The organism is Maribacter sp. 4G9 (assembly GCF_002742265.1).
GTDB lineage: Bacteria > Bacteroidota > Bacteroidia > Flavobacteriales > Flavobacteriaceae > Maribacter.
On the sequence record NZ_MDGL01000186.1, the window covers coordinates 1 to 57,671 of the forward strand.

Sequence of the window (57,671 nt, forward strand, 5' to 3'; positions counted from 1 at the left end):
TAACCATAAGCAATGCCAAAAGGAACCTCTTGGGCAATTACCATAAGATCAAAGGGAAATATCTTCAGCTCTATCTCAACGAGTTCGTTTATAAACTCAATAGGAGATATTTCGAGGAAAGACTATTCGATAGGCTCGTGATTGCCAATATTACGGGATTATGATACTAAACGGACAATCAGTTCTTTTTTAATGATGAACACCATTTTCTCATCAGCTTTATTATTCTCAAAAAAGGGATTACTGTCGTACAAAATACCCCAAATTCTGAGGTAAGATCATAGGTGTTCAACAAGGAAAGAAATTGGGTTAGTTTGGTTTTATAGTTAATTTGTGAGATAAAAGTAACGGGAAAGAATATCCCTTCGAACAATAATCGTTATTATACCTTGTTCATCGGAAATCCGCTTAGAGCCTATGTTTAAAGGGATGGTCGATTATCGGCATTGTAATATTCATCTTACAATTTCAATGGAAATAGAAGATTTTCTAACTTAGTACTGTACGAATATGGTAAAGTCTTAAAGGACATATAAGCCTACGATTACAACATAGGTAAAAACAGCCAATTAGGATTTGCTATTTAGGTTTTAAGTAAAATGAGTGAAAAAAGTTCTGGTTGAAGACCCAATTTAATAAAACCTACAATAAGTAATAAAGGTAGGTCTTGGTAAAATTGTTCATCGTTGAGCGCATTCTGAACATTTATGGATGCTTCCCCACAACACCCTTAAAATAGGAACTATACTTTTCTATGTCGGCGACTTGATCGCCAGTTGGCATCTGAGGTTTGGAAAACCTGACCTCCTTTTTTCCATAATCAAAAGCGACCATGACAATGGGAACATTCGCCTGTTTAGCAATGTGGTAAAAGCCCGTTTTCCATTTTTCCACTTTTTTGCGGGTGCCTTCCGGGGAGAGGGCCAATCTGAATTTATCCCTGCTTTCAAAAATTTTTACAATCGCACTTACGGTGTCGTTACTTTTACTCCGGTCTATGGGAGCGCCGCCTGTCCAACGAAAAAACCAGCCAAAAGGGGAGTCAAAAAGACTTTTCTTCCCAATATAATTGATTTCCTCGTTCAATACGCTTCGGACCAAAAGCCCTAAGAGAAAATCCCACCAACTTGTGTGGGGAACAACGATAAGCACAAATTTATTCAAGCGGGAAGGAAATTCCCCAACCATTTTCCATCCTAAAAGGTTAAAGTATAAAAAGCGGGAAAGTCTTTGCATAATTGGTATTAAGTGGGATGGGTTGGAGATGATTTACAATACGGGCCGCTAAATTTTTTTATAAATGGACTTCAATTTAGCAGGGGTAATCACTGATTTCCAATTTTCACCCAAGGCATTTTCCCATAACGGCTCCATACCCATGGCTATGGATATCATTGCATCAAAGTCATGATCACTTAACTTACTACAGACATCTTTTGGTAGCTCAATCTGGTGTTTTTTACGCATCTCATTAAATATGGCCACTCCTTCAGGATAAAACTCCTCCAAGTATTGAAATACCAAGCAATTGCCCAGACCATGCTTTATGCCCAATTGATACCCCAAGCCGTAGCTCAAGGCGTGCGCTACGCCTACTTGGGAATAGGCAATGCTCATACCCCCATGCCATGAAGCCATCATCAACTTGTTTCGGGATTCTTCCTCAGCAATCGTGTCCAAAAAGACTTCCTTGCAGAGGTCTAAAGCCTTTTCCCCATAGCTCTGGCTGAAGGCATTCAGATAGGTCCCATTGAGGCTTTCTATACAATGGATAAAACAATCCATACCCGTGTAGAACCATTGTTCCTTGGGCACTCCCTTGGTGAGTTCCGGATCTAAGATCACTTGGTCAAAAGTGGTATAGTCCGAATTGATGCCCAACTTTTTTTCCGTTCCCAAAAGCACCGTGGTCCTGGAAACCTCTGCACCCGTACCGCTAATGGTCGGGATGCCAACGTGATACACCGATTCCCTACGAACCAAATCCCAACCCTGATAATCGGCCGCGTTACCTTTATTGTTCAATAATATGGCCACGGCCTTGGCGAGATCCAAAAGTGTCCCTCCCCCAATACCTACAATCCCCGATGGCATTTCCACATAGGATTCGCGTATCATTTGTACCAAGGCATCCACTTGTTCCGTTTTGGGCTCCTCATCGGCAGAAATAAAAATTATTTGGTCCGAAAAAATCCGGGGAATCCTGGCATGTAGATCGGAATCCTCAAAGACATCATCCACAAGATAGATAATGGGTACATCGGAATTTTTCCGTTTCGGCAATAAAATATCGCCCAATTGGTCAAAGCTGCCATTCCCAAAAACTACCCTGGGAACCATAGGAAAGTTTCTAAACTTTTGGGATGCCTGTGTAGGTATATTTTTCATTTCCATTTCCTTGCTTGTCTCCATCCGTTCACGTTAAAGGTATTCCAAAACATCCGTTAATTTCGATACCGTTATATAGCCACTTTTTTCCTTGGGTTCCGATACCTCCTCATGTTGCCACGTGGTATGGAAAGGTACATGGACCGCCTTCGCCCCAATATTCACGAGCGGTAGAACATCGGATTTTAGGGAGTTGCCGATCATCAGGAAGTTTTTCACATCGATTTCCAAATGATCTAACAAATCCTGATAGTTTTTCTCCTTCTTATCGCTTAAAACCTCCACATGATGAAAGTATTCCGAAAGGTTGGACCGTTCCAGTTTTCTTTCCTGATCTAACAGGTCCCCTTTGGTCAACACGATCAACCTGTATTTACCCTGTAGTTTTTCCAACACTTCCAAAACCCCATCCAATATTTCCACCGGATGCGAAATCATGTGCTTACCAAGATCCAAGATTTTTGAGAGGGTCGCTTGTGATACCTCGTTATTTGATAATTCCAAGGCCGACTCTATCATGGACAATACGAATCCTTTTATACCGTAACCGTACAACTCCAAATTCTTCATCTCCATCTTAAAGAGCTCCTGATCTATTTTATTTTTTGTTTCGTACTTTTCCAACAGGTCCGCAAACGCCTCCTCCGCATCACGGAAATAGGTTTCGTTCACCCAAAGGGTATCGTCCGCATCAAAGCCTATGACCTGTATCTCCTTAAAGTTTATTTCCATGCTGCCTTGGCCCTTTCCAAATCCTCAGGGGTATCTATCTCGATACCGGTTACGGTAGTCTCTACCATTTTTATTTTTTTCCCGTATTCCAAATAGCGTATTGCCTCTATTTTCTCGGTTGCTTCCAAAGGTAGCATTGGCAATCGTTGAAAGTCCATCAAGGCCCTTTTTCGAAAGGCGTATATTCCTTTGTGCTTATAATAACGTGTGTAATCGCCTCTGGCCCGAGGGTACGGGATGGGCGACCTGGAAAAATAGAGGGCAAAATTCCTATTATCAACGATCACTTTTACCGTATTGGGATTTTTGATTTCATCATCATCTGTAATCCTTACCATTAAGGATGCCAAATCGATTTCCATATCCAGATCCTGCTTGAATACCTCTATCACTCCGAATAGACTCTCCCTATCCGTAAAAGGTTCATCACCCTGTACATTAACAATGATATCCACATCCATGTCCATAACCGCTTCGGCAATACGGTCACTGCCACACTCATGCTCCTTTTGGCTCATTAGCACATTCCCCCCTTCCCCTAAAATTGCATCGTAAATGATGTCGCTATCCGTAACAACATACACCGCATCGAACAGGCCCGTATTCACAGCTGCCTGATAGGTCCTCACGATAACGGGCTTTCCCGACAGATCCTGCATGAGCTTCGCAGGGAATCTTGAGGCCGCGTAACGGGCTGGAATCATTGCTATTATCTTCACTTTCTTATGTTTTTGCCTTAGGCCTTAAACTTCTATAAATCCTAAAAATGATGATCAAAATTATAATCACCAACACCGCCGCCAAAATAGGTGCGAATATTGACGCGATACTTACGACCGCTGCCGTTCCCGTTTCTACCGTGGCCAGTATAGGGTTGGCCAGGCCTCCAGTGGTAGTCGAGGATGCCAATCTGCCCGTGGCCCCCGCTCCGCGTATTGCGGTTGCCGTTCCTCCCCCGGCAATAATAGCCAAGGACCAAGTAACCACTGGGTCTAAATTTGCCACCGTGGAAACCATTACAGCGGTACCCGCTATTGCGGCCAAGGGCACGGCAAAGCTGTCCAACACGTTGTCAACCCAAGGAATAAAGTAAGCGAATATCTCCACTATAGTTGCCACTCCCAATGTAATCAAAGCAGCCAAACTACCTATCCATTCCCAATTTTCATTTAAATCCCACACGTTAAAATAAGCGGCCAAACTTAGAGCGAACAATGGCAAAAATACCCTGAAACCCACGGAAGCCGCAAGCCCAACCCCAAGAAAAATACTAATTATGGTTTCTGATGTCATTGTATGTCATTTGAAGCTTTCATTGGAACTTTTCAGTCCACAGCCATAAAATTCTTTCACTAAAGTAACGGTTTCCTATTCAAGAAAAAAATCGCTTTTGAAGCCAATCAGGTAGAGTTTTTCCTTGGCCCTTGTTACGGCGGTATATAGCCATCTCAAATACTCCCTATCCGGGCCATTTGGCAGATAGGGCTGTTCCACAAATACCGTGTTCCATTGCCCTCCTTGGGACTTATGGCAGGTAATGGCATAAGAAAATTTCACCTGAAGTCCATTAAAATATTTGTTGTTCTTGACGCCCAAAAACTTTTTGAACTTTGATTTCTCTTGGGCATAATCCTTCATTACTTCTTGGTACAGCCTATTTCCATCCTCATAGGAAAGGGATGGGGATTCGGCCTTAATGGTATCTAAAAGCAATACGGTCTCAAATGGTTTCATGTTGGGGTAATCGACCATTTGAACTTTGACTTCGGCAAATTTGAATCCGTAAAGGTCCTTAAAGGCAAAGATTTCCAAAATTTCTATAATATCGCCATTGGCAATAAAGCCCGCCTCGGAATTTGGCTTAAGCCAGAAATAATTGTTCTTGACTACCATCATAAAATCGCCAGGTGCCAATTCGTGCTCCAAAAACAAGATACGTTCCCGTATGTTCAAGTTATAAAGATTTGCCCTTTTATTGGAACGTACGATGATCGCCGTCTCTTCCTTTCCGTTTTTGGAGTACGATTCATCGATCGCTTCTTGAATATCATGACCGTCTATCAATCGTACAATATCGGAATACGGACCAACATCAAACTTAAAAGTGTCAAAATAGCTTCCGTTCAATTGCTCCCTAAGCATGGTGGCATTTATCAAAATTCCAGAATCCTCCGCTTGACGGACCACCTCATCAAGCTCCAATCGAATTACTTCCTTGTTATAGGTAAGGGCCAACTTGTCCTCGTCCAAAGCGGGGCTAAGTTCCAAATGAACAGGAGGTAACTGGGCGGTATCCCCAATTAGAAGTAATTTACAATTATGGCCAGCGTACACGAACATGAGCAAGTCGTCCAACAAAGAACCGTTTTCGAACAATTTGGAATCCGCTGGGGTATCGGGTATCATGGAAGCCTCATCCACTATAAATATGGTATCCCTGTGCTTATTGGGAGCCATCACAAATTGAACACCGCCTCCACTTTGCTTTTTTGGGAAGTATATCTTCCTATGAATGGTAAATGCCTGTGTTTTTGAATAGTTGGACATGACCTTGGCAGCCCTTCCTGTTGGGGCCATTAAGACCGATTTCATACCTGTTTTCCACAAGCTGTTTACCAAAGTACCTACCAGGGTGGTCTTACCGGTACCGGCAAAGCCCTTAAGAACAAAAACTTCGTCCTTATTTTTGGAAAGGATAAAGTGAGATAGTTTTTCAAGGGCAATTTGTTGTTTTAGGGTAGGATTATGTGGAAACTTGGTTTCCAACTCTTTAAAAAAAATGGCAGGTGTCTGTAACTTCATGGAACCCCAAATATAACAGGATTTTTAGGGTAAAAACTTTTGCGATTAAAAAAAAATTGTAGATTTGTGACAACCACTAAATTAAATTAACACTAAAGAAATGAAGACCATAATACAGATTGTACTTTGGATTGCATGTATCGGTTTGGGCTACATGATTTATAAATCGGTAACAGGACCAATCGAGTTCAACGAAGTAAAAGTTGAAAGGTTTGGCAAAGTTATCGCAAAACTTAAAGATATTAAAAATTCCCAGGAAGCCTATAAAAGTGCCAATGGCAAATATGCCAATGACTTTCCTAGCTTAATTCAATTTATCGATACAGGGAATTATGTTATTACACAGCAAAGGGACTCCTCTTTCATGAGGTTTGACAAAACCTATCAAATAGATTTGCAACAGGACACGGTCATCGTAGATACCCTTGATTTCGTTTCCGTTAAGGATTCTTTATTCAAAAGTGATACCAGATATAAAGATTTGGCAACAGTACCAACCGCACCCAATGGTGAAAAGTTTACCATGAAGGCGGATATCATAGAGAAAAGTGGTTATAGGGCACCAGTATATGAGGTGAAGGTTGCAAAAAACGTTGTTTTATATGACCAGCCAAAGGATTTATTGGCTAAGGAAAATTCTCTAATGAGTGTTGAAGAAGTCAGTGGTTCCGAAATTAAGGTTGGTTCGTTGACCGAAGTTAGTACCAGTGGAAACTGGCCTCCCATCTATGACAAAAAGGGCGATCAATAAGAATATAGACATAGCAGAAAAAAACTTTAAGAAATTGTCCATTCAGGTTAGCTTGAATGGACTTTCTTTTTGTATTGCGGATACCGTTTCGCATAGGATACTGCAGTCAGATAACAAATGGTTTTCTCATGAATTGAATCCGATAGAACTACTGGAGGAAGTAAAAACCCTATTGGACAAACATGGACTGACCGATAAAAATTTCGATGAAGTAGTCGTTGTACATACAAACAACCTTTTTACACTAGTTCCCAAGCCACTTTTTAAGGAGGATTTTCTTTTAGATTATCTAAAATTCAATACAAAAATACTTGCAACGGATGCATTGGCCTTTGATGAGTTGGAAAACTTGGATATAGTGAACATTTATGTTCCGTATATGAACGTAAACAACCACCTTTACGACCTTTACGGGGAATTTACTTTTGTACATAATGGTACTGTGCTTATCCAGTCCTTGTTGGACCACCATAGTAATCAAAAAGAAGCCGTTTGTTTTGTACATGTAGGTAAAAAACAGATGGATGTTATCGTTCTAAAACAAAAAAGTCTTTTGTTTTATAATAGTTTTCTATACGAGACCAAGGAGGATTTCGCCTATTATCTCTTGTTTGTATTGGAACAATTGGAATTGGATACAGAATCCACACCCGTCAAATTTTTTGGAAATATCGAAGAAGATGATGATACATTTCAAATTTGCTATTCCTATATCAAGGACCTCACTATATTTGTGCCAACCGCCCCCAGTCATTTGGATCTAGGTTTACCGGACACCTCAACTATTGATTTTACAGTTCTAAGCACTCTATAATGCGGATTATTTCAGGCAAACATAAAGGCAGACAGTTGCTGGCACCAAAAAATCTACCGGTAAGGCCAACCAAGGATATGGCCAAAGAGGGACTTTTTAATATACTCAATAACCGCTACTATTTTCCAGACCTTAAAGTTCTGGATCTTTTTGCGGGAACGGGAAATATCAGTTTTGAATTTGCCTCGCGAGGCGTGGAGGATATCCTGGCCGTAGATATGCACTCAGGCTGTGTCAATTATATTTCAAAGATATTAGACGAATTGGAAATGCCAATAAAAACCCTAAAAAGCGATGTATTCTCCTTTATAAGCCGTAATTCTGAGAAATTCGATATTATTTTTGCCGACCCATTTTATGATATGGAACTGGAAGAATTTAAAAAATTGCCAGCGTTAGTGTTTGAAAACGATATGCTTTTGGAAGATGGCATACTTGTAATTGAACATTCCAAACAGACCCATTTAGAGTCTCTCCCACATTTTGAAAGTTCCAGAAAATACGGAAACAGTGTTTTCAGTTTTTTCAAACCCTAGGATTTGAAAAACCCTAGATGTAGAGAGGTAAAATATGGACTTTTAGAGGTTTAAAAGAAGCGGTGATTCCATTATCTTTAAAATTCAAAATCCTCTCATGAGAAGACTGTTGGTCCAGTTTAGGAATAGTTCCTTCAGAAGTTTTGTTCGTAGACATGGAAAGTATGCCCCGATCTTATTCTTTATTGGAGGTTTCATTTTTGATATGCTCACCCTAGGTAGGATAGACAGAACCTATGATTTGGTAATGCTATGTCTCCACATGACCAGTTTAAGTTTTGTCCTATATCTTTATAATGTAGTGGACGATGGTAAATGGAAAAACACCTTTTTGGAACGTTTTGAGGAATACTTCCCTTTAGCCATCCAATTCTTCTTCGGGGCGCTGTCCAGTGCCTATGTTATTTATTTTTCCAGGAGTGTATCCTTATCAAAAACAGTATCTTTTTTTTTAATTCTTGTCGCCCTCTTGGTTGCCAATGAATTTCTCAAGCAAAGGATTTCCAACAAGTATCTTCAGTTTAGCGTTTATTTTTTCTTAAGCTTCACGTTCTTCACCTTCATGATTCCTGTGGCGATATCTAAAATGAGCCCCGCGTTATTTTATATTTCCGGAGGTATCAGTCTCCTTTGTACCTTGACCTTGATAATCCTAATTTACTTTTTAAGTCCAAGTACCCGAAGTGAAATTCGGCTGGGAAGGCTTCTCGCCATTATCCTGAGTATTTATGTCATCATTAATCTATTCTACTATTTTAGGTTAATTCCGCCCGTTCCTTTGGCGCTGGACCAAGGTATCGTGGCCCATTATGTTGAAAAGACCGGGAACGAATACACCGTAACTTATGAAAAAAACGACTCTTTTATATTTTGGCGGGATCATAGACTCAAATTTGTATTTAGTCCGAACGAAAACGTATACATCTATTCCTCAATTTTTGCCCCTACCAATTTGGAGCAATCCATTATTCATAGGTGGAAATGGTTCAACGTAAAAACTTCCGAGTGGGAACTGATAGAGGATATAGGGTATGAGATAATAGGCGGTAGGGATGAAGGGTATAGGGGGTATACGTATAAAAGTAATATTTGGGCAGGTGAATGGAAGGTGGAGGTCATAACCAATGAGGAATTGGTCTTGGGTGTAATCGATTTTGAAATATCCATCGATGAAAATCTTGAACCTATAGAATTGGTAGAACGTAAATTTTAAAAAAGCAGGCCGTAAGCCGGATTCTGTTTTCGTTGAACGAAACCTTATCATTTATCTAGACCAAAGGTTGCCCCATGGCTCCAACCGCCTACCCTTCGGCTCGGGCGTGCAGCCCTCAAACACCGATTTACATGACGTTTCACCGTATAGAGTTTACCTGATTTCACTACAGCCTAACTGTACTTGCTTTCTGTTGCACTTGTCCTCGCCTTTCGGCGGACGGGCGTTACCCGCTATACCGCACTATGGTGTCCGGACTTTCCTCCCCCAATATACATTGGCGGCGATAAGGTGGCCTGCTTGGCGCAAATGTACTCCAATTGTTGATAACTAAAGATGATCTACGATGTAAATCCCCTACCAAATTGACCGCTATTTTTATATTTGTAACTACAGAAAGCTACCTATCATTTGGAACCGTTTATTGTTTCTGCCCGAAAATACAGACCCCAGACCTTTAAGGATGTCGTGGGGCAGCAGGCCATTACCAATACGTTACAAAATGCCATAGACAACAATCATTTGGCACAAGCGCTTCTCTTCTGTGGACCAAGGGGGGTTGGAAAAACGACCTGCGCCCGTATTTTGGCCAAACAGATAAACTCTGATGGCAGCGAACGTGAAGATGAGGATTTTGCTTTCAATATTTTTGAATTGGATGCGGCCTCCAACAACTCGGTGGACGATATCAGAAACCTGATCGATCAGGTACGTATACCACCTCAAGCGGGAAAATATAAGGTTTATATCATCGACGAGGTCCATATGCTTTCCCAATCTGCATTTAATGCCTTTTTAAAAACCTTGGAGGAACCTCCAAAACATGCCATATTTATCTTGGCAACCACTGAAAAGCATAAGATCATACCTACGATTCTGTCCAGGTGCCAAATATTTGACTTTAAAAGAATTACCGTAAACGACGCAGCGGAGTACTTAAAATATATCGCCGAAAATCAAGGTATCGAAGCGGAGGGTGACGCCCTTCATATCATTGCGCAAAAGGCTGATGGAGCCATGCGGGACGCCCTTTCGATTTTTGACAGGGTCGTTAGTTTTTCGGGCAAGGAATTGACAAGAAAGGCGGTAACCGAAAATCTCAATGTTCTGGATTATGACACCTATTTTGAGGCGACCGACCTCATCATGAACCATGATATTCCCAGATTGCTGATTCTTTTCAACAAAACACTTTCCCTAGGCTTTGACGGCCACCATTTTATCGCCGGACTCGCCTCCCACTTTAGGGACTTAATGGTCTGTCAACATCAGGACACCATATCCCTATTGGAAGTTGGAGAGAATGCCCAAGAGAAATATAAGGAACAATCCAAAAAAACCTCCCCTGGGTTTCTTTTAAAGGGACTGGATATTGCAAATGACTGCGACCTGAAATACAAGTCAAGCAAAAATCAGCGACTCCTAGTAGAACTTACCCTAATGAAACTTGCCTCTATCGACTTTGATGGAGAAAAAAAAAATCCTGAATCACTAGCCCTTCACAATAAAACTATTGATTTCATAGCCCCGGCCGAGTTTTACAAGAACATTCTAAGAAATCCCAAGGAAAAAGTACAAGAGGTAGTTTCCAAGAACGTAGATTCTGTTCCCGATGCGAAAAAGATGGATGAACCACCCATCGAAAAGGAGAAGAAAACAGAAGTAACGGAAAATCTGCCAATATCAAAGCCATCCCTAAAAGAGGAGGAACAAAAAAAGGACGAAACCAAAGAAGTACAAATTGTCCAAGAACCGCAGCCGCCTAGGATAGAAATAACAGCTCCCAAAAAACGGGTTTCAGGTCTATCACTTTCAAGTTTAAAGGCAAAGAGGGAACATGAACTCAACAAAATTGAGGTCATCATAGATGAGGAAGATCTACCAAAAGATGATTTTTCAGAGGTTGATCTGCAAAAACATTGGTCGGATTTTGTGGATCAAATCGATAAAAAAGGGCAAAAAATACTGGCTTCCAACCTAAACACGGATAGTCCCAAGCTCGGTAAAGACTACAGTATTCATATTGAGCTCCCCAATAGTACGATGAAAAAAGAGATAGAGCGGGAGAGTTTTGAGCTTATGGGGTACCTAAGGAGCAAGCTAAACAATCATTTCATTCAATTAAATATAAAGGTGAATGAATCCAGTGCCAAAAAATTTGCCTTTACCCCAGAGGAGAAATATGAAAAGCTACGGGAAAAGAACCCGGCTATTGATTTGCTAAGGAAAGAATTTGATTTAGACCTTTAATTTTTTTCGTAGCCTAACGGTATACAAGAACATTACAAGTGCGATAATCAATAATCCAAAAGCCTCACGACCCAATTCAACGGTTTCAATGGCACCATCTTCCAATCCAAAACCTTGAAAATCTGGAGGATACAAATACATAAAGCCAATAAAACAAACTGTTCCCAATATTAAGGGCACTACGGCCTTCAAACGATTTAAGGAGAAAAGTACGGAAATAATTGCCGCTATGGTATAAATCAAAATCCATAGGAACGAGTCTGGGTCATTATACTGGACAATGGCCCCCATTGCAAATAGTACGGCAAACAAATATCCAATCGTTTTAAAAAATAGATTCATTGTAAATCAGTTTAATACATGGTTTTTGATTAAATCACATACGGCAACGGCGTCAATTTCATTGGTATTAACCATGTTGTTCTTATTGGTAATAAAAATTGGAAAATCTTCCCTGTCTTCCGTTTTTCTTCCGTGAGAGCCTTTAATTAGAGTAGCATCCAAGGGAATAATATCCAAAACGGATCTAAAGCCCAGTTTCTTTTTTAACAGCTTCCAGCCCACTTTGGCCATTACTAGCTTATCCTTGGGGTCGGTCATCATTTCAACGGGATCATATCCAGGTTTTTTATGGATGTCCACCATTCTGGCATAATCCGGTGCCACGGCATCATCCAACCAAAAATAATAGGTAAACCAGGAGTTGGCATCCGCTACCACTACCAAATCACCACATCTTTCGTGATTTAGGTGTTCGGCCTCCAGTTCATTTTTTATCAATACCCTTTCCACTCCAGGCACTTTGGATACTATTTTTTTTACTTCTTCCAGTTTACCCATATCCTTCACATAAATATGTGCCACTTGATGATCGGCCACAGCAAAGGCCTCACTAGCCCCAGTATCCAAAAGTTCCAATCCACGTTCCATGCGAACATGTATGTAGCCTTCCCTTCTTAATACCCTATTTAGGTGAATAGGGTTCTTTACATTGGTAATTCCGTATTCTGACAACAACACGATATTGGCCCCCTGTTTTTCGTAATGATTTACCAGCTGTTTGACCACCCCATCAATTTCATTTAAATCCTTTGAAATTTTGTTGAAATCCAGTCCATAACGCTGCAAATTATAATCCAGATGTGGAAGGTAGATAAGGGTCAAGGTAGGATCGTATTTTTCATCGGTTTTAATAGCACCATTGGCAATCCATTTGGATGAATTAATGGTCGTACGTGGCCCCCAAAACTCGAACAAAGGAAAGGTACCCAGACTATTTTGAAGCTCGTCCCGCAATGTTGCAGGATAGGAATAAATATCCGGAATTTTCCGTCCATCAGCCAAATAATTGGGTCTTGGCGTAATGCTATAATCCACATTGGAATACATATTGTACCACCAAAAATGATTGGCGCAGCTAAAGGAAGCGTCCACTTCTTTAAGGGTATCCCATATTTTTGGTTGTTGTACTAACCTATTGGATTGTCTCCAAAATTTTACTTCCAACTCATCCTTAAAATACCAACCGTTTCCCACGATTCCATGTTCAGAAGGCCATTTTCCTGTAACGTAGGTCGACTGGACCGAACAGGTTACGGCAGGCAACATGGGTTTTATAAAGGTATACTCACCATTTTCAAAAAAAGATTTTATGAAGGGTGTATGCTCACCTATTAGGCGTTTGGTCAATCCAACAACATTGATGACGACTGTCTTTTGCATGCTATACGTGCGATTTTAACCATTCTATTTCACGGACGATGGAATGCGAAAGATCTTCCTTTAACCCTTCCGGTAGTACATCCCACGTATAGGTTTCTATTTCCAAATGCTCCGTCAACGAATCCTTTTTTAAATAATCCAAGGTATCCAAAATTTGATCTTGGGTAGAGTCCAACGCCCCAAATCGCTCCAAAAAGATAGGAACATGATAGTGGGCCCTTAGTTCGTCCACCTCCTTTTTTGCTTCCAATACGATAGGAAGATCATTATAGGTTTTTACCCTATCTCCTATTTTTTCAGTTACCTGATGCAAATAGACCGGTTCGTTGAATTTTTCCAGAACCTTCCATACCTCCTCCCGATTCTTACATTTGAATAGAATCTTCAGTGCGGCACTCACCTGGATTTTCCCAACTTGGATACCCGCTTCCTTAAACTTAGCAAAGGTTTCACCGGGATGCTCATACGCCAGGGAAAAATGGCAAATGTCATAACAAATGGTAATATATCGTTTTACCAATTCTTCCAATTGGGAAGCGTCCTTATCCAACGTTTGGGACAATTCCTGTTGTGCAATAGGAATCAGATAGTCTGAATAAAATGCTAGGACTTCATCCGTATTTTCCAAAAATCCATCAGGTTCCGGCTCAATGTCCAAATGGAGATAGGTCCCTGTCTTTTGTTCCAGTTCAAAAAGTTGCTTAGCGATTTGGACCATGTGTTCAGCACCTTTTTTAAAAGCTGAATCCTTTTCCATTTCCGAAGCAAACCAATGCTTATAACTAATGGGGGATGTGGAAATTCCGCCATTGATTCCTATGGGAACCAATACCGACAATTGTTCAAACAAACGTTGGGTATATATCAAACGCTCCTTGGTGGTCCAATCCGGCGTGTGGACATCGTCCTTTACCCGTTCACGGTGAAAATTACCATAAGGAAACCCGTTCATGGTGAAAATATACACATCCTCCTCCTGCAACCAATTCTTGAATTCCGTCATATGGTTTCCCAAAGCGAGTTCCTCACTCGCCTTGTTTGAAAGCCGTAAACCAAGACCAAAGGGACCATCCGGTGAAACCGACTCCTTAATACCTGGAACATGTTCCTTAATACTGGAGAAGGTGCTTTCCCAATCCTGACCGGGATGTATGTTCGTACAATAAGAAAGGTGGTATTTGTTTTTTATAAACATAAGGGGATTGGTTATTTAAGGGCCATCTGATGATTTAGCTGCTCAATGGACTGCTTCATTATCGACCTGTCAATTTCATGGACATCATGTTTCTTTCCCAATCCGGAAATTAATGTGATGGTCAATCTACCGCCCAAATGTTCCCTAAACTCCTCGATACCGGCCAAAAGTTGGTCCACTTCTTTTTCAGAATGCAGTGGCAAGGATAAATCAAAACCGATTTCCCTCATTACATCAAGAATGGTACTCAATTCTTCCTCTGAAATCAGCCCGATCAACTGCGCATAGGTAACGTCCAATGCTATTCCCTTCGCCACGGCCTCGCCATGTCTTAACTCGTAATTGGTCATAAACTCCAATTTGTGGGCCGCCCAATGACCAAAATCCAACGGCCTGGAGGAACCGGATTCAAAAGGATCTCCTCCCTGCGAGATATGCTGCATGTGCATTTCGGCACATTTATAAATGACGTACTGCATGGGTTCCAATTGCCTTTCCTTAAGGGATATGGCATGGTTTACAATGTATCCGAAGAATTCCTCGTCCTTGATCAAGGCAACTTTTATGGCCTCGGAGATTCCGGCTATCCAATCCCGTTGCTCCAAGGTCGCCAAGAAATCGCTATCGTTGATTATGGCATAGGGCGGGGCGAACGTTCCCAAGAAATTCTTCTTTTTAAAGATATTCACACTGTTTTTAACCCCTACGGCAGAATCGTTTTGGGATAGTACCGTGGTTGGAATCCTGATCAATTTAACGCCCCTATGGGCTATGGCGGCAGCATAGCCTACCATATCGATTACCGCACCCCCTCCGATTACCACCACAAAGGAGTGCCTGCAGATAGCATTTTCATTTATTCCTTTCAGCACAAGGTCAATATATTCTGCATGATTTTTGGACTGTTCCCCTCCGTCAATAACCAAAGTATCGGTACAGATCAGGTTCCCGGAATACAAACTGCAATAGGCGGAAATTTTGTTCAACAAATCTGGGTGGCTGTCCGCCACTCCATTGTCGACCACAAAAAACAATTTTACAGGCTCGTGGTCCTTGTACCCTTTTATAATATTGACGAACAGCGGGTTATCAACATGAAACAAATCCTTTGTAAAGTGGAGTTGGTACTCATATTGAACCGAAAACGACTGTTTGATAGGTTTTAATTCCATAGCACTAGGTAACGGCAAAAATTCTTGAAAGTAACAAAGATAAAGGCAAAAGTAATAAAACCAGCAGTCCCAAATACCAGTGGGTAAAACCGGCTACCCAACAGGCATCCATAACAATGAGGGATAAAACCCCGGCCATGACCGCCTTTTTAATATTCTGTGGGGAATTTTCCCTGTACGCGTTCAACAACGGTCTAAAAACCATAAAACCAAACAAGGCAATAAAGGGTAGGGACACCAAAATATGGTCTGTTTTCAGCGCAATGGTTATCGCGATAAAAGCCAATACCAAAACATATAATAAACCGGCGATCGCAATATGGTTTTTGTTATCACCATGGACCTCGCCCCTACTGATAAGCGTAATAGCGAAAATATAGATCATTGGTACCAAGGAAACCCACCACAGGTCCAATTGCCCCAAAATGGACATTCCCAATAATAGGTTCAGTGCCCTGCAAATTCCCATGACCAATGGCCCAAAAAAGGAATGCTTTTTGGCCAAGGCATCGTAGACAAGGATTGAAAATATCAAAATGCCGGCAATACCTCCACTTACCTGATGGACCGAAAATGCCAAGTAAAGCCCAAAAACAAATAATAATAAACCCCATATAACAGCCTGATTCTTTGGAATGAGTCCGCTGGGTATAGGTCTTTCCGGACGTTCGACAGCGTCCAATTTGGCATCAAAGACATCATTGAAAACCACGCCACCGGCATATAGGAACACCGATGCAAATACAAGCGACAAAATACCCTGCCCATTCACCGAAAAAAATTCCGGAATTCCAACAATGGTAGAAAAAAGTGCCAAAGCAATACCGGCAAAAATATCCGCTGCCGCGGTAGGTAAGTTGGCAGGTCTTGCCAACCTGGCAAAACCAATGATTTTTTTCACCATTCTAAGAGATTTGTTCGGAATCTATCCGAGGTGTCTGCCCCCTTAAAACGCTATTATCATTAAAAAGTTGTGATTGGTCGATTCCTTTTGGCTTCAACCAGTGTTCCTCCTTCATTCGTCCGTTTTTGCTGAACGCGTCCAAGGCGTTTTGATAGCAGGTCTTCACAACATCTTCACGTGAAATACCTCTTTTCAGCATCAAGGAAGCTGTTTTGGGTACGGCCAATGGGTCACTTACGCCCCAATCTGCTGAGCTATCCACAATAATGTTGTCGCTACCAAACTTGCGTACCACTTCAACCATGCGTTCATTGCCCATTTTTGTTTTGGGATAAATGGTAAATGCAGCAATAAAGCCCCTATCCAGAACCTCTTTAACGGTTTCCTCGTTATTATGGTCAATTATGACATTGGCAGGGTCCAATCCGTGTTCCAAGCATACCTCCATACTCTTGATGGTACCGGCTTTCTTATCCCTATGCGGTGTATGTACCTGGACCGTCATATCCAATTCCTTGGCCAGATCCAACTGCATCCTAAAGTATTTGTCTTCGGCAGGGGTTTGGTCGTCATATCCAATTTCCCCAATGGCCACCACATTCTCTTTGTGTAGGTACAGGGGAAGTAGCTCCACAACCTGCTCCGCTAAAGCTTCATTGTTAGCCTCTTTTGAATTTAAACCAATCGTACAGTAGTGCTTTATACCAAACTGGCTTGCCCTAAAAGGCTCCCAACCCACCAGACTGCTGAAATAATCCTGAAAAGAACCCACCTGCGTCCTAGGTTGTCCCAACCAAAACGAGGGTTCTATTATGGCTACGACTCCCGCTTGTTGCATGGCTTCATAATCATCTGTTGTTCTAGAGGACATGTGTACGTGCGGGTCAATAATCATCAATTTATCTTGCATTTTCTTTTAATTCTTTAAGTTATTCCAAGTTAGTGTTCCTTCTTCTATCTGCTGATTCAAGTCGGGTCTGCGATGCAGGATTTCCATGGCCTCGGCACTATCGGAATGATAACAGCACAAGGCTCCCGCCCTATTCTCGATCAGGTCCCCACTTTCCAATAAGCGTTCCATATCCTTTAGCAAAATCGGATTCAGAAACCTTGCGACCGGGCGCCAGAACATGGGGTCTATCTTCCTGGAGGCCGCCCATCGTTCGTGGGCGTAATCTGAAATGATTCTGGCTAAATCCACATTGGCACGTTCGTCTACAGACGGTATTTTCGAAAGATCTCTCTCCATAAACGCCGCCTTTAGGTACATCTGGTTCCATTGCTGGTCATTGAAGTACTTGGCCGGATAGGGGTTGTTCAAGGTAATGGCATCAAAAATGACCGATATATTTGTTCTAAGGGCTTCTACTGCCGTAAACTTGAACATTTCAGGATACGGCAAAAGGTCCAGAAACTTAAGAAAGGTCTCAAGTTCCGTAATATCAGCAACCTGAATGATATTGGCCACTTTGGACCCGTAGAAATCGGTATCGATTTCCATTACCTTCATAAGCAGGTAAATCCTAGCTACCTCCAAAAGGTTCGCATCACGCTCGGTTAAAAAGTTCAATACTTCGTCATCCGCACTATCTATTTGTAATTTGGTGTTTTTCCCAAATTTTGCGGCCAATAAACTATAGGACATGAAAAAGTCACGTACGGATTTGTCCGCTTCCAGTTTTTGTGTTTTTTCAGTCAGCCATTCCAATGACCCTGGATCCGCTTGGGCCCCAAGCGCTTCCTTAATCCGTTCGCTTACCTGCATTATTTGTATAATCTTATTTCTCCTTTCCCAAAAATAATTATTAAAACCCACAAAGCCCTATTTTTGCATCGCAAACAAGGTTAATAAGCGTTAAAATGATGTTAGGATTAAAATTGCCTACCGATCCAAGATGGGTAAATATCGTGGAAAAAAATATTGATGAAATTTTGACGGACCATGCATATTGTGAACAAAAGGCCGCCAGTACGGCCATATCCTTGATCGTTTCCTTTCCGGAATATACAGAATTGGTCGAAGAAATGGTAGCATTATCCCGGGAAGAAATGGGGCACTTTAAAATGGTACACGACCTAATTTTGGAACGTGGGCAAAAACTAGGGAGGGATAGAAAGGACGAATATGTTTTGGAACTGCTCAAATTTTTTCCAAAAGGTGGAAGCCGAACCACTCAATTGATACACCGTCTTTTGTATGCCGCCCTCATTGAGGCCCGAAGCTGTGAACGGTTTAGACTATTGTCCGAAGAACTACCCGATAAAAAATTGGCCGATTTCTATCACAAACTCATGATCAGCGAAGCAGGGCATTATACCATGTTCCTAAAATTCGCCCGAAAATATGGCGACAGAAAAGAGGTGGACCAAAAATGGCAGGCCTTATTGGAATATGAAGCTGAAATCATGAAAAATCTCAGCAAATCAGAAAAGGTACATGGGTAAACCTCGCTATTGTTTACTTTTCCTTTAACTTTTTTACATAGTAATCGTAGGTTTCAAACTGTGAACGGTGTTTGGGTGTTCTAGACCTTCTATAAGCATTGTCTTGTTTCTCGGAAAAGACCCTGGCCTTTAAGTTGTCGCGCCAACAGATTTCAAAGGTATCCATCAATTCCTGTTTGATGTCCTCGTCATAAATGGGACAGCCTACTTCCACGCGATAATCCAGGTTTCTGGTCATCCAATCCGCTGAGGAAATGTAGACCTTTGGGTTGCCTGCATTGGCAAAGACGAAAAGTCGGGTATGTTCCAAAAACTTATCAACGATACTAATAGCCTCAATATTCTCGCTCATGCCCTTTACTCCAGGTACCAAACAGCAAATACCCCTAACGATTAACTGAATCTTGACCCCTGCCCTACTTGCTTCATACAGTTTATCCACCATTTCATAAGATGTAAAGCTGTTCATCTTTATTTTTATATAGGCTTCCTTACCCACAATGGCATTGGCAATTTCCTGTTCTATGAGCTTGTGAAATACTTTTTTGGTATAATGGGGCGATACTATTAGATGTTTATACTTGTTTATCTTATAGGTCGTTTCAAAGAAATCGAAGACCTTATTCAACTCCTTTAATATGGGCGGGTGGGAAGTAAACAATGTATAATCCGTATATATTTTGGCGGTCGATTCATTAAAGTTACCAGTGCTTATAAATCCATATCGCTTGAGTCCCTCATCCTCTTCACGTTCAATCAAACATATTTTACTATGAACTTTAAGACCAGGTACCCCAAATATTAGTTTAACCCCTTCGGCCTGTAATTGCTCCGCATACTCAATGTTGGCCTGCTCGTCAAACCTGGCCTGAAGTTCAATTTGAACCGTTACCTGTTTTCCGTTTTTCACGGCATTGATAAGTGATGCCGCCACTTGGGAGTTGTTGGCCAAGCGATAAACCGTTATCTTGATAGTCCGCACTTTTGGATCTAGGGCAGCTTCCCTCAAAAACTTAAGTATATAGGTAAATGTATGATAAGGTGAGTACTGTAAGTAATCCTTGTGGGTTATACTCTCCAAAATACTCCCTTCAATACTAAGTCCCTTTACGGGCAGAGGCCTAATTTTATCATACAATAAATCGTTCCTGTCCAAACTTGGAAACCCCATGTAATCCCTTTTATTATGATACCTACCCCCTGGGATTACACTATCCGTATCCTCAATCTGCATTTTCTCCTTAAGGAATGCCAAAGTGTCCTTGGCAATACTTTTATCGTACACAAAACGAACCGGGTCGCTTATTTTTCTATGCTCCACACTTAGGGAAATCTTTTCTATAAAGCTCTTACTAAGGTCATTGTCCATATCCAACTCTGCATCCCTGGTTATCTTGATCATGTGCGCGGAAATGGATTCATATTCGAACATGGTAAAAATATTGCTCAGACAATATCTTATCAAATCATCCAGAATAATGATGTAATTCTTATCACCTTCCTTGGGCAAAACCACAAAACGGTCTATCCCTTTGGGAATCTCTATAAGGGCAAAACGTTTTTCCTTTTTTACATTGACACCCTTGATTATCATTTTAACCGCCAAATAGGCAGCAGTGTCCTTTAGGGTAGGAAATCGTGTCAAGTCATTGAGTATGATGGTCATGAGCTGGGGACTCACGTTTTGAAGAAAATATTCCTTAACAAATTCCTTTTGATTTTTGTTCAGTGCAGTTTCCCTTATGATAAAAATGTTTTCACGCTCCAGTTCCTCCTCTATTTGCTTTAGGATGACCAAACTTTTGCTCTGCTGACGGATTACGATTTCTGTAATCTCTTCCAGAAGGTCTTTAGCCTTTTCCCCTCCCAAAACACTCTTTCCGGTCTTTCCGGCTTCAACGATTCTTTTCACCGTTGCATACCTAACCTTGAAGAACTCGTCCAGATTATTTGAGAAAATACCTAGAAAACGTAGGCGCTCAATGAGCGGTACATTCTTATCCGCACTTTCCTGGAGTACGCGCTCGTTAAACCATAACCAACTTATCTCTCTATTAACGTACTGATTATTATATTTTACCATTATTTCAATTGCTTAGGGAAAATCGTTTCTATTGTTTTGCCTTGGGATATTTCCGCCCAAGAATCTTCTTTGAATTGTATGTGGACAAAACCACTTGTGGGAACGTTTTCAATATAGGAATCTCCAAGGGAATTTACTAAATGGGTGAAGGCGTGATTGTGCCCAAAAATCATAATCGCATCTAGACTGTCATCTGTTTTCTTGACAAAATCCATAACCTGATCTCCTGAAAAATCATATAAATCCGTAGAAATTTGAAACTTGGCCAACGGATATTTTAAGTTCCGCAAACATATCATGGCCGTGTGCAATGCCCTGTTCGCTGGGCTTGAAAACACAAAGTCCGGTTTTATTTGTCCTTTTGATAGTTTACTTCCTACCAAATGTGCATCATTTATTCCCCTTTGAGCGAGAGGTCTGTCCTGATCTCCAACATTGAGTTCCCAAGATGATTTTCCATGACGCATGAATAGTAAGTTCTTCATTTTCTTTATGCTTAAGGTGCTAGCCGTTCCATTTTCCAGTCCCAATCCTCTTGTAGTGTAAATAGGATCCTATCGTGCAATCTGTTTGGTCTACCTTGCCAAAACTCAATGGATATGGGTTTCACTAGATAACCGCCCCAGTGATCGGGTCTGGGCACTTCCTTATTTTTATATTCTTCCTCGAGTTTTCTTAGCTCTTCTTCCAATTGATCCCTGGATGAAATAACACTACTTTGGTTGGAGACCAACGCCCCTAGCTGGCTTCCTTTTGGTCGGGATTCAAAATAACCGTCGGAAAGATTTTCGGCAACCTTCTCGGCCCTACCTTTTATGATAACTTGTCGTTCCATATTGGGCCAAAAAAAGGAAATACAAATGTTTGGGTTAGCAGCAATGGCCTTTCCCTTTTCACTTGTATAATTTGTATAGAATATAAAGCCCTCATGGTTAAAGCGCTTTAGCAATACCACCCGGCTTTTGGGAAAACCATCCAGACCAATCGTGGAAACGGTCATGGCATTGGGCTCATCAACACCCTCGGAAGCCTCTACCTCATGAAACCATGTCTTGAATAGTTGCATGGGGTTATCAGAGATACAATCCTCCATCAAGGCGCTTTTCTCATAAGATTTCCGATAGTTCCCTAAGTCTTTCTGCATATTCTAATCTGAAAAAACAAGATACTCAAAGATCAATAAAAATAACAAGACCCCAAAAGCTTTAATCACCTTTGGGGTCTTATTAAACAATTAAATTTAACCTATTCAGCTCTTTTAAAACTCATTTGGGTCTGTACAGGTGCATCGGCAGGATATGAAATATAATACAAGGTCAATGTTTCGTTCTTTATGGAAAACCGATTCCCATAAGCTTCTCCATTTATTTGGATGGTCTCAGGCTTCGGCTTAAATCCTTTTTCCCAAGAAGTATTTTCAAAAACCCTCATGAAAACACTATCGTTGTTAACTTCAAAAGTTCCTTTATTCTCGGATTGCCCCATTAGTTTATTTGGGTTCTCATCCTTAAAACCATAGTAATTCACTTTATAGGTGTAGGTTCCATCCAACTCGAAGGTATGCAAAGTCTCCACATCGAAATACCGATAATCCTCCCGTATACCGCCACTAGGTATTTCATCGATACGGTTCCAAGTCCCGATGATAGCACTACCTCGAAACTCCGCGGTTATTCCATCTTCTTTTTCACAAGAAATCGATGTAAACAATAGAAATATGAAAGTCAATAAAATGGTATTCTTCATGCCAATATTTATAAGAAGATATTCCTATTAACCTTTGGTTGCGTGCATGATTTAAATAAACTCGAAAGATTTGCCATCATCTGCCAATTCCACCTGATCAAAAACCTGGAAAGCCTCTTCCTTAAAAGCTTCGATGGAGGTGTATCGGGTGGAATAATGCCCCAAAATCAATTTACCTACGGAAGCTTCCTTTGCTATTTTTGCCGCTTGTTTGGCCGTACTATGCTTTGTTTTTTTTGCCAAATCTGTTTCCGATTCCAAAAAAGTAGCCTCATGATATAAACAATCAACACCCTTGATTAGCGGAACAATATCAGGATTATAGGCCGTATCGCTACAGAAGGCGTATGAAGTAGGTGCGGGAGGATCAAAAGTCAATGCTTTATTGGGAATGATTTCGCCTATTTCAGTAACGATATCCTTTCCCTTCTTAATGATGTTGTAATAGGCCCTATCAATTTCATAATACTTAACGGCCTCCACGTTCAACTTCCTTTCGCCCGGTTTTTCACTGAATAAAAATCCATTGGTATAGACCCTATGATCTAAAGGTATGGTACGAACGCATACGTTGGGATCCTCAAAAATAAGTTCGCTTTCAGCTGAAGTCAATTCATGAAAATGCAAGGGATAGTTGGTCCAGGAATCCCCAAGTTTTAACAACAAGGTAATGGCCTCCTTAATTCCTTTGGGGCCATAAATGTTTAGTTTCTTTTCCCTTCCCAATAATCGGAACGTAGAAATCAAACCAGGAAGTCCAAAGAAATGGTCTCCGTGCAAATGGGAAATAAATATGTGATTGATTCTTGAAAATTTTATCCCATGTCTGCGCAGCTGAACCTGGGTGCCTTCACCACAATCTATTAGAAACATATGGTTCTTGACCTCCAATACCTGAGAGGTTGGATTGGTCAATATTCTGGGCGTGGCGGCATAACAACCTAATATGGTCAATTTCAAAGCTCCAAATCCCTTTCTATCTCATCCATTTCAATTATATCCTTCGCCTCCTGTAAGGTTGGTGCGACAATGATTTCATCGGGGACCTCGTTATAGCTTACCTTATCCGTAACGATTACAAAGGATCTACCCGATTTTCGATGTTTATTGGAAATTTCCAAAAACTCCATAACATCCCCAGAAGTCAATTTATCGAATGTAAATAGGTTGATTATGAGATTATCGTTTCTCACCTCCGAATATTTTTCATCCAGGTTTTTTAAAAAGATGGAAAGTGATTTTTTTTCCTGATATATTATGGTTGTAGTTCCGTCCTTATCAAAAATCATAAAGCCTATTGTTTAATCTTTGAAGCTAACAAATAAATCACTGCCATACGCACCGCGACTCCATTTTCTACTTGATTGAGTATGATAGACTGTTTGGAATCTGCCACATCGCTCGTTATTTCCACGCCGCGGTTGATAGGACCGGGATGCATGATAACGATTTCCTTGTCCAAACTATCCAAGAGTCTTTTATTCACCCCAAACTGTTGTGTGTACTCCCGTGTCGTTGGAAAGTAGCTGATATCCAAACGTTCGTTTTGTATACGCAACATATTGGCTACATCGCACCATTCCAACGCCTTTCTCAAATCCATCTCCACCCCTACCCCTAAGGATTCCACATACTTGGGAATCAATGTTTTTGGACCGCAAACCTTCACGTTTGCCCCTTGAAGTTTCAACGCAAATATGTTGGAAAGTGCCACCCTTGAGTGCAAAATATCACCTACGATAACGACGTTTTTGCCTGCTACATCCCCTAATTTCTCCCGAATGGAAAAAGAATCCAGCAAGGCCTGGGTGGGATGCTCATGAGCACCGTCACCGGCGTTTATGATCGATGCCTTTACATGTTTGGCCAAAAAGATACCTGCTCCGGGATTGGGATGCCTCATCACTACCATATCCACTTTCATGGATAAAATATTGTTTACAGTATCGATAAGGGTTTCTCCTTTTTTAACCGAGGACTGACTTGCGGAAAAGTTGAGCACATCCGCAGAAAGCCTTTTTTCTGCAAGCTCGAAGGACAATTTCGTCCGGGTGCTATTTTCAAAAAATATATTGGCGATGGTGATGTCCCTGAGTGAAGGCACTTTTTTAATGGACCTGTTGATGACCTCCTTAAAATGATCCGCTGTTTCAAAAATGAGCTGAATATCCGACTCGTTCAAATATTTAATTCCTAGCAAGTGATTTACACTCAGTTCGCTCATTTTAATTACCTATTTATCAAGTATATTAAGTCCTCCCCATCATTTTCCTTCCACATCACCTTTACCTTCTCATTGTCTATGGCGTCCACTTGCCTTCCCCGATAATTGGGCTGTATGGGTAGATGCCTACTAAAACGCCGATCTATTAAAGTCAATAACTCCACCTCTTTGGGTCTCCCAAAAGACTGTAAAGCTGTCAATGCGGCATTGATGCTTCTTCCCGTATACAGTACGTCGTCAATCAACACCACCTTTTTGTCCTCAATCAAAAAGTTGATTTTCGTCTTGGTCGCTTCCAAAGTCTTCTCGCCCCTTCTAAAATCGTCCCTATAAAAGGTAATATCCAAAAAACCTAAATCTATGTGCTTCACCTTATATTCTTTCAATAGAATTTTAACCAATCTTTCAGCAACATAAATTCCCCTGGGTTGTATCCCAATGAGTACAGTATCTTTAAAATCTTCATGATTTTCAAGCAGTTGACAGGCCAAACGGTGAAGGATGATGTTTATTTCCTTGGAAGAGAGTAAGACTTTTTGACCCATAGTTCGTAAGACATGCTTTGAACGCGACAAAAATAGGGAATAAACTTCAAATAGTCAGACAACATTTTTTATTCAATTTTGCGTGGTAACCCAGTATAAGATTGAAAACCGAAACTAAAAATACTAAGCCCTGAATTTGACAATGATTATATAAAATTAAAATGGCTTCCTATCTCAATGATTCTTGGAATTAAGAAAGTTGAGATTTTTAGTAAAAATCTTGTTAAAATACCAATTAAATATCCTATAAATTTATAATTTGTTAAGCATCAATCATATTTAATATTTTGGAACAGGCCGTGGCCAATGCTGATGAACCCCGAAGGTTTTTTAGCAAAACTACATCATCGGGCGGCAAGGCATGATCGATTAAAAACAACAAATTCCAGCATTATGAAGAAAATTGTCCCTACGATTATTTTAGGCCTCCTAACCATTTTTTTGGTCCAGTCCTATTCGGAAATTTCCCAAGAGTATGTTTTGCTGGAAAAAATAAAGACCAGGCTCGTTGACTACAGGCAGAATCTTGCCCCGGAAAAAACCTACCTGCATACGGACAAGGACGTTTATACCAATGGCGATACCATATGGTTCAAGACCTATCTTCTTGATGGGATAACACACGACATTTCAAGTAAAAGCAAAGTGGTCTATGTGGACTTGGTAAATGAACAGGAAAGTGTCGTGGCACAACGGAAGTTGTTCGTTGACGAAAAAAGCGTTGCAGGGGATATTCAAATAGACGAGAAAATCCCCCAGGGAAATTACACGCTGCGTTCCTATACCAAATATATGCTCAATGAAGAGGAACCTGTTATATTCGAAAAGGAGATTCCCATAATCGTCCAAAAATTGGAACAAGGTCCCACCCTGGACAGCTCAATGCCAAATAGGGCCTTCGAGGGGTTTGGGGCCACTACGCCAACATCAATTTCAGGTATCCCCAAAATCAAATTCTATCCCGAAGGTGGCGATTTGGTCACAGGCCTTCCAGGTACCCTTGGTATGGAAGTATTGGACGATAACGGAAACGGTGTTGCCATAGAGGGCGAGATCAGAAGTTCCGATAACGAGGTCGTGACCACCTTTGAGAGCCATGAATTTGGTTTGGGAAGGGTTCGCTTCATCCCAAGGGAGGGCAAACAATACCATGCCAGTTTCAATATCGATGGGAAGGAACATAGCTATCCCGTGCCACAGGCAATTCCCTCAGGATATCTGCTCAACATCCAGAACAGGGAGGACCACTTATTGGTCCAAGTGGCCAGTAGCCCTGACCGTACTTTGGAGGGTACCCTTTTGGTAGGCCATCTGCGTGGAGATCTCATTTTCAAAAGAATCGGGGAGCCTTCGGACAAATCGTCCTATGCCACAAGGATTTTTACCAGCGAGCTAAGGGATGGCGTGGCGCATTTTACGTTGTTCGCAAGCAATGGAGAGCCTCTTGCAGAACGGTTGGTATATGTAGACCACCCCGACAACGATGCACAGATGGCTTTATCCGCCCCGGCCAAAGTTTATGGGAAAAGGGAAAAGGTGAATCTGGACGTGGTTCTGACCGATGCGGACGGCAGCCCGTTGAAAGGGGACTTCTCCGTGGGGGTCGTTTCCAAAAATGGCATTGACCAAAGCCATGCCAACTCATTTAAAAGTTGGCTGCTCCTCAATTCCGATTTGGGAGGAAGGATTGCAAATCCAGATTATTTCTTCGAGGACGGTTCCAAGCACCGTAGGTTTTTGTTGGACGCACTTATGCTTACACGGGGTTGGCGAAGGTTCGTTTGGAAGGACATGCTTTCGGACAGTTTGGCGCGGTTGCCAAAAATTTCCCCGGAAAAAGGTATCATGGTACATGGAAAGACCACTAAGTTTAAACTACCGAATAGACCAAAGGAGACATCCGTTACCCTGAATCTATACTGGGTCGATCTGATCAATTCAAAGCAAAAAACCAATGAGCAAGGCCAATTCTCATTCGGGCCCTTTTATTTTACGGATAGCCTGGAGGCCACGGTAGAAGCACATGATTCCCTTGCTAAATGGGACTCGAAAAAAAGTAATTTTTCCATTGCCCTAGATGAACAATGGCCAAGGGTGGCCACAACGACAAAGGGCCAACAGGCCCAAAACACGATTCAACTATTAAGGGAATACGCCAAGGAAGAATACCAAAGAAAGGTTACGGATTATATGTACGACCCGGTCGGCGTGACCCAATTGGAAGAGGTAACGGTCACCGATAAGGACAAAAGGTTGACCAGACACCAAATGGCGACAAAGGCCAATCCAATGTCTAAAATGACCACAGGGCCATTTTCAAGTCGGCTTTTCAGGGAAGATGTAACTGGGAACGAAGCAATGAGCGTTATGGATTTAATGGCTAGAGTACCAGGCATATTAGTTAAAGGAGCATTTCCCAATCAAGAACTTTTTATTCCTGCATCCTTAGGAGGAGGTCCCCCGTTGATTCTTGTAGATGGTACAACTACAACAGTAGATTTTCTGCAACAATTACGGGCGATTGAAATAGAGTTTGTAGATGTTGTTAAAGGACCAGATTCGTCTCTTTTTGGTTCAAGAGGAGCTGGCGGTATCATTGCCATTTATACGAACAAGTCCTACGAAGAACTGGTTAATCAAGAAATATACCCGGGAGTGGTTTCCTTTACAATACCCGGCTTTTATAAAACGAGGGAATTCTATGCCCCTGACTATTACGAAGAAGACCCAAAAAAACCTGATTATCGTACGACCCTGTATTGGAATCCGGATTTGGCCTTTAGCGATGCAGGGCTATCCAACATCGATTTCTTTACTGGGGACAAAACCGGAATGTTCCAGGTAAGGGTGGAAGGCATCACACAGGACGGCAGGCCCATGGCCGGTCTATATGATATTGAAGTGGTGGAGTAGATACATGCTTCCAACTAGGTATTTATGAATCAAATAAAGTAGCTATAATAAAAAAACCTTGACCATATGGTCAAGGTTTTTATAAGAAGTCTAAAAAAGAAAATTACTTCTTCTTTTTGGAATCCGCTTCCATTTTATCCTTTAACGCTTGCAATGCATCGTTGGCATCCCCTAAAGTTGGTTTTGCCTCGTCTGCTGCTGTTGCCTGTCTTTGGGCCGCTGCTTTTACGTTGCGTTGTTCCTCTTCCCTAAAAATAGCGGTGTGGCTAGCTACAACACGCTTGAAGTCTTTGTTGAACTCAATAATCTTGAATTCTGCTTCATCGCCTTTGCCTAGTTTTTTACCATCTTCCTTTTCAAGGTGACGCTGTGGAATGAATGCTGTGATATCCTCGTTAAAGTCTATGGTAGCACCTTTATCCACGACATCTGTAATAGTCGCTTTGTGTACAGTTCCTACTGCAAACTCCGTTTCGTATTTATCCCATGGATTTTCAGTAGTTTGTTTGTGGCCCAAGCTCAATTTACGCCCATCAACATCCAATTCCAGAACCTCAACCTCTAACGTATCACCAACATTGGTGAACTCGGAAGGATGTTTGATTTTCTTGGTCCAAGAAAGATCGGAGATATAAATTAAACCGTCAATACCTTCTTCCAACTCAACAAAAACTCCAAAGTTGGTAAAGTTTCGTACGATTCCTTTGTGCCTTGAACCTACAGGATATTTGGAAGTGATATCGGTCCATGGGTCAGGAGTCAACTGCTTGATGCCCAAAGACATCTTACGATCTTCCCTATCCAAGGTCAATACAACCGCTTCAACCTCGTCCCCAACCTTTACGAAATCCTGAGCGGAACGTAAGTGTGTGGACCAAGACATTTCAGAAACGTGGATCAAACCTTCAACACCTTCAACAACTTCTATAAATGCACCGTAGTCTGCAATAACAACTACTTTACCTTTAACCTTATCGCCAACCTTAATTTCATCACTTAGGGCCTCCCAAGGATGTTTTTCCAATTGCTTAAGACCTAGCTGAATTCTTGATTTGTTTTCATCAAAATCAAGGATTACAACATTCAATTTTTGATCTAGTTCAACAACCTCGTTCGGGTGGTTGATCCTGCTCCAAGAAAGGTCGGTAATATGTACAAGACCATCAACGCCTCCAAGATCGATAAAGACACCGTAGGAAGTAATGTTCTTAACGACACCTTCCAACACTTGTCCTTTCTCCAATTGGCTGATGATTTCCTTTTTCTGTTCTTCAATATCAGCTTCAATAAGTGCTTTGTGCGAAACAACAACGTTCTTAAACTCGTGGTTGATCTTAACAACCTTGAACTCCATTGTTTTGTTCACATATTGATCGTAGTCCCTAATCGGCTTCACATCGATTTGAGAACCTGGCAAGAACGCCTCAATACCAAATACATCCACGATCATACCACCTTTGGTCCTGCATTTTACAAAACCGGATACGATTTCCTCTTTGTCATGAGCGGCATTTACCCTGTCCCAAGCTTTGATGGTACGTGCCTTTCTGTGAGACAAAACCAACTGTCCGCTTTTGTCCTCACGGATGTCAATCAAGACCTCAACCTTGTCACCAACCTTCAAATTAGGGTTGTAACGGAACTCGTTCAAGGAAATAACCCCTTCAGACTTGGCATTTATATCGATAATCGCCTCCCTGTCGGTTAAATAAACTACCGTACCTTCCACTACTTCCTCATCGGCAGTATCCACGAAATTTTCGGCAACCAATTCTTCAAACTCCTTTAGCTTGGAATCGTCTACCCTTTCGATTCCCTGCTCGTATTTTTCCCAATTAAAATTTTCCAAAAACTCCTGTGGGTCCTGCTTAGGGGTTTCCTGTGCAGCTTCTTGTGTAGTAGCATCTGTAGTTTCTTCTACTTCCGCTGTTGTTTTTTCTTCAGCCATTTGCTGATTAAAGATTTGTATTCCATAACCCAATCAAGATCTAAGCAATGGCCATGAAAGTTGTTAAATTTATTTGTTTTTATCCCTTTTCTATCTTGATTCTCTTGCTAAAAAAGGAGTGCAAAAATACAACTAAATTCCTTAATACACAATATGTTGTAGGGCATCTAATACGCAGGTTTCAGTATTTTTTGTTTTTTGGAAGGTTTTGCTCAAATATTAGTACCTTCACCGCATAAATATTAACCGTTAAATTGTTATAAATTATGAGTGTAAAGGCAAAGTATCAACCAGTTTTAGACCTTGGGGAACAACTTGGTATCAAGGATGGAAATGTGACCGTTGAAGGTGATATCCTAAAGGTAAAAGGAATGGCGAAAACCCAATATGAGAAAAACATTATTTGGGACAAAATAAAGGAAATTGGAGGTGAAAGCCCATCCGATATAAAAGCGAACATTACCGTGGAGGACGATTCCGTTTATCATAGACATACCGTTAAAAGCGGCGAATCCCTAAGCAAAATCGCAAAGCACTATTATGGAGACCCCATGAAATACAAACAAATTTTCGAGGCCAATACCGGTATATTGAAAAATCCAGATCTAATACACCCAGATCAGGTTTTGGTCATCCCAAATTTGTAAGGATGTTTCCTTGAAGAAAAAAACCGTTAGTCTTCCTGACGGTTTTTTTATTGGTTCTTCTCGATCACTCGAAGCACATGTTCATAGATGCGCTCAAATTGCTGCACCAATCCCATATCACTATTATCAAATTCTATGGCACCCTCCGCTTTTGTTAGCGGTGAGGTTTCTCTATGGGAATCAATGTAGTCCCTTTTTTGAACGTTCTCCAAAATATCCGCATATGTTATATCCTCGCCCCGATCCAAGAGTTCCTTGTAGCGTCTCACCGCCCTTTTTTCTGGACTGGCGGTCATGAAAATTTTAAGTTCCGCTTCGGGAAAAACGACGGTTCCAATATCCCTGCCATCCATGACCACGCCCTTATCCTTGCCCATATCCTGTTGTAGGGCAACCAGTCTGGTCCTTACTTCCTTAATCTCGGCGACCTGACTTACATTTTTTGAAACGTCTAAGGTCCTTATTTTCCTCTCTACATTCTCATCATTCAAGTACATTTCGGCAAAGCCCAAATGGGGATTGAACACAAACTTTAATACAATGCTGTCCAAATCCTTGATGAGACCATCTTTATCAATTTGACCATCCTCAACAAAACCATTTTCCATTGCATACAGCGTGACGGCCCTATACATGGCCCCTGTATCTACATACACATATTCCAGTTTTTTGGCCAGCTGTTTCGCCAAGGTGCTTTTACCCGTTGAAGAAAATCCGTCAATGGCAATAGTGATTTTGTTCATTGTATAAATATAGTTGAAAAAACCCGCTATAGCTTTTTGGCGTTCTTTACTTTTTGGTTCGTAATTGCAATATCGATGACTTCGGACATTTCCGTAACATAATGGAACTTTAGCCCTTTTAAATAGGATTCCTTTATTTCCTTGATGTCACGCTCATTTTCCGCACAAAGGATAATTTCCTTTATACGCGCCCTTTTTGCCGCAAGAATTTTTTCCTTAATGCCACCAACGGGCAATACCTTACCACGTAGTGTAATCTCCCCGGTCATGGCCAAACTTTTCTTGATTCGCTTTTGGGTGAATAAAGACACCAAGGATGTCAACATGGTAATACCCGCACTGGGGCCGTCCTTTGGAGTGGCCCCTTCCGGCACATGAATATGTACGTTGTACTTCTCAAATATAGAGGGGTCTATACCAAACCTCTGGGCATTGGATTTAATATATTCCATGGCAATGGTGGCTGATTCCTTCATCACCTTACCTAGATTACCCGTTATACTTAAATTGCCCTTTCCTTGTGACAATATGGATTCTATAAAGAGGATATCCCCACCAACACTGGTCCAGGCCAAACCGGTAACCACACCGGCCACTTCATTGTTCTCATATTTGCTGCGTTCCATTTTTGGCGCACCCAAAACTTCTTCTACATCCGTATTGCTAATCTTCACATTGTATTGTTCTTCCGTGGCAATGGATTTTGCGGCATAGCGAACCATTTTTGCGATTTGCTTCTCCAAAGAGCGCACACCGGATTCCCTGGTATAACCTTCGACAATTTTGTCCAACTGGGGTTTTCCAATTTTCAGGTGGGTCGAGTTCAAACCATGCTCCTCCAATTGTTTGGGCAGCAAATGTCTTTTTGCTATTTCCACCTTTTCCTCTATGGTATAACCGCTAACATTGATAATCTCCATTCGATCCCTTAAAGCGGGCTGTATATTCCCCAGATTGTTCGCGGTAGCCACGAACATCACCTTGGATAGATCATAACCCATTTCCAGGAAGTTGTCATAAAAATCGTTGTTCTGTTCAGGATCCAGAACCTCCAGCATTGCTGAGGAAGGGTCTCCTTGATGGCTATTGGACAGCTTATCGATCTCATCCAAAATAAAGACAGGATTGGAAGTACCCGCCTTTTTAAGATTTTGAACAATTCTACCGGGCATAGCTCCTATATATGTTTTTCTATGCCCGCGAATTTCAGCCTCATCGCGTAGACCACCCAAGGACATACGCACATATTTTCGGCCCAAGGCCTCGGCAATGGATTTTCCCAAAGAGGTTTTACCCACACCTGGAGGTCCATATAGGCAAAGTATGGGAGATTTCATATCGTTTCGCAGTTTTAAAACCGCCAGATACTCTATGATTCTTCTTTTAACGTCCTCAAGTCCATAATGATCCCTGTTGAGGATGCGTTCCGCACGTTTTAAATCGAATTTATCCTTGGAAAACTTATTCCATGGCAAATCCAACAGCAGGTCCAGATAGTTTCTTTGAATGGAATATTCCGCCACTTGCGGGTTCATTCGCTGCATTTTGGCAAGTTCCTTTTCAAAATGCTCCTTTACTTTTTTACCCCACTTTTTCTTTTTCGCACGCTCGCGCATTTCCTCCAGTTCCTCATCATAAGAAACCCCGCCAAGTTCCTCTTGGATGGTCTTCATCTGTTGATGGAGAAAATATTCACGCTGTTGCTGGTCCAAATCGCTGCGCACCTTGGACTGAATATCGTTTTTCAACTCCAATTTCTGGAGCTCGATGTTCATATATTTTAATGTGGCCAATGCCCTATCCTGCAAGTTCCCAATTTCCAATAACTCCTGTTTCTCCTTTACTGGTAAATTGAGGTTGGAGGAAACAAAGTTTATCAAAAAGGAATCGCTCTGGATATTTTTAATGGCGAAAGAAGCTTCACTTGGAATATTTGGATTGTCCCTAATTATCCTCAAGGCCAAATCCTTAATGGAATCGATGATCGCCAAAAATTCACTGCTCCCCTTATCCGGCCTAATTTCATCGGTTTCACGCACAGTTGCCGTGATATATGGCTTTTTGGTCAATACTTCCGCGATCTCAAAACGTTTTTTCCCTTGGATAATTACGGTTGTATTCCCATCGGGCATCTGCAATACCCGTAAAATACGGGCAACCGTACCCAACGTATTGATATCCTTGATATCTGGGTTTTCCGTTTCCTCATCCTTTTGGGACACCACCCCTATCACTTTACTACCGTTATTGGCATCCTTTATCAATTGGATGGACTTGTCCCTTCCGGCGGTAATTGGAATTACGACACCGGGAAACAAAACCGTATTCCTAAGGGGTAGGATAGGTAAGGTTTCGGGCAATTCCTCACTATTCATTTGCTCCTCGTCCTCTGCGGTAAGCAACGGAATTAACTCGGAATCCTGATCGATGCCCTGTAAAGACATATTGTCAAAATTTGAAAATTTAGAATCTTCCATACTTATATATCGGTCATTCTGTCATTAAACAGCGTACACTTTTTTTATCGTTCAAAATTCAAAAACCCTCGAAAGACCATGCTTACAGGGTTTTTGTCGTTTTAATTGTCTTTCTATGCCCTATTCATTTCAATTCCTGTGCCATTTATATAGTAACCTATATTGTATTTCTTGGTTACTATAAAACAAAGGATACAATTACTAAAGTTCTCTTATGACCCTGCACGGATTGCCAAAGGCAAGCGTATTATCCGGTATGTTCTTGGTGACGACACTTCCTGCCCCAATAGTAACATTTTCACCTACGATAACCCCGGGACAAATAACGGTGTTGCCGCCAATCCAGACATTATCGCCAATTGTTACGGGCAAACTTTTAGTTATATAGGGCGCACCGTCATTCTTATTTGCCAATATCCTCTCAGAGGCCCTTAAAGGATGGGAAGCCGTATAAATCTGAACGTAAGGTGCTATGAGCACATTTTTTCCAATGCTAATCTTATTATTGTCCAAAAAGGTGCAGTTCATATTCACGAAAGTGCCTTCATCAATCGAAATATTATTCCCATATTCACAAAAGAAAGGAGATTCTATCCATACCCCTTTTCCTATATTCTCAAAAAGTTGGGATAAGATTTCTTGGCGTTCCAACACTAGTTCAGCATCCAAATCGTTGAACTTCTTGACTAGACTTCTTGCACTAAAATACCTCTCCAAAAGTTCAGGATCCCTGGAATTATAGACCTTTCCCTGAAGCATTTTTTCCCTTTCCGTCATCGCGTAAATTTATTGTTGGTCCAAATTTAGTATGTAACAAAATTTAATTTATAAAAACTTTTCGGTCAAAACTGTAACAATAGGTAAATTGAGTCATCTCTTAGACAAACCAATCACTTTTTGAGCCAAAGTAAGGTACATATTGATGATTTATTGCAATCGTGCAAGGAAGGTAAGCAAAGTGCACAACTAGAGGTTTACAATAGGTACTACAAAGCTATGTACAACACTGCTTTGCGAATTGTAAAACATAGTGCAGAGGCCGAAGACATTATGCAGGAGTCGTTTTTGAACGCGTTTACGAAACTGGATACTTTTAGGGGCGAGGTTACTTTTGGAGCATGGCTTAGGAGAATTGTAGTGAACAACAGTATTTACCATTACAAAAAGCAACGGAAAAAGAATGAAGTTGCGCTGGACGATTTAATGTACAAGGTCGAAGATAATGACGGAATTGCTTCGGATCATGTGTTTGCTGAACAAAAGGCTCAAAAAGTAATGGAAACCATGAAACGCTTAAAAGACAATTACAGAATTTCTTTGACCTTACATTTGATCGAGGGTTACGACTACGAGGAAATTAGTTCCATAATGAATATGAGCTATGCCAATTGTAGGACCACCATTTCAAGGGCAAAGGAAAGTCTTAGAAAAGAATTATTAATTGCGAACTGATGGAAAAAGATAATCTAGAGGATTTGTTCAAAACACTACAAGGCCGTTTTGATACGGAAGAACCAGCATTGGGGCACCAAGAACGTTTTTTGGCCAAAATGAACAAGGCAAATCAAACCGTTGCATTGTCCAAAACGCACTTCAATTGGTGGAAACCTTTGTCCATAGCGGCTTCCATGGCGCTTTTGGTTGCATTGGCGTATGGAGCGATGGATTCTAATCCCAGTTTGGAGGAGCAAGTAGCTGAAATCTCGCCCGAAGCGGCCAATACCCAGTTTTACTTTGCAAGTCTCATCGAGCAGCAAGTAAAGGAGTTGGAAGCTGAGGAAACCCCTGAAACAAGGAAAATAATTTCAGACACCATGGACCAGCTTAAAAAACTGGAACAGGACTATAAAATGTTGGAAAATGAGTTGTTAAACGGGGGTAACAGCAAATTAATACTAAGTGCCATGATTACCAATTTCCAGACAAGGATCGACTTGCTGAACGACGTTTTAAACCAAATCGAAACTATTAAAAATTTAAAAAATTACGATAATGAAATGAACCAAAATATTCTTTGATCTATCAAAGACCAATAAACGGTTCATTGCTTTTGTCCACTAAAAACAATAAAAAACATACAAATGAAAACATTACTATTTAAATATAGCCTTTTGCTAGTCTTCCTTTTTCCGGCGATACTATTGGCCGATAATGGCGGAAAACACAACGGTAAGTACACCAAGGAAAAGACCATTAAAAAAGAGTTCAACGTAAATCCCGATGCTCTTTTGAAGGTAGATAACAGCTATGGGAATTTGAACATTACTTCATGGAACGAAAATAGGATCATGATCGAGGTCCATATTAAGACCAATGGCAACAACGAGGAAAAAGTACAGGAAAAGCTGGATGAAATTTCAGTGAATTTTGACGCTAGTAGCTCTATTGTATCCGCAGAAACGAAATTTAACGACAACAAAAATGGATGGGGCTGGAATTGGGGCAGAAGCAACAATGTGAACATGCAGATTAACTACACCATTAAACTTCCCATCAAAAACAGTATAAATCTTGACAATGACTACGGATCCATAATATTGGACAGAATAGACGGCCATGCCAAGATCAGTTGTGATTATGGAAGGCTGGAAATTGGGGAACTCAGGGGGAGAAACAATCAATTGAATTTTGATTACACCTCAAACTCCACCATAGGATTCATAAACAGCGGTGAGATCAAAGCGGATTATTCAGGCTTCACCATCGAAAAAGCGGGAAACCTAAAAGTCAATGCCGATTATACAAATGTCAAAATAGACCAGATGGAAAACTTGGATTACGGCAGTGATTATGGAAAAATGGAAGTTGGGGATGCAAAAAATGTACAGGGAAATGGCGACTACATTACCATAAAATTGGGAAGTATCCATGGGAATGTCGATATTTCATCGGACTATGGCTCCATACGGATCGAGGAACTGGCCCAGGATGCAGGCAATGTCAATATCAGGTCAGATTACACTGGGGTTAAAATAGGGTATGACGCCAACTACCACTTCGACTTCGACATCACCACCAGTTATGCGGGCGTGAGCGGAAAAGATGATTTTGTTATCAATATCAGTGAGGAAAAGTCGACCTCCAAGCACTATAAAGGCTACTATGGAAGCCAAGGAAATGGAAATATGGTTACCTTGAACAGTGACTACGGAAGCATCAGTTTTACCAAAAATTAATATCAATCAAAAGCTGAACAATGTTCAGTTCAAAATCAATTAAAAAATGAAAAAAATCACAGCACTAGCCATTGTTTTGGCCATGACAGTTTCCTGCTCTGCACAATGGGGCAAAAGAGTTAACGGTAACGGAGACCAAGTTACCATCAATAGAAATACCAGCGACTACGATGCCATTGGTGTATCGGGTTGGTTCGATGTACATTTGGTAGATGGCAAAGAAGGTCAATTGACACTTACGGGGGAATCGAATCTATTGGAATACATTATTACCGAAGTAAAAAATGGAAAATTGGAAATCAAGACGGAAAAAGGAGTCAACTTAAAGCCTTCCTCTTGGAAAAATGGTATCACGATAACCGTTCCCGTTGAAAGCGTGGATGCCATTGCCCTCTCCGGATCTGGGGATATCGTTGGCAAGACCACCATTAAAACGGATCATTTGGAAACGGCCATGTCCGGATCCGGGGATATAACCTTGGATGTGGATACTGATAAGGTAAGTGCCAGTATGTCCGGGTCTGGGGATATTACCTTAAGTGGCAGTACCCAGGACTTTGAAGCTACCATTTCAGGAAGTGGGGATATTAAGGCCTTTGATATGGAAGCCGATAATGTGGATGCTACGGTATCCGGCTCGGCGGACATAAAAGTGACCGCTAATAAAATGCTAAAAGCGAGGGTATCCGGTTCCGGGGATATTACCTACAGAGGAAATCCTGAAAAGATAGACACCAAAACTTCAGGTTCCGGAGACATTTCCAAAGGATAAAATCAAACTGCGAACAATCAACAACTGTGGAAAGGCCTCTTATTCAAGGGGTCTTTTTAGTTGTTTGACCCGTGTAAGCAACAACATACCAACGAGAAAAAAAACACCTAGAAAAATAATCGCATTTCGCATACTACCCGTAAACTGTGCAATAAAGCCATACAAAAAGGTACCTATGATGATTCCTATTTTTTCGGCAACATCATAGAAACTAAAAAACGAGGTGGTATCCTTGGTCTGGGGAATGAACTTGGAATACGTAGAACGGGACAAGGCTTGAATCCCCCCCATGACCAATCCAACACATCCGGCGGCTATATAAAAATCCATCGGTGTAATCAAAAAATAAGCATATACACATATGACGACCCAAAGTGCGTTTACCACGATAAGCGTTTTTATATTTCCAAAATTCTTTGAGGCCCAAGCTGTAATGGAAGCCCCAAATATGGCCACAATTTGAATGACCAGAATACTTACGATCAAACCTGTAGTTCGTTCGGCATCAGAGCCCCAACCTATTTCTTCCTCCCCAAAATAAGTAGCGATCAACATTACGGTCTGCACGGCCATACTGTATACAAAGAATGCCCCTAGATATCGCTTTAACCGAGTCTGATTTCCTAACTGGTGCCATACACTTTTTAACTCCTTAAAACCGTTCAAAATAACATTGGTCCGTTCTCCTTCCCGCTTGTTCCCCTTGGGAAGGTAGTAAAAACTATACTGTGCAAAGACTATCCACCAAATGCCAACGGAAACAAATGAATATTTCATGGCCTTTATTTCGGCCACACCATCGGCATCCGTGGCAATCCCAAAAACTTCCGGTTTCATGACCATGGCCAGGTTCACCAATAACAGCAAAACACTGCCTATGTATCCTAAGGAAAACCCTTTTGCACTAACGGCGTCCTGTTGTTCTGGATAGGCCACATCCGGCAAATACGAATTATTGATGGCAAAACTTACCCAAAACCCGACAAGGCCAAAAAAGTAACAAAGCAGTCCGAAATAAATATTTTCAAGTGAAAACCAACTTAGACCAATGCAGGACAAGCCACCTAAATAACAAAAGAATTTCATGAAGATTTTCTTGTTCCCTAAATAATCCGCTATCCCGGAAATCAATGGGGTAATGATCGCGATAAATACAAAGGCTAAGGATGTTGTATAACTTATGAGCGGGGCCCTTGCCATTTCTACTCCAAATACAGTAACTCTTTCTATTTCTGCAACACGAAAAAGCGCTCCGTAAAATATAGGGAATACTGCTGATGAGATTACCAAGCTATAGACGGAATTGGCCCAGTCATAGAACGCCCAAGCGTTCAATAGTTTTTTACTTCCTTTTAAAACCAGTGTTTTCAATATTGGGTAAAATAAAGGCCGTTCCTTAGAACGGCCTGAATATACAATAAAAATGTATGTTTTATTTAAAACTGGTCACTCCAAATTTAGCGGCCTCTGCTGCGGCTTCCGGTGCCCACACGGTTAGGTTGTTAATCCTGGTATCATTGGATGGGTGCGTACTCATAAATTCAGGTGGTGCCTGCCCCCCACTCTGGGCCTTCATTCGTTTCCAAAGCTCCGCAGCTTCATAAGGGTTATAACCTGCGATGGCCATTATTTGCAATCCAATGCGATCGGCCTCCGTTTCATGGCTGCGGCTAAAAGGCAACATAGCTCCCAGTTGTGAGCCTATACCATAGGCCTGATTGAACATATTCCTTTTCTGGGGATCCTGAATGGCAATGTTGCCGGCAACCGCGCCCAACTGCTGTAAAGTACCGGCACTCATCCTTTGTGCGCCATGATCTGCCAAGGCATGGGCAACCTCATGGCCCATGACCACGGCTACACCGGTCTCCCCATTGCAAATGGGCAGTATACCTGTGTAGAAAACTATTTTTCCACCAGGCATACACCATGCGTTTACCGTTTCATCCTTTACCAAATTGTATTCCCACTTATAGTCGTTCAAATAACCTGGGTGCCCGTTAGCGGAAAGCCAACGCTCCGCAGCCGATGAAATTCTTTGTCCTACCCTAGTTATCATGTGTGCCTCCGTGGTTCCCTTAACTACATTGTTTTCGCCCAAAAATTGATCATATTGGGCAAAGGCCATTGGAAAAATTTGACTGTTAGGATAAAAATTCAATGTTTTTTGACCTGTAAAAGGATTTACCTTACAAGCGGAAACCCCGAAAAACAGGGCAATTATTAAAACTATTCTTTTCATGGTATTAGTGTTTTTCAGTGTTTTCGAAAATTACAAAAATATTATTTTGGGGTTATGTGCAAAAGGGTAAAGTTTTTGTCTATCAACATGGAATTATTCTTAGTGAACTGTATGGAATTCAAATCCACTTCCTCATTGTCCACTAAGACTTTACCAATTTTAAACGGCAGACCATAAATGTTGAATTTAAACTTTTCATAACTCGTAACAAAACTACCATCCTTGAACTGCTGGATGGTCAAAGACTTTTCCTTACCGTTCAATTTAAAGTTTCGCAACGAATACCTGCCCTTTTTATAGTCATAGCCATCCTGAGCGTCCTCGTACACCTCAGAGGTTTCCATCCCATTCTTGAAATAGGTATCCAATATCAACTCTGTTATCTTTATTTGACCTACATATTGCTGAACCGGATATTTTGGTATCACGGCCCCCTCTTTTACATATATGGGAATTTTGTCCAATTCGGCGGTCACCCATCGCTCCTTACCACCGCTCAAAAATTCCTGGTTCCAAAAATCATACCAGTTTCCTTTTGGAAAGTACATTCTCCTTCCTTGGGCATTTGGTTCTTGTATGGGACATACCAATATTTGATTTCCAAAAATGAACTCGTCCGTTCTGAAATGGGTCTGGGTGTCTTCTTGGTCATAATATACCAATGGTTTCAACATAGGAACATGGTCCTTACTGTACTTATGGAACATGGTATATAGGTATGGTAATAACTGATACCGAATTTCCACGAATTTTCGAACGATATCCGTAATATCCGCCCCAAAGGACCAAGGCTCCTGATCACCGTGATCTCCACTGGAGTGCACCCTACAAAATGGATGGAATACGCCCAACTGAACCCATCTTGCAAATAGTTCTCCATTGGGTTGCTCCGCGAAGCCTCCTATATCCGACCCCACAAATGAATAGCCGCTCATGCACATGCGCTGCACCTGCACATTGGCAATCCACAAATGCTCCCAGGTGGCAACATTATCCCCTGTCCATGTAGATGAATATCTTTGGGTACCAGCAAATGCGGCCCTTGTAATGACAAAAGGTCTTTTTGGGTATACATATTTTTTAACGCCCTCATAGGTTGCCCTTACCATTTGCATTCCATAAACGTTGTGTGCCTTTCTATGAGTACAGGGATGTCCATCGTAATTATGACGGGTATCCAAAGGAGCTGTCTTGCTGGGAACTTCCATCACTGCGGGCTCGTTCATATCGTTCCAAACAGCATGTACCCCAATGTCCGACATAAATTCCTTATACAGTTCCGCCCACCATTCACGTACCTCGGGATTCGTAAAATCCGGAAAATTACATTCCCCGGGCCACACCTTTCCATGCATCAAAGGACCATCTCCCCGCTTACAGAAATAATCGTTCTCCAAGGCCTCTTGATACACCCAATAATCACGATCAATTTTAATACCGGGATCGATCATCACAACCGTCTTAAAGCCGTCCTGCTCCAATTCCGATATCATTCTTTTTGGGTCCGGAAAATGGTTCTTGTCCCACGTAAAACATCGGAAACCATCCATATAATCGATATCCAAGTAGATGGCATCACACGGGATTTTGTGCTCCCTAAATTGTTGGGTAATTTCCTTTACATTACTTTCTGGGTAGTAACTCCATTTAGACTGGTGAAAACCAAGGGCCCAAAGAGGTGGCAGCTCCGGAGTTCCCGTTAAATTGGAGTAAGCAGATACCACGGTTGCCATATCGGGGCCATAGAAAAAATAATAGTCCATTTCGCCACCATCCGCCCAAAAACTGGTAATATTTCTTTTCTCGTAGGCAAAATCAAAATGGGTCTTAAAACTATTGTCAAAAAAAATACCATAGGCCCTTCCCCTGTTCAATCCAATATAAAAGGGAATGGCCTTATAGAGTGGATCTTGGTCCTTCCCATAGGCGTAGGAGTCCGTCACCCAGTTCTCAACACGTTTTCCCTTTAAATTGCTATGGGTAGATTTATCGCCCATACCATAGTAACTTTCACCGGTAGGGGTCATTTTACTCATTTTTACCGTATTGCCGCCATATTCATAATTTTCCTCCCAATGAAATCCAGCTTCATCTTCGTTGATTATGTTTCCCTCCAAATCAGAAATCTGGGTACGCATTGACATCTTATCCACCAAAAGCTGCAATCTGGCAGTCTTAACAAGATATTCCGTTTCGGTTTCGGTTACTTCCAGAATACTGTAGCCCAGTGAAGCATCTTCATCTATGGCATAGGAAAAATCTGGCTCAAATACATGGTTCGTGGCATATCTGAACCTGAGCACACTCCCTCGCAAAATGGTCACCTGAAGAATTACCCCGTTTTCCGAGGTAAAATATAGTTTATCATTGTCCTGTTTAAATTCGACAATGTGATTGGGATACAAATTTCCTTTATATTCCAGCTCCGTATTTGTAATCATATCATTTTGGTTATTGATATCCGCAAAAGAAGAACAATATCGGGTAACTTTAAAAACATTGTTTTAAAAATAGGCTATAAAGACCGAAGCAAAAATGAATTTTATTTCATAATAACGATACCCAAGGGGGGAATTGTAATCTCTACCGATTTTTTTTGCCCATGCCATGGCTTGTTCGCGATCTTTAAATTGGCATTCACTCTGTCCGTTCCTCCATATTTAGCAGCGTCACTGTTCAATACCTCCTTCAACTTCCCTTTTTTTGGCATGCCAATCCTATAATTTTCCCTTACCACAGGGGTAAAATTACAGGCTATGACCAGGTCGTTCTCCGCATCATGGCCCTTTCTGATGTATGTAAGTACGGAATTTTCATGGTCCCCATAATCTATCCATTGAAAACCTTCAGGACTGAATTGCTTTTCATACAAGGCAGGTGAATTTTTATAAAGTGCATTTAAATCTTTCACAAATTGCTGTACACCCATATGTGGTTCATAGTGCAGCAAATGCCAATCCAAGCTATTCTGAAAGTTCCATTCTGCCGTCTGGCCAAATTCTCCTCCCATGAACATCAATTTGGTTCCTGGATGCGTGAACATATAGCCAAACAACAACCTCAAATTGGCAAATCGTTGCCATTCATCCCCTGGCATACGATACACCAAGGACTGCTTGCCATAAACTACCTCGTCATGGGAAAATGGCAGCATGAAATTCTCCGTGAAGGCATAGGTCATACTAAAAGTAAGGTCGTTCTGATGATGCTTTCTGTAGATGGGTTCTTTCTTAAAGTATTCCAGGGTATCGTGCATCCAGCCCATCATCCATTTCATCCCAAAACCAAGACCTCCGTATTCCACGGGTCTTGATACCCCAGAAAATGCAGTGGACTCTTCCGCAATGGTTTGAACCGCACCTTGAAAGCTAGCCTGCACCTCTTGATTGAGCTCCCTAATGAAGGACATGGCCTCCAAATTTTCGTTATTACCATACATATTGGGTTCCCATTCGCCATCTTCCCTGGAATAATCCAAGTATAACATAGAGGCAACGGCATCCACCCGTAAGCCATCCACATGAAATTGATCGAGCCAAAAAAGCGCATTGCTTATCAAGAAGGCCCGCACTTCATTCCGTCCATAATTGAAAATCAAACTCTTCCAATCTGGGTGGTATCCCTTTCTTCTGTCAGGATGTTCATAGAGGTGGGAACCATCAAAATAACCCAATCCATGGGCATCTTCCGGGAAATGGGATGGCACCCAGTCCAAAATGACCCCAATATCATTTTGATGAAATGTATCTACCAAAAACTTGAACTCTTCGGGCGTACCAAACCTGGAGGTTGGCGCAAAATATCCGGTCAATTGATATCCCCAGGAAGGGTCGTACGGATATTCCATCACGGGCATGAACTCCACATGCGTATATCCCATTTCCTTTACATAGGAAACCAGCTCTTTGGCCAACTGCTTATAGCTGAGCACATTATTGCCCGCGTCTCTTTTCCAAGAGCCCATATGGACTTCATAGACGGAATAGGGCCTGTCCAATCCATTTTTATCTTTTCTGTAGCCCATCCAATCAGAATCCTTCCAATTATAATCTGCAGACCAAACAATCGATGCCGTTTTAGGCGGGTGCTCGCAGAATCGGGCAAAGGGATCTGCCTTTTCCGTCCAAATATCATTATTATGGGATTGGATTTTATACTTATAAACGGCTCCTTTTTGGACATTGGCGATAAAACCTTCCCAAATACCACTGGAATCCCAGCGAACGTTCAATTTGTGTTCATCGGCATTCCAATAATTAAAATCACCAACGACCGATACGGATTTGGCGGACGGGGCCCAAACAGCAAAATAGGTGCCCTTTATGCCGTCAACTTCTATAATATGGGACCCCATTTTATCATGTAAACGATAGTGTTTGCCTCCTTTAAAAAGGTCGATATCAAAATCTGTAAACAGCGAATGAGGTATTACTTTGGACATAATTTCACGTTTGGTTTGCCTGTAAATCTAATCAACTTTGAGCGATAATAGGGATTTATATGTTCCGAAGCCCGCTTCAAAATCAAAATTTAGTTCCTTTTTATACGTTTGTGGACCTATTCTCAGTTTTAATGTAAACCGATTTATTATCCGCAGCATATATTTTCTAAAATACTAAAATTGGAACGCTTTTTGAATAACTTGGGTAAAATTAATAATGGTGAACCCAAAAAATTAAATATCATGAAAAAAACAACGATTCTACTCAGTACATTTTTGGCATTCTTTTTTATGGCCTGCGAAGGACCTCAGGGGCCTCCGGGTTTTGATGGTTTGGACGGACGTGATGGTTTGGACGGACGTGATGGTTTGGACGGTTTGGATGGCCAGGACGGTGTAAACATACTGGGCAAAATAATCGACATTGAAGGAACTTTTGATGCCGGTAATGAATATTCCATATTTTATGAATTTCCGCAAAGCATAGAGGTTTTTGAGACCGATGTCATATTGGTTTATCTTTTATGGGACCAAACAGAGGACGGCAATGGCGACCCCGTGGATATTTGGAGGTTGATGCCACAGACCAGAATAATTGACCAAGGGTTGCTTCAATACAATTATGATTATACATTTTTTGATGTAAGCATCTTCTTGGAGGCGGATTTTGATTTGGGCACTTTACTGCCCGGGGATACGGACAACCAAGTATTTAGGATAGCGGTTTTACCTGCCGAAGCTGCACAAAGCGGAAAATTGGATGTTTCCAATATTAACTCGGTCATGAGCAGACTGGGAGTCACTGAAAAGGATGTTCAAAAGGTCGTTTTATAATAAAAGCTCAAAAATAGAACTGTAAACCTCCGATATTTCGGGGGTTTTTTTATGATTATTGTTTAGAAAACCTTAACTAAAAGTTCTACGTATCTAAGTTAACTTTGAAAGGTTACTGAAAAAATATCGACACATTAAAAAAAACACTCATGAAAATCTCTGCACTACTTATGGTTTTGACACTTTTAACCGGTTGCAAAGGCGTCTCACAGGAAAAAGATATGGTCATAGATGAAGGCCAGAAACAGAGCAAAAGCTTCAAGGTTGAAAAAACAGAGGCGGAATGGAAAGCGGAATTGACGGATGCCGAGTTTTATGTCTTGAGAAAAGCCGCAACGGAGAATCCATTTACAAGTGAACTCTTGGAGAACAAAAAAAAGGGAACCTATATTTGTGCTGGATGCGGTACCCCGCTTTTTAAAAGTAATACCAAATTTGATTCCGGTACCGGATGGCCCAGTTTCTACCAGGAGATAGAAGGAAACGTGGGCTACGACGTTGACTACAAAATCGGTTACAAAAGAACCGAAGAACACTGCGCTACGTGCGGTGGCCACTTGGGACATGTTTTTGAGGATGGCCCTGCCCCAACCGGTCTAAGACATTGCATTAACGGTGTAGCGCTAAATTTTGTAGAAGATAAAAACTGATGTAAGGCCTTCACCTTTGATTGCGCCTTGATTGTCAGCAAAATCCATCACCTAAGAATTTCAAACTATGGGAGTTTTAGGTGATTTTTTATTCCCATCACAATACCTCATGATTTAATACGTTATTTTGTAAGTTTTTTCTTATTTTTTTTATAAAAAGAGCATGCAAAAAATCAACGTAATCATGATGGTGGATGACGATATAATGACCGCCTTCATCAATAAAAGAATTCTAAAAATAATCGGATATACGGGCAGAACCGTTGTATTTCATAATGCGCATGATGCATTGCTATACCTCCAAAACGCCTCTTCCAAGAAGGAAGACCTGCCGGACCTGATATTTACCGATATCAATATGCCTAAAATGAACGGATGGCAGTTTTTAGACGAATTTTCAAAAATGCATACCATAAACAAGCAAATCAGTGTGATGATGCTTACAAATTCCGTAAATCAGGAAGATACCATTAGAAGCAGTCAATATGGAATGGTGGATCATATCCTGAACAAGCCGTTGACTGAATTCGAACTGAAAAAGTTACTAAAAATGCATGCTTCGGACGAGAAACTGATTGCCAGCTAACCTGCCGTGGCACTTTTTTTCTTCAACCAAAAATTATACCCTTGTTTTTCGGCAGTAGCACGTAAAGCCGAAGGGTTCTAAATCTCCATGGTAGAAATCTTTTTGTGCGGGATATAATTCCGATTTGGTTTTGTATTTTTGCACCTCAATTTTCAACCACAAAAAGATTTATATATGAGCACTTTTGATATCATTGTTTTGGGTAGTGGTCCCGGTGGCTATGTCACCGCCATTAGAGCCTCCCAGCTAGGTTTTAAGACCGCCATTATTGAAAAGGAAAATCTGGGCGGGGTGTGTCTAAATTGGGGATGTATACCAACCAAAGCATTGTTGAAGTCGGCTCAAGTATTCGAATATCTGCAGCACGCCGGTGACTATGGTCTTAAAGCGGAAGGTGTGGATAAGGATTTTGACGCCGTGATCAAAAGAAGTAGAGGTGTTGCCGATGGCATGAGCAAAGGAGTCCAATTCTTGATGAAAAAGAATAAAATAGAGGTTATCAACGGTTTTGGTACGTTGAAACCAGGGAAAAAAGTCTCCGTAAAATCAGAGGATGGCAAGGAAACCGAATATATCGCGGAACATATCGTCATCGCTACAGGGGCCCGTAGCAGGGAATTGCCCAGTTTGCCTCAGGATGGAAAGAAGATAATCGGTTATCGGGAAGCCATGACCCTCGCCGAGCAACCCAAGAAAATGATCGTTGTAGGTAGTGGGGCCATAGGTATCGAATTTGCCTATTTCTATAACTCCATGGGTACCGAGGTAACTGTTGTGGAATATTTGCCCAACATCGTTCCCGTTGAGGACGAAGATGTATCCAAGCAATTGGAACGTAGCTTTAAAAAGGCGGGGGTAAAAATCATGACTTCTGCGGAAGTAACATCCGTGGATACATCCGGAAATGGTGTTAAAGCGACGGTAAAAACGGCCAAAGGTGAAGAAGTTTTAGAAGCGGACATCGTCCTTTCCGCCGTTGGAATCAAAACAAACATTGAAAATATAGGTTTGGATGACGTAGGAATCGCTACGGATAGGGACAAGATTTTGGTGAACGATTATTACCAAACCAATATTCCTGGGTATTACGCGATTGGAGACGTAACACCGGGACAAGCTTTGGCCCATGTAGCATCGGCAGAAGGAATTCTTTGCGTAGAAAAGATTGCGGGAATACATGTAGAGCCGTTGGATTATGGCAACATCCCAGGATGTACCTATTGCAGCCCTGAAATTGCTTCCGTGGGACTTACCGAAAAACAGGCCAAGGAAAAAGGTTTTGATATCAAGGTTGGAAAGTTTCCTTTTTCGGCCAGTGGAAAAGCAAAGGCTTCAGGAGCTTCTGATGGTTTCGTGAAAGTAATTTTTGATGCAAAATATGGTGAGTGGCTAGGTTGCCACATGATAGGTGCCGGTGTTACTGATATGATTGCCGAAGCCGTTGTAGCAAGAAAGTTGGAAACAACCGGTCATGAAGTCTTAAAAGCCGTACATCCCCATCCAACCATGAGCGAAGCGGTCATGGAAGCCGTGGCTGATGCCTATGACGAGGTAATTCACTTATAAAATATTGGTTAGGCGAAGTGCCTGGGCACTTCGCTTTTACTTAATTCCATTTTGATATGCTAAAAGCCTTTAGAATCACTGCAATATTAGAAGGAATATCCTATTTGGCCTTATTTGGAGTGACCATGCCCCTGAAGTATTGGGCGGAAATTCCTGGGCCCAACAAATGGGTTGGGTATGCCCATGGCTTTTTGTTTATTGCCTTTATTTTATTGGCCATCATTGTTTGCTACAACAAAAAATGGGGATTTAAACGCTTGGCAATTTTTGGAATTGCCTCCTTGCTTCCATTTGCAACTTTTTATGTGGAGGAAAAATATCTACGGTAGACTTTGTTCAACTACCTTGTAAATTTTACCATCAAAACTACAAATATAGAGTTCGTTGTCTTGATCCGTTCCAAAGGAGGCGATAGGCAGACCGGTTTCAAACAATAATTTGTTAGTAGGCCCAGCCCCGGATACATTGTCCAATGCCCATATCCTGCCGGATATGAAGTCCCCATAAATATAATACCCAACCAAGGAAGGGTTTAGGTTTCCCCTATACACATAACCGCCCGTCACAGACCTATCATTATTGCCATGACCATATTCAAAAACGGGGGCAATCCTACCGGTTTCGTCACAATCCTGGGCGTTATAGCACGAAGTTCCCTCCAAGATGTTCCAGCCATAATTTCCTCCAATTTCTATAATATTGATTTCCTCTTTTTCCCCTTGACCAACATCGCCTGTCCATAAATTCCCGTTCCGTACATCAAAAGAAAACCGCCACGGATTTCTAAGGCCATAGGCATAGATTTCAGGTCTGGCATTTTCAGTGGTTACAAAGGGATTATTAGCGGGTATGGCATAGTTCAAGCCGGAATCCGTATTGTCAACATCGATACGTAAAATGGCACCCAACAGGTTTTCCAAATTCTGCGCATTGCCATCAGGATCGCCGCCAGAACCTCCATCGCCAGATGCAATGTACAGATAGCCATCAGGTCCAAATCCAAGCTGACCTCCGTTATGGTTGGTGTAAGGTTGGGGAATTTGCATCAAAAGTGTCTCACTGCTTGGATCGGCCATATTAGGATCGATATCCATTGTTTTAAAACGGGAAACTACACTCAAATCGCTCGATGGAGTATAGCAAACGTAAAAGTAACCGTTCGATTCAAAATTTGGGTGAAACGCCAGGCCCAATAACCCCAGTTCGTCTGAACTGGCTATGTTTCCGCTCATATCAAGAAACGTACTTGATTCTGTGACTTCAGTATTGTTTTCGAATACCTTTATAGTACCTCGTTGTTCCACCACAAAAATCCTATCGGTACCATCATTGGGGCTTTGCAGATCTAAGGGCCTTGAAAAGGAAAGATTGGGAAAGGCATTTACTATGGAAATGCTTTCATCCTCAATTGGTTTAAGATTTATATCATCGGAATTACTACAGGATGAAAAAAAGAATATTAAAACAAGGAATAAAATTGAAATAGGTTTGTTCATAGCATAAAATTTTATGTATCTACGAAAAACAAAGGCTCCTTGGATCTATCTGAATAATTTCCTTTTATAAAAAACTGCGGATGGCCAAGTCGTAACTCTGTAGCCCAAAACCTAAAATCACCCCTTTGGCCCCTGGAGAAATGTAGGACACATGCCGATAATCCTCCCTGTTATAAGTATTGGAAATATGCACCTCCACCACTGGTGTCCCAATGGCCTTAACGGCATCACCCAAGCCTACCGAAGTGTGGGTATATGCGGCGGCATTAAGGACTATACCATCATACTCAAAACCTACTTCCTGCAGTTTGGTAATCAATTCACCTTCAATATTGGATTGAAAATACTCCAATTCCACATCCTTAAATCGGAATTGAAGTTCAGAAAAGTAATCTTCAAAGGTTTTGTGGCCGTATACTTCGGGTTCCCTTTTTCCCAATAGGTTGAGATTGGGGCCATTGATAATGATAATCTTCATGAAGTTAAAAGTACTAATTATTTGAACAAAAAAAAGTGGCATTCAAGGAATACCACTTATAAAATAATTCTCTCGAAATCTTCTAAAACAGGAACAAATACCCTAAAAGTACCGTACCAAAAGTTACGTCATCAGTAACAGCCATATAGGATATATTCAATTCTGAGGAACCTCCGCTCAAGTCGATACCTATGGACGGTCTATAATACAATCCACCTTTATTACCTTCATTTATCCCGATGGCATAGCCTACATCCCCACCAAATTTAAAACCAGAGGTAGGATAGATTCGTACCGAGGCACCGGCCGGAATAAACTGTATATTGTCAAATTCCGATTCTACCGAAACACTCCCAGAAGAAATGGTCTGTTTTTCTCCAAAGGCATTCATAAAGCCCGTAGTAAGACCCAAGTCTATTTCCTTGGAAATACCCCAATGGTGATAGATATCCAAACCTAAATTTAAGCTATAAGCCTCGGAATAATCTCCCACTACAATACCTCCGACCAATCCGGCCCTGAAATTTGTACGGTCTACATATTGAGAAGTACCATAGAACCCTATTCCAACTATAAATAAAAATGTCGCTAAACTTTTCATGGTTGTTGTTTATTACACAGTAAACATAATGTGATTTTGACAACTGGCTAATTTTAAGTTGTGACAGTGGAAATAATGGTGGTAAAAAAGGGGATATTAAAGGTGTTGTATATTGAAAGACTTCGAAATAACCCCAACTTACCCAAGTACAAAAAAAGGCGAAGGTGTCCCTTCGCCTTCAAATACAGATATATTTTATTTATAGAAAATAAACCACGGAGATAGCAAAAACCCTGTTTTTAGTCTTTAAATCCTTAATTGCATTGACGAATCCATTAGAATACCTAGCTTGAAAATAGAAATTTTCGTCCAAACGATATCCGGCACCTATTCCCAAGCCCAAGTCAAGACCGTTCGTTTGGTCAAAGGTCTGACCCCCTACAAAAGTGTTTCCGTCCAAATTATTGGACAACATTAAACCAAGATAGGGTCCTGCCTCTATATACAGTTCGTCAAACACATTATATTTTGCCATTACAGGAATGTTTAAATACCAAAAATTTAAATCATCCTGAAAAAAACCCCCACTTCCTTGGAGTGAAATAAGCGCTTCTGGCTGTATCATAATGTTATCACTAAAAGGAATCTCCAAAACCCCTCCAAGATGAAAGCCAGCCTTTGGGTCAAAACTATACAGGGCATCCCCTCCTAACGTGGAAAGGTTCAATCCCGCTTTGGCCCCAAATCTTGTAACATCCTGCGCTTGGATTGCGTAGCATCCCAGTAATACGAAGGACGCCATAAAAACTATTTTTTTCATGTTCATTATTTTAAAGGTTGCTTTTTCAAATATATTAATCTTTGATTATCTGTTTCATAGTTTTACGATTCCAGAAAGCCAATACTAAAAATTACCCAATCCCATAAGCTACGGGTTTTTATTAAGGGGAACAAGAATACGTACCATCATAAAAGTGGATACCAATGAACCACCATTACGTTTTAAATGGCTGATGAACCCAGATGACCAAACACCTAAAAATGTTTGATACCCCAAAGTCTTCGTTTTTGTTTAATTTAAGTCGCTCCTAAAAAAAGTATAGCACCCCAATTTGTAGTGTGGCATTGTTTACATCCAAAGAACCACCTAAGGGACCATCGTACCTGTCAGTTAAGGAAATACCGTACCTCCCTTGAACAGTAAACTGATCCGTAACATCAAATCCCAAACCAAAGCCAAGTTCAATAGCCGTTGACTTCAACACGTCATCAATGTTGCCATTGCTACCAACAACACCTTGTATGTCACGTATAGACTGTTTAATGTCGTTGAGGTTAGTAGAAAAACTAAATTGGGGTCCGGCCTGTAAAAAGAACTTGCCTGCCGCATAGTATTTAGCCATAACGGGGAGGTAAACAAATCCTAAATCACCCGCACTGCCATAAGTAAGTTCCGGTTGGATATGAAATTTTTCAGAAGCTGCAATATCGCCGGCAACACCAATATAGAAACCGGTTTTGTTAATGGCATCAATATTGGCCAAGTTAAATCCAAGTGCAGAAATGTTTATGTCCGCATTGGTGTTCAAAAGACCACCTGAAAGTCCAAATTTAACGGGGGTTTGGCCTTGAGCCGATGAAAGGCAAATTACCAAAACAAAAAAAAGCATTACATTTTTCATAGTGTAAAAGTTAGTGTTATTACTATTTCAAATATAAAGAACTTGTGTTAATCCCAACGACCTTGAACACAATTTGAGAAATGGGACATTCCAAATAACACTGCAACTACAACATATGGCCCTAAACCCTATCTTTGACCTATGGAATGGAAAGAGGCCTTAAGGGACTATGAGCACTTTTTAAGACTAGAGCGTGGATTGGCGGCCAACTCGATAAAAAACTACAAATGGGACGTTGAAAAGTTGATCGTTTACCTTACAAAACATCAAATTAAGACATCGCCCCAAGCAATTTCAAAGGATATCTTACAACAATTTATTTACGAGACGGCCAAAGTAGTAAATCCACGTTCCCAAGCCAGAATTATATCCGGGCTCAAAAGTTTTTTCAACTATATGGTCTTCGAGGATTACAGGGAGGACAACCCGTTGGATTTGATTGAATCCCCTAAAATAGGCAGAAAATTGCCAGACACCCTTTCCGAATCCGAAATTAACAAGCTTATTGAAAATATCGATTTAAGCAAACCCCAAGGAGAACGTAACCGGGCCATGTTGGAGACCTTGTATGGTTGCGGCCTGCGGGTATCCGAACTTATTGGCCTAAAACTATCGGACCTTTATTTTGAGGAGGATTTTATTAAAGTAACGGGCAAAGGAGACAAACAACGGTTCGTGCCCATTAGTGACATCAACAAAAAATATATTAATATTTACCGAAAGGAGGTACGCGTGCACCAAGAAATAAAAAAGGGGTTTGAGGATACCCTTTTCCTGAACCGAAGGGGCAAGCAATTGACAAGGGCCATGGTTTTTACGATTATTAAAAACCTGGCGGAAAAAATTGGCCTACATAAGAACATAAGCCCACATACTTTTCGTCATTCCTTTGCCACCCATTTATTGGAAAATGGTGCCGATCTTAGGGCGATCCAACAAATGCTGGGACATGAGAGCATTACGACAACGGAGGTATACATGCACGTTGATAGAACGCATTTGGCAGAAGTTCTAAATAAATTCCATCCAAGAAAATAATCAAAATTTAATCTTTCCCTTAAGCGTATATACCTGGGGCATGGGTATCAAATGTTCTCCATAGGCTCCTATGGGAGCGTTATTTATTTGGAAATTACTTTGAGCCTCCATGGTAAAGTTTTCATTGACTTCATACCCTAAACCGGAGATAACACCAATCCGTGGAGGGGCCTGTTTCCGGGATTCTAAACCTGGATATTTATTAAAGCTAAATTCTGATTCTATACCAGAAAACAAATACCAATTATCATCCAAATATTTTTTTAACTGAATATCGGTTCTAATACGGTCAGATAGAATATAGGTGTCGTAAAAAGTATTGAGCTCTGCCCTTATGGTATTTGTAATGGGATATTTCAAATGAAAGGAACTGTGTTGTTCCCCGCCAAAGAAAATAGGATACCCAAATGATTCCAGTTGTAGGCCTTCATTTGGTCTAGGTTCCCCTGGCAATCCAATATTTTGGGAAAATACATTGGCACCTAGAAAGAAAAGTATACATGTATGACGTAGGTCCATAAGCCTATACCGTTCCTATAAAGAAAAGATAAAATGATATTCAATGGACCTTGCTTATGAAAAGTTTAACGAAGGATATTGCTATATTAATCCCTAAACTGGTCGTAATTTCTTTTAAACGGACGGATAATTAGTCTCGCCTCGCGATCAAATCGGATATAATTATACACCCAGTTAATAAATACCACAACCCTGTTTCTAAAGCCTATAAGGAAAAATAGATGCACGAACATCCAAACAAACCAAGCAAAAACACCTTGAAACCGAATATTCTTTAAATCACATACGGCCTTATTTCTCCCCACTGTGGCCATGCTGCCCTTATCCTTATAAACAAATGGTCTTAGAGGCTTGCCATTGATCAATCGTACCAAATTTTCCCCTAAATTTCTTCCCTGTTGTATGGCCGGCTGTGCCATCATGGGATGCCCCCTGGGAGCCTCTTCACTTTGCATACAGGCAATATCCCCTATGGCAAATATCTCAGGATAGCCTATTACCTGATTGAATTCATTAACGGACAATCGATTGCCACCAGCAATCAACTCCTTAGCATCCAATCCTTTAATAGTGGCCCCCTTGACCCCTGCCGCCCAAATTAATGTAGCGGTCTCAAAGGTCAAATCGGTTTGGGTTCGTACCGTTTTACCATCATATCCCGTGACCCTAACATTTTTCCAGACCTGAACTCCCAATTCCTCGAGAAAATCCTCGGCCTTTTTGGATGCCTGCTCGCTCATGGCGTCCAAAATCCGGTCTCTGCCCTGTATTATATTTATCTGGGCCCTACGTGTATCCAAATCGGGATAGTCCTTGGGCAAAATTCCCTTTTTTATTTCTGCCAAGGCTCCGGCCAGTTCCACTCCCGTGGGACCTCCTCCTACGATTACAAAATTCATAAGAGCGTCGCGTTCATGATACTCATCCGTGAGTAGTGCCTGCTCAAAATTCTCTAAAATGAGACTCCTAAGATTCAAGGACTGTGGAATGGATTTCATGGCCATGGCATGTTTTTCCAATTCCGTATTCCCAAAGAAATTGGTATGGGAACCCGTGGCTACGACCAAGTAATCATAGAAAAGTTCACCAATGGTGGTTTGTAGCAACTTCTTTTCAGGAATAATTTCAATCACTTCGGCAAGTCTAAAAAAGAAATTATCGTAACCTATCAATACCTTTCTTAAGGGATAGGCGATGGAATCCGGTTCCAATCCGCCAGTGGATACTTGATAAAGCAAGGGCTGAAACGTATGATAATTGTTCTTGTCCAAGAGTACCACCTGTACTTCTTGTTTCCGTAGTTTTTGAGCCAAGGCAATTCCTCCGAAGCCCCCTCCAATGATGACAACTCTGGGATTATTGGAACGAGGTATGTTCATAGTATAAAAGTAAGCCCCAAAATTAAACAAACGAGGTTCCAATAGAAAAGAATATAACGATTTTAGTAACTTTAAGGACTAATTCAAATAAATAACCCTAGCATGCGAAAATCAATACCAATGCTCTTAGTTTTTTGTACCTCTGTACTTTCTATGAGCGCCCAAAACACCAAAAAGGATGTACTGCAATCCATAGATCAAAAAAGTGAATCCTACGGTGAGATCTCACAGGCAATTTGGAACCTGGCCGAGATGGGCTACCAAGAGGAAAAAAGCTCTGCCCTATTGCAAAAAACGTTGGAAGAGGCCGGTTTTACTATCAAAACGGGGGTGGCCGGAATACCAACAGCCTTTATTGCGGAGTATGGCAGCGGCAGTCCCATCGTTGCGATTATGGGCGAATATGACGCCTTACCCGGACTCTCGCAAGAGGCGGTTGCGGAGAAAAAATCGGCGGGTGGCGCTGCAGGACATGCCTGTGGACACCATTTATTTGGAACGGCTTCCACCGCTGCCGCCATTGCCACCAAGGACTGGATGGTGGCCAACAATAAACAAGGTACTATTAGGTTTTATGGAACGCCGGCTGAAGAAGGAGGATCTGGTAAGGTATATATGGTAAGGGCGGGACTTTTTAATGATGTGGATATAGCATTGCACTGGCATCCGGGTGCCCAAAATGCGGCGAATGCGGGTGCGGCATTGGCCAATAAATCGGCCAAGTTTCGTTTCCACGGATTTTCGGCACATGCCGCTGCCGCTCCAGAACAGGGCCGTTCCGCCTTGGACGGTGTTGAGGCCATGAACATGATGGTCAATATGATGCGCGAGCATGTATTGTCGGATGCCCGAATTCATTACGTTATAACTTCCGGAGGAAAGGCACCTAACGTGGTACCCGATTTTGCAGAAGTTTACTATTATGCCCGTCATGCGAAAAGAGATGTGGTCATAGATATTTTTGATAGGATCGTGAAAGCTGCCGAAGGCGCCGCGTTGGGAACTGGAACGACTATGGATTATGAGATGATAGGCGGCACCCATGAATTGTTGCCTAACCTTACCTTACAAAAAGTAATGTTTGACAATCTGACCGAGGTAGGCGGTTTTGACTATACCCTAGAAGAAAAAGCATTTGCAGACAAAATTGCGAAATCCTTGGGCAAGGATAATGCCGATATCAGTGTCGCCAAAAACATACAACCCTATAAAACCGAAGCTAAACCAGGAGGTTCCACGGATGTTGGGGATGTAAGTTTTACGGTTCCCACCGTAGGTATGAGTGCTGCCACTTGGGTGCCGGGAACTCCAGCACATAGTTGGCAGGCCGTAGCCGCCGGAGGCACTTCCATAGGTAAAAAGGGAATGATGGTCGCTGCCAAGACCTTGACCCTTACAGCCATCGATATTTTTTCCGACAAAAAACTGGTTGAGGCCGCCAAAACCGAATTCAGGGAAAAGCGGGGATCTGATTTCAAATACATTCCGCTTTTGGGAGATCGGGAGCCTGCCTTGGATTATAGGAATTAATATGCCCCTAATCATAGAAAGTGCACAGGTAATCTACTGTGCACTTTTTATTTATTTGGGTATTCTTTGTAACATTTCCCAATTATCAACTACTAATACCACAACAACAACCAACCATTAGTGGATAAAGAACTGGAACATAGTTTTGTGACAGAGCTGCAGGACAATCAAAATATTGTCCACAAAGTATGTACGTTGTATACAAATGACAAGGAATCTCACAATGACCTGTTTCAAGAAATAACCATTCAATTATGGAAGGCATACCCCAAGTTTAGGGGAGAGGCCAAGTTCAGCACTTGGATGTACAGGGTAGCATTGAATACTGCGATTACCCTTTATAGAAAATCCAAAAGAAGAATAGATACGCAGGATTATGAGTCGGTCATTTTTAAAATAAAGGCCGATGAATATGATGAAACGGAAGAGCAACAATTAAAATTGATGTACAAGGCCGTACGGCAATTGGGCGATATTGACAAAGCGTTGGT

The 57,671-nt window shown here is 41.4% G+C and carries 57 protein-coding genes and 1 other RNA gene (1 of these 58 running past the window's edge); 21 read left to right on the forward strand and 37 right to left on the reverse strand.

The features are described 5' to 3' along the window. A partial coding sequence (locus BFP75_RS19475; protein WP_165776643.1) for a transposase occupies positions 1 to 164 on the forward strand: 164 nt, incomplete at its 5' end. A 541-nt stretch (positions 165 to 705) separates the two neighbouring features. Here BFP75_RS19475 and BFP75_RS19480 read toward each other — a convergent pair. From BFP75_RS19480 to BFP75_RS19505, 6 genes are all read right to left on the reverse strand, one after another. After that, positions 706 to 1,236, reverse strand: coding sequence for a lysophospholipid acyltransferase family protein (locus BFP75_RS19480; protein ID WP_099546998.1), 531 nt, complete (start codon positions 1,234 to 1,236; stop codon positions 706 to 708). Positions 1,237 to 1,284: 48 nt separating this feature from the next. Next, positions 1,285 to 2,412 carry an iron-containing alcohol dehydrogenase family protein gene (locus tag BFP75_RS19485; RefSeq protein WP_240531849.1) on the reverse strand — a complete coding sequence of 376 codons (1,128 nt, stop codon included), beginning with the start codon at positions 2,410 to 2,412 and terminating at the stop codon, positions 1,285 to 1,287. Between the two features lie 9 nt (positions 2,413 to 2,421). After that, on the reverse strand, positions 2,422 to 3,120 hold the full coding sequence (locus tag BFP75_RS19490) for an HAD family hydrolase (RefSeq protein ID WP_099546999.1): 699 nt from the start codon (positions 3,118 to 3,120) through the stop codon (positions 2,422 to 2,424). Beyond that, positions 3,111 to 3,824, reverse strand: a complete 714-nt coding sequence (gene kdsB / locus BFP75_RS19495; RefSeq protein WP_206073586.1) for a 3-deoxy-manno-octulosonate cytidylyltransferase — start codon at positions 3,822 to 3,824, stop codon at positions 3,111 to 3,113. Before kdsB ends, BFP75_RS19490 begins: the two co-directional genes overlap by 10 nt. 19 nt (positions 3,825 to 3,843) lie before the next feature. After that, complete coding sequence (locus BFP75_RS19500) at positions 3,844 to 4,413, reverse strand: DUF4126 domain-containing protein (protein ID WP_099547001.1); 570 nt, start codon at positions 4,411 to 4,413, stop codon at positions 3,844 to 3,846. A 75-nt stretch (positions 4,414 to 4,488) separates the two neighbouring features. Beyond that, positions 4,489 to 5,922: an ATP-dependent RecD-like DNA helicase gene (locus BFP75_RS19505; RefSeq protein ID WP_099547002.1), complete on the reverse strand. Its 1,434-nt coding sequence runs from the start codon at positions 5,920 to 5,922 to the stop codon at positions 4,489 to 4,491. Between the two features lie 100 nt (positions 5,923 to 6,022). Here BFP75_RS19505 and BFP75_RS19510 point away from each other — a divergent pair, with 100 nt between their 5' ends. From BFP75_RS19510 to BFP75_RS19525, 4 genes are all read left to right on the forward strand, one after another. Continuing rightward, positions 6,023 to 6,673 carry a hypothetical protein gene (locus BFP75_RS19510; protein WP_099547003.1) on the forward strand — a complete coding sequence of 217 codons (651 nt, stop codon included), beginning with the start codon at positions 6,023 to 6,025 and terminating at the stop codon, positions 6,671 to 6,673. Further along, positions 6,651 to 7,487 (forward strand): DUF3822 family protein, encoded by an 837-nt coding sequence (locus tag BFP75_RS19515; RefSeq protein WP_099547004.1) that lies wholly within the window; start codon positions 6,651 to 6,653, stop codon positions 7,485 to 7,487. The genes BFP75_RS19510 and BFP75_RS19515 overlap by 23 nt, the downstream gene beginning before the upstream one ends. Continuing rightward, positions 7,487 to 8,023 carry an RsmD family RNA methyltransferase gene (locus tag BFP75_RS19520; protein WP_099547005.1) on the forward strand — a complete coding sequence of 179 codons (537 nt, stop codon included), beginning with the start codon at positions 7,487 to 7,489 and terminating at the stop codon, positions 8,021 to 8,023. The genes BFP75_RS19515 and BFP75_RS19520 overlap by 1 nt, the downstream gene beginning before the upstream one ends. Positions 8,024 to 8,120: 97 nt before the next feature. Further along, on the forward strand, positions 8,121 to 9,236 hold the full coding sequence (locus BFP75_RS19525; RefSeq protein ID WP_099547006.1) for a DUF2914 domain-containing protein: 1,116 nt from the start codon (positions 8,121 to 8,123) through the stop codon (positions 9,234 to 9,236). Here the strand turns inward: BFP75_RS19525 and rnpB are convergent. Continuing rightward, positions 9,234 to 9,539: RNase P RNA component class A (gene rnpB, locus BFP75_RS19530), an RNA gene on the reverse strand. The two genes, BFP75_RS19525 and rnpB, sit on opposite strands and share 3 nt — an antisense overlap. A 108-nt stretch (positions 9,540 to 9,647) precedes the next feature. Between rnpB and BFP75_RS19535 the strand changes: the two genes are divergently transcribed. Further along, positions 9,648 to 11,486, forward strand: coding sequence for a DNA polymerase III subunit gamma/tau (locus BFP75_RS19535; protein ID WP_099547007.1), 1,839 nt, complete (start codon positions 9,648 to 9,650; stop codon positions 11,484 to 11,486). On the opposite strand, the gene BFP75_RS19540 is transcribed toward BFP75_RS19535, so the two are convergent. From BFP75_RS19540 to BFP75_RS19570, 7 genes are read right to left on the reverse strand one after another with little or no spacing between them, the layout of a single operon-like run. Beyond that, positions 11,475 to 11,828, reverse strand: coding sequence for a transmembrane 220 family protein (locus BFP75_RS19540; RefSeq protein ID WP_099547008.1), 354 nt, complete (start codon positions 11,826 to 11,828; stop codon positions 11,475 to 11,477). The two genes, BFP75_RS19535 and BFP75_RS19540, sit on opposite strands and share 12 nt — an antisense overlap. Before the next feature lie 6 nt (positions 11,829 to 11,834). Further along, positions 11,835 to 13,208, reverse strand: a complete 1,374-nt coding sequence (locus tag BFP75_RS19545; RefSeq protein WP_099547009.1) for an alkaline phosphatase family protein — start codon at positions 13,206 to 13,208, stop codon at positions 11,835 to 11,837. Between the two features lies 1 nt (position 13,209). After that, positions 13,210 to 14,403 carry a metabolite traffic protein EboE gene (gene eboE / locus BFP75_RS19550; protein ID WP_099547010.1) on the reverse strand — a complete coding sequence of 398 codons (1,194 nt, stop codon included), beginning with the start codon at positions 14,401 to 14,403 and terminating at the stop codon, positions 13,210 to 13,212. Between the two features lie 11 nt (positions 14,404 to 14,414). Further along, positions 14,415 to 15,575, reverse strand: coding sequence for a 3-dehydroquinate synthase (locus tag BFP75_RS19555; protein WP_099547011.1), 1,161 nt, complete (start codon positions 15,573 to 15,575; stop codon positions 14,415 to 14,417). A gap of 4 nt (positions 15,576 to 15,579) precedes the next feature. Next, complete coding sequence (gene eboC, locus BFP75_RS19560) at positions 15,580 to 16,479, reverse strand: UbiA-like protein EboC (protein WP_099547012.1); 900 nt, start codon at positions 16,477 to 16,479, stop codon at positions 15,580 to 15,582. A gap of 1 nt (position 16,480) precedes the next feature. After that, on the reverse strand, positions 16,481 to 17,389 hold the full coding sequence (locus BFP75_RS19565; protein WP_099547013.1) for a TatD family hydrolase: 909 nt from the start codon (positions 17,387 to 17,389) through the stop codon (positions 16,481 to 16,483). 6 nt (positions 17,390 to 17,395) lie between these two features. Beyond that, positions 17,396 to 18,295, reverse strand: a complete 900-nt coding sequence (locus BFP75_RS19570; protein ID WP_123803514.1) for an EboA domain-containing protein — start codon at positions 18,293 to 18,295, stop codon at positions 17,396 to 17,398. 47 nt (positions 18,296 to 18,342) lie between these two features. Between BFP75_RS19570 and BFP75_RS19575 the strand changes: the two genes are divergently transcribed. Continuing rightward, on the forward strand, positions 18,343 to 18,924 hold the full coding sequence (locus tag BFP75_RS19575) for a tRNA-(ms[2]io[6]A)-hydroxylase (protein WP_099547090.1): 582 nt from the start codon (positions 18,343 to 18,345) through the stop codon (positions 18,922 to 18,924). A gap of 13 nt (positions 18,925 to 18,937) precedes the next feature. Here the strand turns inward: BFP75_RS19575 and ppk1 are convergent, their stop codons facing one another. The 8 genes from ppk1 to pyrR form a co-directional block, all read right to left on the reverse strand. Further along, complete coding sequence (ppk1, locus tag BFP75_RS19580) at positions 18,938 to 21,007, reverse strand: polyphosphate kinase 1 (RefSeq protein WP_099547015.1); 2,070 nt, start codon at positions 21,005 to 21,007, stop codon at positions 18,938 to 18,940. Then, positions 21,007 to 21,492, reverse strand: a complete 486-nt coding sequence (locus tag BFP75_RS19585; RefSeq protein WP_099547091.1) for a SixA phosphatase family protein — start codon at positions 21,490 to 21,492, stop codon at positions 21,007 to 21,009. Before BFP75_RS19585 ends, ppk1 begins: the two co-directional genes overlap by 1 nt. Positions 21,493 to 21,503: 11 nt before the next feature. Further along, a complete protein-coding gene (pdxH, locus tag BFP75_RS19590) occupies positions 21,504 to 22,151 on the reverse strand; it encodes a pyridoxamine 5'-phosphate oxidase (RefSeq protein ID WP_099547016.1) in 648 nt (215 codons plus the stop codon). Between the two features lie 101 nt (positions 22,152 to 22,252). Continuing rightward, entirely contained in the window at positions 22,253 to 22,753 is a 501-nt protein-coding gene (locus tag BFP75_RS19595; RefSeq protein ID WP_099547017.1) for a hypothetical protein, read from the reverse strand. A gap of 51 nt (positions 22,754 to 22,804) precedes the next feature. Further along, a complete protein-coding gene (locus BFP75_RS19600) occupies positions 22,805 to 23,713 on the reverse strand; it encodes a ribonuclease Z (protein ID WP_099547018.1) in 909 nt (302 codons plus the stop codon). After that, positions 23,710 to 24,042 (reverse strand): ribonuclease Z, encoded by a 333-nt coding sequence (locus BFP75_RS19605; RefSeq protein WP_099547019.1) that lies wholly within the window; start codon positions 24,040 to 24,042, stop codon positions 23,710 to 23,712. Before BFP75_RS19605 ends, BFP75_RS19600 begins: the two co-directional genes overlap by 4 nt. A 5-nt stretch (positions 24,043 to 24,047) precedes the next feature. Further along, on the reverse strand, positions 24,048 to 24,977 hold the full coding sequence (locus BFP75_RS19610; protein ID WP_099547020.1) for an aspartate carbamoyltransferase catalytic subunit: 930 nt from the start codon (positions 24,975 to 24,977) through the stop codon (positions 24,048 to 24,050). Between the two features lie 5 nt (positions 24,978 to 24,982). Continuing rightward, complete coding sequence (gene pyrR / locus BFP75_RS19615; RefSeq protein ID WP_099547021.1) at positions 24,983 to 25,522, reverse strand: bifunctional pyr operon transcriptional regulator/uracil phosphoribosyltransferase PyrR; 540 nt, start codon at positions 25,520 to 25,522, stop codon at positions 24,983 to 24,985. A gap of 393 nt (positions 25,523 to 25,915) precedes the next feature. On the opposite strand from pyrR, the gene BFP75_RS19620 reads away from it, so the two are divergent. After that, positions 25,916 to 28,435: a Plug domain-containing protein gene (locus BFP75_RS19620; RefSeq protein WP_165776645.1), complete on the forward strand. Its 2,520-nt coding sequence runs from the start codon at positions 25,916 to 25,918 to the stop codon at positions 28,433 to 28,435. Positions 28,436 to 28,538: 103 nt separating this feature from the next. On the opposite strand, the gene rpsA is transcribed toward BFP75_RS19620, so the two are convergent. Continuing rightward, positions 28,539 to 30,383 (reverse strand): 30S ribosomal protein S1, encoded by a 1,845-nt coding sequence (gene rpsA / locus BFP75_RS19625; protein ID WP_099547092.1) that lies wholly within the window; start codon positions 30,381 to 30,383, stop codon positions 28,539 to 28,541. A 266-nt stretch (positions 30,384 to 30,649) separates the two neighbouring features. Between rpsA and BFP75_RS19630 the strand changes: the two genes are divergently transcribed. After that, entirely contained in the window at positions 30,650 to 31,030 is a 381-nt protein-coding gene (locus tag BFP75_RS19630; RefSeq protein WP_099547023.1) for a LysM peptidoglycan-binding domain-containing protein, read from the forward strand. 47 nt (positions 31,031 to 31,077) lie between these two features. Here BFP75_RS19630 and cmk read toward each other — a convergent pair whose 3' ends face one another. From cmk to BFP75_RS19645, 3 genes are all read right to left on the reverse strand, one after another. Next, positions 31,078 to 31,773: a (d)CMP kinase gene (cmk, locus tag BFP75_RS19635; protein ID WP_099547024.1), complete on the reverse strand. Its 696-nt coding sequence runs from the start codon at positions 31,771 to 31,773 to the stop codon at positions 31,078 to 31,080. Between the two features lie 26 nt (positions 31,774 to 31,799). Further along, positions 31,800 to 34,250: an endopeptidase La gene (gene lon / locus BFP75_RS19640; protein ID WP_099547025.1), complete on the reverse strand. Its 2,451-nt coding sequence runs from the start codon at positions 34,248 to 34,250 to the stop codon at positions 31,800 to 31,802. A gap of 201 nt (positions 34,251 to 34,451) precedes the next feature. Next, a complete protein-coding gene (locus BFP75_RS19645; RefSeq protein WP_099547026.1) occupies positions 34,452 to 35,027 on the reverse strand; it encodes a sugar O-acetyltransferase in 576 nt (191 codons plus the stop codon). Positions 35,028 to 35,147: 120 nt separating this feature from the next. Here BFP75_RS19645 and BFP75_RS19650 point away from each other — a divergent pair, with 120 nt between their 5' ends. The 4 genes from BFP75_RS19650 (at position 35,148) to BFP75_RS19665 (ending at position 38,198) form a co-directional block, all read left to right on the forward strand. Continuing rightward, positions 35,148 to 35,702: an RNA polymerase sigma factor gene (locus BFP75_RS19650; RefSeq protein WP_099547027.1), complete on the forward strand. Its 555-nt coding sequence runs from the start codon at positions 35,148 to 35,150 to the stop codon at positions 35,700 to 35,702. After that, the gene (locus tag BFP75_RS19655; RefSeq protein ID WP_099547028.1) at positions 35,702 to 36,268 is read left to right on the forward strand and encodes a hypothetical protein; all 567 of its coding nucleotides are present in this window, start codon (positions 35,702 to 35,704) and stop codon (positions 36,266 to 36,268) included. The genes BFP75_RS19650 and BFP75_RS19655 overlap by 1 nt, the downstream gene beginning before the upstream one ends. 63 nt (positions 36,269 to 36,331) lie before the next feature. Further along, on the forward strand, positions 36,332 to 37,426 hold the full coding sequence (locus BFP75_RS19660) for a hypothetical protein (protein ID WP_099547029.1): 1,095 nt from the start codon (positions 36,332 to 36,334) through the stop codon (positions 37,424 to 37,426). A gap of 46 nt (positions 37,427 to 37,472) precedes the next feature. Next, on the forward strand, positions 37,473 to 38,198 hold the full coding sequence (locus tag BFP75_RS19665; RefSeq protein ID WP_099547030.1) for a head GIN domain-containing protein: 726 nt from the start codon (positions 37,473 to 37,475) through the stop codon (positions 38,196 to 38,198). A 39-nt stretch (positions 38,199 to 38,237) separates the two neighbouring features. Here BFP75_RS19665 and BFP75_RS19670 read toward each other — a convergent pair whose 3' ends face one another. From BFP75_RS19670 to glgB, 4 genes are all read right to left on the reverse strand, one after another. Next, positions 38,238 to 39,569 carry an MFS transporter gene (locus BFP75_RS19670; RefSeq protein ID WP_410504102.1) on the reverse strand — a complete coding sequence of 444 codons (1,332 nt, stop codon included), beginning with the start codon at positions 39,567 to 39,569 and terminating at the stop codon, positions 38,238 to 38,240. Between the two features lie 61 nt (positions 39,570 to 39,630). Then, positions 39,631 to 40,440, reverse strand: a complete 810-nt coding sequence (locus BFP75_RS19675; RefSeq protein WP_099547032.1) for a M48 family metallopeptidase — start codon at positions 40,438 to 40,440, stop codon at positions 39,631 to 39,633. Positions 40,441 to 40,481: 41 nt separating this feature from the next. Next, positions 40,482 to 42,881, reverse strand: a complete 2,400-nt coding sequence (locus BFP75_RS19680) for a glycoside hydrolase family 31 protein (RefSeq protein ID WP_099547033.1) — start codon at positions 42,879 to 42,881, stop codon at positions 40,482 to 40,484. Between the two features lie 101 nt (positions 42,882 to 42,982). Further along, positions 42,983 to 44,881, reverse strand: a complete 1,899-nt coding sequence (glgB, locus tag BFP75_RS19685; RefSeq protein WP_099547034.1) for a 1,4-alpha-glucan branching protein GlgB — start codon at positions 44,879 to 44,881, stop codon at positions 42,983 to 42,985. A gap of 243 nt (positions 44,882 to 45,124) precedes the next feature. On the opposite strand from glgB, the gene BFP75_RS19690 reads away from it, so the two are divergent. The 5 genes from BFP75_RS19690 (at position 45,125) to BFP75_RS19710 (ending at position 48,846) form a co-directional block, all read left to right on the forward strand. Continuing rightward, positions 45,125 to 45,715 carry a collagen-like protein gene (locus BFP75_RS19690; protein ID WP_206073584.1) on the forward strand — a complete coding sequence of 197 codons (591 nt, stop codon included), beginning with the start codon at positions 45,125 to 45,127 and terminating at the stop codon, positions 45,713 to 45,715. Positions 45,716 to 45,864: 149 nt separating this feature from the next. Further along, positions 45,865 to 46,365 (forward strand): peptide-methionine (R)-S-oxide reductase MsrB, encoded by a 501-nt coding sequence (gene msrB / locus BFP75_RS19695; RefSeq protein ID WP_099547036.1) that lies wholly within the window; start codon positions 45,865 to 45,867, stop codon positions 46,363 to 46,365. Between the two features lie 163 nt (positions 46,366 to 46,528). After that, on the forward strand, positions 46,529 to 46,951 hold the full coding sequence (locus tag BFP75_RS19700; RefSeq protein WP_099547037.1) for a response regulator: 423 nt from the start codon (positions 46,529 to 46,531) through the stop codon (positions 46,949 to 46,951). Positions 46,952 to 47,125: 174 nt separating this feature from the next. Then, positions 47,126 to 48,517, forward strand: coding sequence for a dihydrolipoyl dehydrogenase (lpdA, locus tag BFP75_RS19705; RefSeq protein WP_099547038.1), 1,392 nt, complete (start codon positions 47,126 to 47,128; stop codon positions 48,515 to 48,517). A 56-nt stretch (positions 48,518 to 48,573) separates the two neighbouring features. Then, entirely contained in the window at positions 48,574 to 48,846 is a 273-nt protein-coding gene (locus tag BFP75_RS19710) for a DUF3817 domain-containing protein (RefSeq protein WP_099547039.1), read from the forward strand. On the opposite strand, the gene BFP75_RS19715 is transcribed toward BFP75_RS19710, so the two are convergent. The 5 genes from BFP75_RS19715 to BFP75_RS19735 all read right to left on the reverse strand — a co-directional run bounded on the left by BFP75_RS19715 (position 48,838) and on the right by BFP75_RS19735 (position 52,714). After that, positions 48,838 to 50,013, reverse strand: a complete 1,176-nt coding sequence (locus BFP75_RS19715; protein ID WP_099547040.1) for a PQQ-dependent sugar dehydrogenase — start codon at positions 50,011 to 50,013, stop codon at positions 48,838 to 48,840. The two genes, BFP75_RS19710 and BFP75_RS19715, sit on opposite strands and share 9 nt — an antisense overlap. A 64-nt stretch (positions 50,014 to 50,077) precedes the next feature. Then, on the reverse strand, positions 50,078 to 50,491 hold the full coding sequence (gene aroQ / locus BFP75_RS19720; protein WP_099547041.1) for a type II 3-dehydroquinate dehydratase: 414 nt from the start codon (positions 50,489 to 50,491) through the stop codon (positions 50,078 to 50,080). Positions 50,492 to 50,573: 82 nt separating this feature from the next. After that, the gene (locus BFP75_RS19725; RefSeq protein WP_099547042.1) at positions 50,574 to 51,092 is read right to left on the reverse strand and encodes a hypothetical protein; all 519 of its coding nucleotides are present in this window, start codon (positions 51,090 to 51,092) and stop codon (positions 50,574 to 50,576) included. Between the two features lie 199 nt (positions 51,093 to 51,291). Beyond that, a complete protein-coding gene (locus BFP75_RS19730) occupies positions 51,292 to 51,852 on the reverse strand; it encodes a porin family protein (RefSeq protein ID WP_165776646.1) in 561 nt (186 codons plus the stop codon). Positions 51,853 to 52,120: 268 nt separating this feature from the next. Continuing rightward, positions 52,121 to 52,714, reverse strand: a complete 594-nt coding sequence (locus BFP75_RS19735; RefSeq protein WP_099547044.1) for an outer membrane beta-barrel protein — start codon at positions 52,712 to 52,714, stop codon at positions 52,121 to 52,123. Positions 52,715 to 52,855: 141 nt separating this feature from the next. On the opposite strand from BFP75_RS19735, the gene xerD reads away from it, so the two are divergent. Continuing rightward, positions 52,856 to 53,752 (forward strand): site-specific tyrosine recombinase XerD, encoded by an 897-nt coding sequence (xerD, locus tag BFP75_RS19740; RefSeq protein WP_099547045.1) that lies wholly within the window; start codon positions 52,856 to 52,858, stop codon positions 53,750 to 53,752. Here the strand turns inward: xerD and BFP75_RS19745 are convergent, their stop codons facing one another. Next, on the reverse strand, positions 53,753 to 54,271 hold the full coding sequence (locus BFP75_RS19745) for a hypothetical protein (RefSeq protein ID WP_099547046.1): 519 nt from the start codon (positions 54,269 to 54,271) through the stop codon (positions 53,753 to 53,755). It abuts the gene before it with no gap. 86 nt (positions 54,272 to 54,357) lie between these two features. After that, on the reverse strand, positions 54,358 to 55,650 hold the full coding sequence (locus BFP75_RS19750) for an NAD(P)/FAD-dependent oxidoreductase (protein ID WP_099547047.1): 1,293 nt from the start codon (positions 55,648 to 55,650) through the stop codon (positions 54,358 to 54,360). A gap of 120 nt (positions 55,651 to 55,770) precedes the next feature. Here BFP75_RS19750 and BFP75_RS19755 point away from each other — a divergent pair, with 120 nt between their 5' ends. Together BFP75_RS19755 and BFP75_RS19760 are read left to right on the forward strand one after the other, a co-directional pair. Beyond that, positions 55,771 to 57,180 (forward strand): amidohydrolase, encoded by a 1,410-nt coding sequence (locus BFP75_RS19755; RefSeq protein WP_240531850.1) that lies wholly within the window; start codon positions 55,771 to 55,773, stop codon positions 57,178 to 57,180. 120 nt (positions 57,181 to 57,300) lie between these two features. Next, positions 57,301 to 57,671, forward strand: partial view of an RNA polymerase sigma factor gene (locus BFP75_RS19760; protein ID WP_094998008.1) — the 5' portion only. 124 nt of this gene lie beyond the right edge of the window; 371 of the gene's 495 nt are visible here — the first part of the coding sequence; the start codon lies at positions 57,301 to 57,303; its stop codon lies off the right edge, out of view.

Bases quoted from the DNA above. Each gene is read 5' to 3' on its own strand.
- BFP75_RS19480 (WP_099546998.1), bottom strand. From the start codon at position 1,236: ATGCAAAGACTTTCCCGCTTTTTATACTTTAACCTTTTAGGATGGAAA.
- BFP75_RS19485 (WP_240531849.1), bottom strand. From the start codon at position 2,412: ATGGAGACAAGCAAGGAAATGGAAATGAAAAATATACCTACACAGGCA.
- BFP75_RS19490 (WP_099546999.1), bottom strand. From the start codon at position 3,120: ATGGAAATAAACTTTAAGGAGATACAGGTCATAGGCTTTGATGCGGAC.
- kdsB (WP_206073586.1), bottom strand. From the start codon at position 3,824: ATGATTCCAGCCCGTTACGCGGCCTCAAGATTCCCTGCGAAGCTCATG.
- BFP75_RS19500 (WP_099547001.1), bottom strand. From the start codon at position 4,413: ATGACATCAGAAACCATAATTAGTATTTTTCTTGGGGTTGGGCTTGCG.
- BFP75_RS19505 (WP_099547002.1), bottom strand. From the start codon at position 5,922: ATGAAGTTACAGACACCTGCCATTTTTTTTAAAGAGTTGGAAACCAAG.
- BFP75_RS19510 (WP_099547003.1), top strand. From the start codon at position 6,023: ATGAAGACCATAATACAGATTGTACTTTGGATTGCATGTATCGGTTTG.
- BFP75_RS19515 (WP_099547004.1), top strand. From the start codon at position 6,651: ATGACAAAAAGGGCGATCAATAAGAATATAGACATAGCAGAAAAAAAC.
- BFP75_RS19520 (WP_099547005.1), top strand. From the start codon at position 7,487: ATGCGGATTATTTCAGGCAAACATAAAGGCAGACAGTTGCTGGCACCA.
- BFP75_RS19525 (WP_099547006.1), top strand. From the start codon at position 8,121: ATGAGAAGACTGTTGGTCCAGTTTAGGAATAGTTCCTTCAGAAGTTTT.
- BFP75_RS19540 (WP_099547008.1), bottom strand. From the start codon at position 11,828: ATGAATCTATTTTTTAAAACGATTGGATATTTGTTTGCCGTACTATTT.
- BFP75_RS19545 (WP_099547009.1), bottom strand. From the start codon at position 13,208: ATGCAAAAGACAGTCGTCATCAATGTTGTTGGATTGACCAAACGCCTA.
- eboE (WP_099547010.1), bottom strand. From the start codon at position 14,403: ATGTTTATAAAAAACAAATACCACCTTTCTTATTGTACGAACATACAT.
- BFP75_RS19555 (WP_099547011.1), bottom strand. From the start codon at position 15,575: ATGGAATTAAAACCTATCAAACAGTCGTTTTCGGTTCAATATGAGTAC.
- eboC (WP_099547012.1), bottom strand. From the start codon at position 16,479: ATGGTGAAAAAAATCATTGGTTTTGCCAGGTTGGCAAGACCTGCCAAC.
- BFP75_RS19565 (WP_099547013.1), bottom strand. From the start codon at position 17,389: ATGCAAGATAAATTGATGATTATTGACCCGCACGTACACATGTCCTCT.
- BFP75_RS19575 (WP_099547090.1), top strand. From the start codon at position 18,343: ATGTTAGGATTAAAATTGCCTACCGATCCAAGATGGGTAAATATCGTG.
- ppk1 (WP_099547015.1), bottom strand. From the start codon at position 21,007: ATGGTAAAATATAATAATCAGTACGTTAATAGAGAGATAAGTTGGTTA.
- BFP75_RS19585 (WP_099547091.1), bottom strand. From the start codon at position 21,492: ATGAAGAACTTACTATTCATGCGTCATGGAAAATCATCTTGGGAACTC.
- pdxH (WP_099547016.1), bottom strand. From the start codon at position 22,151: ATGCAGAAAGACTTAGGGAACTATCGGAAATCTTATGAGAAAAGCGCC.
- BFP75_RS19595 (WP_099547017.1), bottom strand. From the start codon at position 22,753: ATGAAGAATACCATTTTATTGACTTTCATATTTCTATTGTTTACATCG.
- BFP75_RS19605 (WP_099547019.1), bottom strand. From the start codon at position 24,042: ATGATTTTTGATAAGGACGGAACTACAACCATAATATATCAGGAAAAA.
- BFP75_RS19610 (WP_099547020.1), bottom strand. From the start codon at position 24,977: ATGAGCGAACTGAGTGTAAATCACTTGCTAGGAATTAAATATTTGAAC.
- pyrR (WP_099547021.1), bottom strand. From the start codon at position 25,522: ATGGGTCAAAAAGTCTTACTCTCTTCCAAGGAAATAAACATCATCCTT.
- BFP75_RS19620 (WP_165776645.1), top strand. From the start codon at position 25,916: ATGAAGAAAATTGTCCCTACGATTATTTTAGGCCTCCTAACCATTTTT.
- rpsA (WP_099547092.1), bottom strand. From the start codon at position 30,383: ATGGCTGAAGAAAAAACAACAGCGGAAGTAGAAGAAACTACAGATGCT.
- BFP75_RS19630 (WP_099547023.1), top strand. From the start codon at position 30,650: ATGAGTGTAAAGGCAAAGTATCAACCAGTTTTAGACCTTGGGGAACAA.
- cmk (WP_099547024.1), bottom strand. From the start codon at position 31,773: ATGAACAAAATCACTATTGCCATTGACGGATTTTCTTCAACGGGTAAA.
- lon (WP_099547025.1), bottom strand. From the start codon at position 34,250: ATGGAAGATTCTAAATTTTCAAATTTTGACAATATGTCTTTACAGGGC.
- BFP75_RS19645 (WP_099547026.1), bottom strand. From the start codon at position 35,027: ATGACGGAAAGGGAAAAAATGCTTCAGGGAAAGGTCTATAATTCCAGG.
- BFP75_RS19655 (WP_099547028.1), top strand. From the start codon at position 35,702: ATGGAAAAAGATAATCTAGAGGATTTGTTCAAAACACTACAAGGCCGT.
- BFP75_RS19660 (WP_099547029.1), top strand. From the start codon at position 36,332: ATGAAAACATTACTATTTAAATATAGCCTTTTGCTAGTCTTCCTTTTT.
- BFP75_RS19665 (WP_099547030.1), top strand. From the start codon at position 37,473: ATGAAAAAAATCACAGCACTAGCCATTGTTTTGGCCATGACAGTTTCC.
- BFP75_RS19675 (WP_099547032.1), bottom strand. From the start codon at position 40,440: ATGAAAAGAATAGTTTTAATAATTGCCCTGTTTTTCGGGGTTTCCGCT.
- BFP75_RS19680 (WP_099547033.1), bottom strand. From the start codon at position 42,881: ATGATTACAAATACGGAGCTGGAATATAAAGGAAATTTGTATCCCAAT.
- glgB (WP_099547034.1), bottom strand. From the start codon at position 44,881: ATGTCCAAAGTAATACCTCATTCGCTGTTTACAGATTTTGATATCGAC.
- BFP75_RS19690 (WP_206073584.1), top strand. From the start codon at position 45,125: ATGAAAAAAACAACGATTCTACTCAGTACATTTTTGGCATTCTTTTTT.
- msrB (WP_099547036.1), top strand. From the start codon at position 45,865: ATGAAAATCTCTGCACTACTTATGGTTTTGACACTTTTAACCGGTTGC.
- BFP75_RS19700 (WP_099547037.1), top strand. From the start codon at position 46,529: ATGCAAAAAATCAACGTAATCATGATGGTGGATGACGATATAATGACC.
- lpdA (WP_099547038.1), top strand. From the start codon at position 47,126: ATGAGCACTTTTGATATCATTGTTTTGGGTAGTGGTCCCGGTGGCTAT.
- BFP75_RS19710 (WP_099547039.1), top strand. From the start codon at position 48,574: ATGCTAAAAGCCTTTAGAATCACTGCAATATTAGAAGGAATATCCTAT.
- BFP75_RS19715 (WP_099547040.1), bottom strand. From the start codon at position 50,013: ATGAACAAACCTATTTCAATTTTATTCCTTGTTTTAATATTCTTTTTT.
- aroQ (WP_099547041.1), bottom strand. From the start codon at position 50,491: ATGAAGATTATCATTATCAATGGCCCCAATCTCAACCTATTGGGAAAA.
- BFP75_RS19725 (WP_099547042.1), bottom strand. From the start codon at position 51,092: ATGAAAAGTTTAGCGACATTTTTATTTATAGTTGGAATAGGGTTCTAT.
- BFP75_RS19730 (WP_165776646.1), bottom strand. From the start codon at position 51,852: ATGAAAAAAATAGTTTTTATGGCGTCCTTCGTATTACTGGGATGCTAC.
- BFP75_RS19735 (WP_099547044.1), bottom strand. From the start codon at position 52,714: ATGAAAAATGTAATGCTTTTTTTTGTTTTGGTAATTTGCCTTTCATCG.
- xerD (WP_099547045.1), top strand. From the start codon at position 52,856: ATGGAATGGAAAGAGGCCTTAAGGGACTATGAGCACTTTTTAAGACTA.
- BFP75_RS19745 (WP_099547046.1), bottom strand. From the start codon at position 54,271: ATGGACCTACGTCATACATGTATACTTTTCTTTCTAGGTGCCAATGTA.
- BFP75_RS19750 (WP_099547047.1), bottom strand. From the start codon at position 55,650: ATGAACATACCTCGTTCCAATAATCCCAGAGTTGTCATCATTGGAGGG.
- BFP75_RS19755 (WP_240531850.1), top strand. From the start codon at position 55,771: ATGCTCTTAGTTTTTTGTACCTCTGTACTTTCTATGAGCGCCCAAAAC.